At 45.6% G+C, this 57,671-nt stretch carries 49 protein-coding genes (2 of these 49 cut by a window edge); 19 read left to right on the top strand and 30 right to left on the bottom strand.

The features are described from left to right. Together ABDW33_RS16675 and ABDW33_RS16670 are read left to right on the top strand one after the other, a co-directional pair. Positions 1 to 406, top strand: the 3' portion of a protein-coding gene (locus ABDW33_RS16675; protein WP_343691213.1) for a hypothetical protein. 275 nt of this gene lie to the left of the window's left edge; the window shows 406 of its 681 coding nt (coding positions 276–681); the start codon falls outside the window, past its left edge; it ends in the stop codon at positions 404 to 406. A 29-nt stretch (positions 407 to 435) separates the two neighbouring features. Continuing rightward, positions 436 to 1,485 (top strand): SGNH/GDSL hydrolase family protein, encoded by a 1,050-nt coding sequence (locus tag ABDW33_RS16670; protein WP_343691212.1) that lies wholly within the window; start codon positions 436 to 438, stop codon positions 1,483 to 1,485. A gap of 80 nt (positions 1,486 to 1,565) precedes the next feature. Here ABDW33_RS16670 and ABDW33_RS16665 read toward each other — a convergent pair whose 3' ends face one another. After that, the gene (locus ABDW33_RS16665) at positions 1,566 to 1,787 is read right to left on the bottom strand and encodes a hypothetical protein (RefSeq protein WP_343691211.1); all 222 of its coding nucleotides are present in this window, start codon (positions 1,785 to 1,787) and stop codon (positions 1,566 to 1,568) included. Positions 1,788 to 1,879: 92 nt separating this feature from the next. Here ABDW33_RS16665 and ABDW33_RS16660 point away from each other — a divergent pair, with 92 nt between their 5' ends. Then, entirely contained in the window at positions 1,880 to 2,299 is a 420-nt protein-coding gene (locus ABDW33_RS16660) for a hypothetical protein (protein ID WP_343691210.1), read from the top strand. A gap of 232 nt (positions 2,300 to 2,531) precedes the next feature. On the opposite strand, the gene ABDW33_RS16655 is transcribed toward ABDW33_RS16660, so the two are convergent. The 10 genes from ABDW33_RS16655 to ABDW33_RS16610 form a co-directional block, all read right to left on the bottom strand. Further along, a complete protein-coding gene (locus ABDW33_RS16655) occupies positions 2,532 to 4,031 on the bottom strand; it encodes a SusD/RagB family nutrient-binding outer membrane lipoprotein (RefSeq protein ID WP_343691209.1) in 1,500 nt (499 codons plus the stop codon). 3 nt (positions 4,032 to 4,034) lie between these two features. Next, positions 4,035 to 7,190, bottom strand: a complete 3,156-nt coding sequence (locus ABDW33_RS16650; protein ID WP_343691208.1) for a SusC/RagA family TonB-linked outer membrane protein — start codon at positions 7,188 to 7,190, stop codon at positions 4,035 to 4,037. Positions 7,191 to 7,223: 33 nt separating this feature from the next. Then, a complete protein-coding gene (locus ABDW33_RS16645) occupies positions 7,224 to 8,147 on the bottom strand; it encodes a FecR domain-containing protein (protein WP_343691207.1) in 924 nt (307 codons plus the stop codon). Between the two features lie 45 nt (positions 8,148 to 8,192). Then, positions 8,193 to 8,687, bottom strand: coding sequence for a sigma-70 family RNA polymerase sigma factor (locus ABDW33_RS16640; protein WP_343691206.1), 495 nt, complete (start codon positions 8,685 to 8,687; stop codon positions 8,193 to 8,195). A 207-nt stretch (positions 8,688 to 8,894) separates the two neighbouring features. After that, a complete protein-coding gene (gene eutC, locus ABDW33_RS16635) occupies positions 8,895 to 9,653 on the bottom strand; it encodes an ethanolamine ammonia-lyase subunit EutC (protein WP_343691205.1) in 759 nt (252 codons plus the stop codon). Further along, on the bottom strand, positions 9,650 to 11,020 hold the full coding sequence (locus ABDW33_RS16630) for an ethanolamine ammonia-lyase subunit EutB (RefSeq protein ID WP_343691204.1): 1,371 nt from the start codon (positions 11,018 to 11,020) through the stop codon (positions 9,650 to 9,652). The genes eutC and ABDW33_RS16630 overlap by 4 nt, the downstream gene beginning before the upstream one ends. Further along, positions 11,017 to 12,333 carry an ethanolamine permease gene (gene eat, locus ABDW33_RS16625; RefSeq protein WP_343691203.1) on the bottom strand — a complete coding sequence of 439 codons (1,317 nt, stop codon included), beginning with the start codon at positions 12,331 to 12,333 and terminating at the stop codon, positions 11,017 to 11,019. The genes ABDW33_RS16630 and eat overlap by 4 nt, the downstream gene beginning before the upstream one ends. A gap of 124 nt (positions 12,334 to 12,457) precedes the next feature. Next, positions 12,458 to 15,655 carry an LpqB family beta-propeller domain-containing protein gene (locus tag ABDW33_RS16620; protein ID WP_343691202.1) on the bottom strand — a complete coding sequence of 1,066 codons (3,198 nt, stop codon included), beginning with the start codon at positions 15,653 to 15,655 and terminating at the stop codon, positions 12,458 to 12,460. 91 nt (positions 15,656 to 15,746) lie between these two features. After that, positions 15,747 to 16,199: a GNAT family N-acetyltransferase gene (locus ABDW33_RS16615; RefSeq protein WP_343691201.1), complete on the bottom strand. Its 453-nt coding sequence runs from the start codon at positions 16,197 to 16,199 to the stop codon at positions 15,747 to 15,749. Next, complete coding sequence (locus ABDW33_RS16610; RefSeq protein WP_343691200.1) at positions 16,171 to 17,631, bottom strand: amino acid permease; 1,461 nt, start codon at positions 17,629 to 17,631, stop codon at positions 16,171 to 16,173. Before ABDW33_RS16610 ends, ABDW33_RS16615 begins: the two co-directional genes overlap by 29 nt. 277 nt (positions 17,632 to 17,908) lie before the next feature. Between ABDW33_RS16610 and ABDW33_RS16605 the strand changes: the two genes are divergently transcribed. The 3 genes from ABDW33_RS16605 (at position 17,909) to ABDW33_RS16595 (ending at position 20,001) form a co-directional block, all read left to right on the top strand. Further along, positions 17,909 to 18,328: a VOC family protein gene (locus ABDW33_RS16605; protein WP_343691199.1), complete on the top strand. Its 420-nt coding sequence runs from the start codon at positions 17,909 to 17,911 to the stop codon at positions 18,326 to 18,328. Positions 18,329 to 18,391: 63 nt separating this feature from the next. Further along, positions 18,392 to 19,438 (top strand): AI-2E family transporter, encoded by a 1,047-nt coding sequence (locus ABDW33_RS16600; RefSeq protein WP_343691198.1) that lies wholly within the window; start codon positions 18,392 to 18,394, stop codon positions 19,436 to 19,438. A gap of 68 nt (positions 19,439 to 19,506) precedes the next feature. After that, positions 19,507 to 20,001 carry a DinB family protein gene (locus tag ABDW33_RS16595; RefSeq protein ID WP_343691197.1) on the top strand — a complete coding sequence of 165 codons (495 nt, stop codon included), beginning with the start codon at positions 19,507 to 19,509 and terminating at the stop codon, positions 19,999 to 20,001. Positions 20,002 to 20,138: 137 nt separating this feature from the next. Here ABDW33_RS16595 and ABDW33_RS16590 read toward each other — a convergent pair whose 3' ends face one another. The 4 genes from ABDW33_RS16590 to ABDW33_RS16575 form a co-directional block, all read right to left on the bottom strand. Then, positions 20,139 to 20,675 carry a DUF1877 family protein gene (locus ABDW33_RS16590; protein ID WP_343691196.1) on the bottom strand — a complete coding sequence of 179 codons (537 nt, stop codon included), beginning with the start codon at positions 20,673 to 20,675 and terminating at the stop codon, positions 20,139 to 20,141. A 164-nt stretch (positions 20,676 to 20,839) separates the two neighbouring features. Beyond that, complete coding sequence (locus ABDW33_RS16585; protein ID WP_343691195.1) at positions 20,840 to 22,768, bottom strand: alpha-L-fucosidase; 1,929 nt, start codon at positions 22,766 to 22,768, stop codon at positions 20,840 to 20,842. A 181-nt stretch (positions 22,769 to 22,949) separates the two neighbouring features. Next, positions 22,950 to 26,144, bottom strand: coding sequence for a TonB-dependent receptor (locus ABDW33_RS16580; protein WP_343691194.1), 3,195 nt, complete (start codon positions 26,142 to 26,144; stop codon positions 22,950 to 22,952). 314 nt (positions 26,145 to 26,458) lie between these two features. After that, complete coding sequence (locus tag ABDW33_RS16575) at positions 26,459 to 27,868, bottom strand: MmgE/PrpD family protein (protein WP_343691193.1); 1,410 nt, start codon at positions 27,866 to 27,868, stop codon at positions 26,459 to 26,461. A gap of 187 nt (positions 27,869 to 28,055) precedes the next feature. Between ABDW33_RS16575 and ABDW33_RS16570 the strand changes: the two genes are divergently transcribed. From ABDW33_RS16570 to ABDW33_RS16545, 6 genes are read left to right on the top strand one after another with little or no spacing between them, the layout of a single operon-like run. Further along, positions 28,056 to 28,922 (top strand): STAS domain-containing protein, encoded by an 867-nt coding sequence (locus ABDW33_RS16570; protein WP_343691192.1) that lies wholly within the window; start codon positions 28,056 to 28,058, stop codon positions 28,920 to 28,922. Between the two features lie 3 nt (positions 28,923 to 28,925). Next, entirely contained in the window at positions 28,926 to 29,327 is a 402-nt protein-coding gene (locus ABDW33_RS16565) for an STAS domain-containing protein (protein ID WP_343691191.1), read from the top strand. Then, positions 29,308 to 29,721, top strand: coding sequence for an anti-sigma regulatory factor (locus ABDW33_RS16560; protein WP_343691190.1), 414 nt, complete (start codon positions 29,308 to 29,310; stop codon positions 29,719 to 29,721). Before ABDW33_RS16565 ends, ABDW33_RS16560 begins: the two co-directional genes overlap by 20 nt. Beyond that, positions 29,714 to 30,721 carry an ATP-binding SpoIIE family protein phosphatase gene (locus ABDW33_RS16555; protein ID WP_343691189.1) on the top strand — a complete coding sequence of 336 codons (1,008 nt, stop codon included), beginning with the start codon at positions 29,714 to 29,716 and terminating at the stop codon, positions 30,719 to 30,721. Before ABDW33_RS16560 ends, ABDW33_RS16555 begins: the two co-directional genes overlap by 8 nt. A 4-nt stretch (positions 30,722 to 30,725) precedes the next feature. Then, positions 30,726 to 32,354: an ATP-binding protein gene (locus tag ABDW33_RS16550; protein ID WP_343691188.1), complete on the top strand. Its 1,629-nt coding sequence runs from the start codon at positions 30,726 to 30,728 to the stop codon at positions 32,352 to 32,354. Between the two features lie 10 nt (positions 32,355 to 32,364). After that, positions 32,365 to 32,772: a response regulator gene (locus ABDW33_RS16545; protein WP_343691187.1), complete on the top strand. Its 408-nt coding sequence runs from the start codon at positions 32,365 to 32,367 to the stop codon at positions 32,770 to 32,772. A 78-nt stretch (positions 32,773 to 32,850) separates the two neighbouring features. Here the strand turns inward: ABDW33_RS16545 and ABDW33_RS16540 are convergent, their stop codons facing one another. Both ABDW33_RS16540 and ABDW33_RS16535 read right to left on the bottom strand, forming a co-directional pair. Then, the gene (locus tag ABDW33_RS16540; RefSeq protein WP_343691186.1) at positions 32,851 to 34,209 is read right to left on the bottom strand and encodes an acetylxylan esterase; all 1,359 of its coding nucleotides are present in this window, start codon (positions 34,207 to 34,209) and stop codon (positions 32,851 to 32,853) included. 147 nt (positions 34,210 to 34,356) lie between these two features. After that, positions 34,357 to 36,246, bottom strand: a complete 1,890-nt coding sequence (locus ABDW33_RS16535; protein ID WP_343691185.1) for an alpha-L-arabinofuranosidase C-terminal domain-containing protein — start codon at positions 36,244 to 36,246, stop codon at positions 34,357 to 34,359. A gap of 813 nt (positions 36,247 to 37,059) precedes the next feature. Between ABDW33_RS16535 and ABDW33_RS16530 the strand changes: the two genes are divergently transcribed. Continuing rightward, positions 37,060 to 37,293: a helix-turn-helix transcriptional regulator gene (locus tag ABDW33_RS16530; RefSeq protein WP_343691184.1), complete on the top strand. Its 234-nt coding sequence runs from the start codon at positions 37,060 to 37,062 to the stop codon at positions 37,291 to 37,293. Positions 37,294 to 37,837: 544 nt separating this feature from the next. After that, entirely contained in the window at positions 37,838 to 38,170 is a 333-nt protein-coding gene (locus tag ABDW33_RS16525; protein ID WP_343691183.1) for a hypothetical protein, read from the top strand. Positions 38,171 to 38,250: 80 nt separating this feature from the next. On the opposite strand, the gene ABDW33_RS16520 is transcribed toward ABDW33_RS16525, so the two are convergent. From ABDW33_RS16520 to ABDW33_RS16505, 4 genes are all read right to left on the bottom strand, one after another. Further along, positions 38,251 to 39,645, bottom strand: coding sequence for a serine hydrolase (locus ABDW33_RS16520; protein ID WP_343691182.1), 1,395 nt, complete (start codon positions 39,643 to 39,645; stop codon positions 38,251 to 38,253). Positions 39,646 to 39,759: 114 nt separating this feature from the next. After that, on the bottom strand, positions 39,760 to 40,611 hold the full coding sequence (locus tag ABDW33_RS16515; protein WP_343691181.1) for an SDR family NAD(P)-dependent oxidoreductase: 852 nt from the start codon (positions 40,609 to 40,611) through the stop codon (positions 39,760 to 39,762). A 54-nt stretch (positions 40,612 to 40,665) separates the two neighbouring features. Further along, positions 40,666 to 41,613, bottom strand: a complete 948-nt coding sequence (locus tag ABDW33_RS16510; RefSeq protein ID WP_343691180.1) for an AraC family transcriptional regulator — start codon at positions 41,611 to 41,613, stop codon at positions 40,666 to 40,668. Positions 41,614 to 41,630: 17 nt separating this feature from the next. Continuing rightward, positions 41,631 to 41,861, bottom strand: coding sequence for a WGR domain-containing protein (locus ABDW33_RS16505; RefSeq protein WP_343691179.1), 231 nt, complete (start codon positions 41,859 to 41,861; stop codon positions 41,631 to 41,633). Between the two features lie 157 nt (positions 41,862 to 42,018). Between ABDW33_RS16505 and ABDW33_RS16500 the strand changes: the two genes are divergently transcribed. Further along, complete coding sequence (locus ABDW33_RS16500) at positions 42,019 to 43,836, top strand: hypothetical protein (protein WP_343691178.1); 1,818 nt, start codon at positions 42,019 to 42,021, stop codon at positions 43,834 to 43,836. A 54-nt stretch (positions 43,837 to 43,890) separates the two neighbouring features. Here the strand turns inward: ABDW33_RS16500 and ABDW33_RS16495 are convergent, their stop codons facing one another. Continuing rightward, complete coding sequence (locus ABDW33_RS16495) at positions 43,891 to 46,200, bottom strand: alpha-L-rhamnosidase C-terminal domain-containing protein (protein WP_343691177.1); 2,310 nt, start codon at positions 46,198 to 46,200, stop codon at positions 43,891 to 43,893. A 356-nt stretch (positions 46,201 to 46,556) separates the two neighbouring features. On the opposite strand from ABDW33_RS16495, the gene ABDW33_RS16490 reads away from it, so the two are divergent. From ABDW33_RS16490 to ABDW33_RS16480, 3 genes are all read left to right on the top strand, one after another. Further along, positions 46,557 to 47,345: a Cof-type HAD-IIB family hydrolase gene (locus ABDW33_RS16490; protein ID WP_343691176.1), complete on the top strand. Its 789-nt coding sequence runs from the start codon at positions 46,557 to 46,559 to the stop codon at positions 47,343 to 47,345. A 411-nt stretch (positions 47,346 to 47,756) separates the two neighbouring features. Further along, positions 47,757 to 48,566: an AraC family transcriptional regulator gene (locus ABDW33_RS16485; RefSeq protein ID WP_343691175.1), complete on the top strand. Its 810-nt coding sequence runs from the start codon at positions 47,757 to 47,759 to the stop codon at positions 48,564 to 48,566. 24 nt (positions 48,567 to 48,590) lie between these two features. Further along, on the top strand, positions 48,591 to 48,950 hold the full coding sequence (locus ABDW33_RS16480; protein WP_343691174.1) for a helix-turn-helix domain-containing protein: 360 nt from the start codon (positions 48,591 to 48,593) through the stop codon (positions 48,948 to 48,950). Here the strand turns inward: ABDW33_RS16480 and ABDW33_RS16475 are convergent. Together ABDW33_RS16475 and ABDW33_RS16470 are read right to left on the bottom strand one after the other, a co-directional pair. Beyond that, the gene (locus tag ABDW33_RS16475; RefSeq protein WP_343691173.1) at positions 48,923 to 49,900 is read right to left on the bottom strand and encodes a ClpXP adapter SpxH family protein; all 978 of its coding nucleotides are present in this window, start codon (positions 49,898 to 49,900) and stop codon (positions 48,923 to 48,925) included. The two genes, ABDW33_RS16480 and ABDW33_RS16475, sit on opposite strands and share 28 nt — an antisense overlap. Before the next feature lie 99 nt (positions 49,901 to 49,999). Continuing rightward, positions 50,000 to 50,791 (bottom strand): HAD family hydrolase, encoded by a 792-nt coding sequence (locus tag ABDW33_RS16470; RefSeq protein WP_343691172.1) that lies wholly within the window; start codon positions 50,789 to 50,791, stop codon positions 50,000 to 50,002. Between the two features lie 393 nt (positions 50,792 to 51,184). On the opposite strand from ABDW33_RS16470, the gene ABDW33_RS16465 reads away from it, so the two are divergent. After that, on the top strand, positions 51,185 to 53,134 hold the full coding sequence (locus tag ABDW33_RS16465; protein ID WP_343691171.1) for a glycoside hydrolase family 97 catalytic domain-containing protein: 1,950 nt from the start codon (positions 51,185 to 51,187) through the stop codon (positions 53,132 to 53,134). A 209-nt stretch (positions 53,135 to 53,343) separates the two neighbouring features. Here the strand turns inward: ABDW33_RS16465 and ABDW33_RS16460 are convergent, their stop codons facing one another. The 6 genes from ABDW33_RS16460 to ABDW33_RS16435 all read right to left on the bottom strand — a co-directional run. Continuing rightward, positions 53,344 to 53,937, bottom strand: a complete 594-nt coding sequence (locus ABDW33_RS16460; protein ID WP_343691170.1) for a TetR family transcriptional regulator — start codon at positions 53,935 to 53,937, stop codon at positions 53,344 to 53,346. A gap of 250 nt (positions 53,938 to 54,187) precedes the next feature. Continuing rightward, complete coding sequence (locus ABDW33_RS16455) at positions 54,188 to 55,135, bottom strand: hypothetical protein (RefSeq protein WP_343691169.1); 948 nt, start codon at positions 55,133 to 55,135, stop codon at positions 54,188 to 54,190. After that, positions 55,122 to 55,442, bottom strand: coding sequence for a DUF3817 domain-containing protein (locus ABDW33_RS16450; RefSeq protein ID WP_343691168.1), 321 nt, complete (start codon positions 55,440 to 55,442; stop codon positions 55,122 to 55,124). Before ABDW33_RS16450 ends, ABDW33_RS16455 begins: the two co-directional genes overlap by 14 nt. A 15-nt stretch (positions 55,443 to 55,457) precedes the next feature. After that, positions 55,458 to 55,922 (bottom strand): hypothetical protein, encoded by a 465-nt coding sequence (locus ABDW33_RS16445; protein ID WP_343691167.1) that lies wholly within the window; start codon positions 55,920 to 55,922, stop codon positions 55,458 to 55,460. 134 nt (positions 55,923 to 56,056) lie between these two features. Continuing rightward, positions 56,057 to 57,109 (bottom strand): beta-ketoacyl-ACP synthase III, encoded by a 1,053-nt coding sequence (locus ABDW33_RS16440; RefSeq protein ID WP_343691166.1) that lies wholly within the window; start codon positions 57,107 to 57,109, stop codon positions 56,057 to 56,059. A gap of 197 nt (positions 57,110 to 57,306) precedes the next feature. Then, on the bottom strand, positions 57,307 to 57,671 hold the 3' portion of the coding sequence (locus ABDW33_RS16435; RefSeq protein ID WP_343691165.1) for an MgtC/SapB family protein. The gene runs 262 nt beyond the window's last position; 365 of the gene's 627 nt are visible here — the last part of the coding sequence; the start codon falls outside the window, past its right edge; the stop codon is at positions 57,307 to 57,309.

The following is a 57,671-nucleotide window of genomic DNA, read 5'->3' as shown; positions in this document are numbered from 1 at the left end:
TACCGCAATCCTGCAATTCCTGAATGAGCGAGAACGACTCCTAATGTCCGTACGGCACCAATTGCGACTGTCACAAGCTATCAATGCAGTTGCGCTGGAAGAAGCTGCAGACATTACGTATATTTCTCTCCTCAATCTGCTGCCGGATGAATTCCATTCTTTCCGCACTGAATATTGTAAAGAAGTGATAAAAACAGCCCGCATACTGGCAAAGAAACATCACAAAATGGCCCTGATCATGCTTTCCAATATCCTAGAGCTGAAATGCGACGCACCGTCACACCTGCAGGCAGAAAGACTCTACAATGAACTACAGGCCGAAATTCCTGAGCTGAGCAGACAAACTCCTGCCGCACGTACCTCCATCTGGGTAACCATTGGTAGTTTTTATTCTAAGTTATTTTAGTATTTTTCGCAGCGATCTTTTTCTCTGCTATGATACACCGTTTCTTATTTTCACTGCTCATACTCTGCAGCCTGCAAACCTTTGCCCAGGAGGCCGTTGACTTCAGGGCCAATCACCCTTATATTCAATACACCGGACGTATACTAAAGACCAGTTTTGTCACCTACCGCTTCTGGCAACCGGGTGTTTATATCCGTGCAAAATTCAGCGGCACCTACTTTAATATTGTAATCGACGATGAAACATTGAATAACCAGCACAACTACCTGGCTATTCAGATCGATGACCAACCTGCACAAAGAATTCAGACTACGGGCAAACACAATGTGCTGAAAGCTGCCTCCAACTTACGTGACGGGGAACACCTTATCACAATCTGTAAAAACACGGAAGCAAGTATCGGCTACCTGGAACTGATCGGTTTTCAATGCAAAAAACTCATGCCTATTACCTCTACACCATCACGGCGACTTGAATTTGTAGGCAACTCCATTACGTGCGGTACCGGGAGTGACCAGTCTACTTTCCCCTGTGGACAAGGACAATGGTATGATCAGCACAATGCCTACATGAGTTATGGCCCGCTGACAGCCCGTAGCCTGGATGCACAATGGATGCTGTCTGCTGTATCTGGGATCGGTTTAATGCATAGCTGCTGCGATATGCAGATCACCATGCCGCAGGTCTTTGATAAAATCAATATGCGCGAGAATGCAATGTTGTGGGATTTCAGGAAGTATCAGCCGCATGTACTCACAGTTTGCCTGGGGCAGAATGACGGCAGACAGGATTCTACCACCTTCTGTAATGCCTACCTGCGATTCATTCGTACACTGAGAGGATACTATCCCAACACAAGCATTGTACTACTTAGCAGCCCTATGGCAGATAAAGAGCTGAATACCGTATTGAGATCCTATGTTAAGAAAATTGTGGCTGCAAGCGGAGATAAAAATGTCTCTTATTATTTCTTTTCTAAAAGGTACCATGGCGGATGTGGGGATCATCCTACACTCGCTGAACATCAGCTGATCGCTAAAGAGCTGACGGCTTACATTAAGCAACTGAAAGGATGGTAGTCACAGCTACCGAAATGCAAAAAGTCCATCCCGGATCGTTGTATCCCGGATGGACCTTTCAATAATTGCTATTTCTTTTATCATCCCATGTGGTCATGGATCATATGATTAACTTTCCTGCGAGACTTGCGTAAATGATTTTTGGCAATACGACGGCCTTCATCAGCTCTGTTGGTCAGATCATCCACTGTATCGTTTAAATTATCCAGCAGTTGTTCTGCACGGCTCCTGTTAGCCAAATAAAGAATTACACCTGCTGCTGCTGCACCTACGATAGAGGCTGCTATTAATGCCTTTTTCATATCTCTACTTTTTTGGTTCGATAGAGATATTACAAGAGTTGTACCAATTGATGCCAGAATATTTATTTTTGCTACCTCAATCAAAATCAAACATGTCTGACACCACCACTACGCAGGAAAAAAGTCCTGTTTACAGTATTCCTCTCAAATACCGGAAGATGGAAAATTTACACATCGTATTCTGGTTACTCAAAGACATCAGCTGGTGTATGGTATGGCCGGTATTGGGGATTATTATGATTTTTCCTACACTGATCATTTCAATTGTAATCGCGTGGCGTACCCGGCAGTTTATGTCTGAGCTATGCCATAACCTGGCAATTACCGTGTGGATTATGGCAAATTCTTACTGGATGATCAGTGAGTTTATGCATTTTGATACTGAGATCTGCTTTGGGAGCATTACCTACAAACACCTGGCGTTAATTCCCTTCCTGGCAGGCGTGTTGATTCTGGCTTATTACTATTTCTATCACAAGCCTAAGCACCCGGAAGAGCAGGAGACCATGTAATCCATCTTCTCACGGGCACCAGACATTGAAAAAGATACGCTTCTGTACTGAACATGCAGAAACGCATCCCAATTGCCAGGTCGCTTCGAACCTATTCAGGAGGAGGGTAAAAGCAAACGGGCCATTCCTCTTACAGGTATGTACACTATTGTCAAAATTTCCATTCAGCCAGCTGTATACCGGCGTGGCGGATAGTATACCTTTTCCTTACCAGATGAGGCGAAAGATGCCCCTACTTATCCCACCATACCGGCTGCAGCCAATCATTACGCCCTCCCAGCCTTTCTATCGCCGCCTGGTAATGTACGGGGTTTGACAATGCCTCTGCTGCAGGATAAAATAACCGTTTGGGTATATGTCCTCCTGTTTCTGACTCACCATTTACATCCATAATAGGATTCAATACCGGATAACCCGTTCTTCTCATATTCGCATATGCCTCATATCCATTGGGGAATAAAGCGACCCATTTCTGCATACTAATTGCTTCCATGGCATTAGCCGGTAATGTATGTGTTGCTACAAAATTTTCAATCTCCTGGTCTGACAACGGGACCATTCCCGGGTACATCTCCAGCTGATGCATTGCCGCCCGCAATCCTGCCTGATAATGAACATTCGCATCCTCTCCGATCCAACCTCTTACCGCTGCTTCTGCCAACAACAACTCTGTCTCTGCGTATCCCATATGTAACCATGATCCACCCTGCTGATAAAACGGTGCACTGATATGACAATACTTATTTGCCTGTCCTACCACTTCCCCGTTCTCCCCTACAAAATCCTTCCAGTCCTCCCACCAGTAAAGTCCCGGGTTGATAGGCAGGTATTTCGTCACACTGTCAGTGTTCACGAAGATCTTCCCTAACCGTGGGTCATTTTCCTGCTTCAGATAATTGACAAACGTCGTCGTACCAATGGTATACCTATATGCCTCCTCCTCCCGCAGTGCCTGCGCATAGCCATTGCCGCGCAGATCAGGATAATTATAATCCTCGTGGATCATTACAAAATTATCATCATTACGCTGCATCACCCCTCCCGCAAATGCTGCCGCCACCTGTGTTCTGGCCAGCACGGGGTCCACACCTGAAAGTCGCATTGCCAGCCGTAGCTGAAGTGAACGGGCCATACGCTTCCATTTGGTCAGATTGCCATTGTAAACAATATCGTTCGTAATTACCGGCTGCCTGTCGTCGAATTGCTGAACCGCCGCTGTCAATTCTTTAAAAAAATCCCTGTAAATATCAGCTTGCTGATCATATACCGGGGTATAAATTTTCTCATAATACGCCAGCCCTGCCTGTGAATAAGGGATGTCTCCATAAGCATCTGTCAGCAAAGAGAAAATATATACTTTCAGTATCCGTGCCGCGGCCACATAGTTTACCTGCGTACTATCCTCCTGATGTTGCTGTAGTAAATCTGCCAGTTGCTTGATGCACCTGCCATAGTAATCCGACCACATCAATCCGTTATAAAATTCGTCTCTCACATACTTCCCCCCCGCACGCATACCGTAAGTTCCCCCTACATACTGTACCATCGGCTGAAAAATATACAGATTCGGATATCCCATTTCCCGGCCACCATCCAGCAGATATGCAGCAGCTGCCAACTGCTCCCCCGCCGCAATGCTGCTTCCATTTACAGGATCTGTGTTGATAACGCCAAAGTTGGTCGTACAACTACTGCTCAAAATTATCATCAGACAATAATGGTAAATTTTCATCTTCTAAAATTTTGCATGAAGCGTGATTCCATAAGTATGCCGGGTAGGTAATGAACCATATTCAAAGCCCTGCCCATCCCCGCTGTTATAACTGGACTCCGGATCGATATTCGGTACATGTTTACTGAGTGTCAACAGGTTGCGGCCAACCAATGCTACGGACAAATTCTTCTGCAGGCAGTATCTCAATGTCAACTCACGGATCTTCACCATACCGGCATTATACACAAAAGGCGCCGGTATATTTTCCGCCACCCTCGTCCAGTAAGTTTCAGGATTTACATATCCTTCTACTTCCTGATACTGGGGCCTGTTTGCCCCTACCAACTTAACACCATTTATATGCAGTCCCCCTGTTGGGGTCCAGTCAGCCAAAGCAATGCCGGCAGCCAACCGCTCTCTTTCTGATCTTGCCCAACCTTCTCTCCCTTCCAGCGTTCCCTTTTGTTGTCCATTCTGATAAGCTAACAGATTCGTCATTGAAAAGATCTTCCCTCCCTGCCTGATATCCAATAACACCGCAAAGGACCATCGACGGTAAGTAAATGTATTGGTGATCCCTCCTGTCCAGTTGTACTGTGTACTTCCGAGGTTGTCATCTGCAGCAGTATATTGTGGTAAATAATTCGCATCGAGGACCAGTCGTCCTTTTTCATCGCGGAGAAAATTCTTTCCCGTGATCATTCCATATGCTGCACCGGCTTTCGCAATGATACCCGCATTGCCCCAACGCGCGGATGCCAATGTATAATAATCCGAGACCAGTGAACTGAGAGAGATGATCTTATTTTTGTTCCTTGCGAAGTTTATATTTACCAGCCAGTTAAAATCCTGTTTATACACAGGATGCACTCCCAGCGACACTTCTATACCTTCATTAGATACATTCCCGGAATTGATCACTGCACTGGTATACCCACTTGTTGGCGAAATGGGTGCATTCAGAATCTGGTTCCGGGTGTTGGAGTGATACCAGGTGAAGTCAAATTGAATGCGATTATGAAACAAAACCATATTCACACCTGTTTCATAAGAACGACTGAGACTTGGCTTCAGGTTAGCATATGGTACCCGGTCTGTCGCCACGCCCCCAATCACATAACCACCCACACCGGGTATACCTGGATTCCTTGCATACGTTAACGCCAACTGATAAGGTGCTACCGCATCTGTGCCTGTCTGTGCTATACTTGCTCTGAATTTTCCGAATGAAAGGATCGCATGATCAGGCAACAATGAGGAAAACACAAAACTGGCAGAAGCAGAAGGATAAAAATAAGCGTTGTGTCCTGCGGACAATGTGGAAGACCAGTCATTACGCCCTGTCAGATCCAGGTAAAGGAAGTCTTTATAACCAATAGTGACCGCCCCATACACTGAATTGATGCGCTTTCTGTATAACTGATGATTTGCCAGTTGCGTCTGAAAATTACTGATGTCTGTACCGCCTCTTACCTTCATGTCTCTACCAGTAATATTTTGCACCTCTTCTTTATAATCCATCCTGTTTGTGCCCATATTAATTTCCATCGTGACCTTCTTCCACTTTTTAGTGTAGTTCACTAAAAGGTCAGCATTCGTTTCCTGTAAATTCCGGTTCTGCTGCGTGAGCCCACCCGTTGTATAATAAGGGGTAGTATATTGCATCAGCTCCGTGAATGCAAAACGGGAATAATCGGTGCCGGTACGACCCTGGATATAAAGCCCCGGCCACAATTGGTATTTCAGTAAGATAAATCCGTTAAACCGCCGCTGTGTACTGTTATTGGGTTGTTCGTTGATAGCCCAGTAGGGGTTTACCTGGTAAGCATTGTTGTTCCAGTTGATATAATCACCTGTGACAGGGTCTTTATAAGTTTTCAACCAGTTGATATCAATATTCGGCGCAATACCACTCAGCACATACCCGATATTATTAGGATTGTCAGAAAGCGCCGGGCGATTAAATACATCCTCACACAAATAAGTTCCCTTTACATCCAGCATGAGTCTGGGAGACAACCTGGCACTACCTCTCAGGGTTATATGATTTCGGCTTAGCCTGCTCAACGGAATTATATCATGCTGCCTGACGTTGCTGTAAGCAACGCGCAACTGAACCTTGTCTGTACCTGTCGACAACGCGACCGAATTGGCGAGCGTCAATCCTTTGCGAAAGAATTGACTGATGGTATTGCGGGCATTTACATAAGGTACGTTCCGGCCGTCCCAGATTACAACCGTACTATCTTTATTCATGCCGGGCCCCCAGCTTTTCTGTGCATCTACTCTGGCTGTAGAGATGTCTTTGGGCAACATTCCGGCCTGCCCGCTCCCGTATGTATGTTGAAAGTCGTAGTTATCGTTCAGCTTCTCCATCAATATATTGGCGGTGTATTCTACCGACACTCCCTTCTCTCCTTTCTTAGTTGTGATCAACATCACCCCATTTGCAGCTCGGCTTCCATACAATGCAGCCGCTGACCCACCCTTCAATACAGTGATACCTGCAATTTCATCCGGATTGATAATAGCGGTTCCGTCTCCCAGGTCATACCCCCCATATTTATCAGCCTGCCCGGGAGAAGTATTATTAACAGGAATACCGTCAACTACAAACAAAGGTGTATTATCGCCACCAATAATTTTTGATCCTCTCAGTGTTACTTTAGTGGACCCACCCACCCCGCTATTCACAGGCATGATATTGAGCCCGCTTACCTTTCCTGCCAATGCACTCACGGGATTGGTGGTAAATGTTTGCGGCCCAGGTTCAGCATAGGCATATCCTAATGAACGCTGCTGCCGGCTGATTCCCAAAGCAGTTACCACCACAGGACTAATATCAATAATCCGCGGTGGCGATGCGGGTATTACAACACCTTTTTTAATGATCACAACCTGCTTACCAATGGTACGAAGTTCGTACTGGGCAGATGGGAAAATAAAGCCCAAAATAGTTGGCAAAGGCACATTATCCCAATGGATCGTAATGCGTTCATTTGCATCAATCACTTCATTCCGGTAGGCAAATAAAACACCTGATTGTTTTTCGATGAGATGGAGTACGGAAATGATCGGCTCATTGTCCACATGAATAGACAGTTTATCCTGCGCTTTCAGGCAGTGGCACACAACGAGGAACAGGGTGAGTAAACAGCAAATGGTTTTGGTTCTCATAGTTGTCAATACAGCGATCAGGGAAGCTGACCACTATTGCTCCAATATAGCATTGAGTACCTGCTGTACTTCACTGGCTGACATGTTTTGGAAGTTGGCTGTTATCTTCTTCTTCCTGAAAGTGCTGTCTGGCAATGTTATGTTCACCTGGTAATACTTCGATAATGCAGTAGCCACCGTACCGGCTTCTTCGTTGGTAAAGGACAGTCTGGGCTGAAGTAGTCTTCCGGCAAGCGTAACCTGGGCGGCAGCGCCTTTCGTCAAAATGAGGGTATCAGTATGAGTAGTAAGACGCACCTTACCTTCCTCAACGACTACTTCTTCTGTTGTGCCACTGGCTTTTACATTAAATGAGGTACCGAGTACTGTGACCGTGGAGCGTGGCAGCTGTACAATAAATGTACGCTTTTCATCCGGTGAAATGGAAAAATATGCGGCTCCCTGAGTAAGGACGACATGTCGCTGTGCAAATGAGCGGTCATACTGCAGGGAAGTACCTGCCTGTAACCGGATGGAAGAACCATCTGGTAGTTTGATCATCTCTGTATTTAACGCCTGGATAACAATAAATTGTTGCCGGTTTATCCATAAATAGCCCCCGGCTGTAAGCAGCAATAATATACAGGCTGCCACCCAACCATATTGCTTTACATTAAAAAATGGAGCAGTAGCACCGGGTGCTTCTTCCCGGGCACTGCTCGCAATTTCCCTCTTTAATTCAACAACGTGAGCTGATGGTTCAGAAACTTGACGGAACAGGGTCTGCCATCCCTCTTCCACATTGAATGGTGTAGGAGGCATGTTTTCCGCAGCATCCCATACCTGCTTTAGTTCAGCATAAAGCGTACGGTTTGCCGCAGATTCCTGCAGCCATTGCCCCAGTGCTGCCTGTTTCTCTGCATTTGCAGGGTCTGCCAGGCAGGCTGTTATAAATTCCCTTATATCATCAACACTCATGATTGTATATTAATTAAGACATTTCAGGATCGACATACTTTGATATTACTGATCTTTTTTTTCCTCCAGCAGGTGCATGCGTAGGTATTTGAGCGCCATCGAAAGCTGAAAATAAACGGTGTTGAGCGTAATATTCAGTTTATCAGCAATTTCTGCCGGTTCCAGTCCCTGCACCCTACTGAGCAGGAAGATTTCTTTGCAACGCGGGGCGAGTCCCTGCACCAGTTGCAGCATCTCTTTCTGTAACAGGATATAGTCGGCTGTTTCATAGAGTGAGTCGGGATCTGCCTGCCACTGCAGGATGTCTTCGCTGACATGCCTGGATTGACGTTTGAGTTCGTTGAGGGCCCGGTTGGTAACAGCACGGAACAGGTAATGCCGGACATTGCCCGTGATGGTAAGAGAGGCGCCTTTTTCCCAAAGATGTACAAAAAGGTTGTGAACGAGGTCTTTGGCAAGAGATTCGTCTTTTACCCATCGGTAAGCAAGGAGGAACAGGTCTTCACTGTAGGTGAGGTAGAGCTGCTTAAAGACGTCCATATTTTGGTCACGGAGGCCTTCATTAACGGTTGCGGCAGAAATATCAGTTCCGGGCCAGGTCATTTTGATTGTGTCTGGCGGGTAAAATATTAATATTTTCTGATAATATACAATGGGGCTGAATTTTTGAATGGACCTGCAGTCGTAACAAAGCTGACTTTTTCAAATAAAGATACGGGGCTCCAGGCCTCAGTTTTTATATGCTGTTTAATCCAATAACCCTGCGTTATCTTTCAGTTCCACACCTGTCAATTTCAACCGCATCGCCTCCTTTATGAGGTACACGATCTTTTCCGCTGCCGCCTCATACTGCAATCCTTCCTCCCTGATATTCGATATACAATTCCTCGCCTCATCCGTAATTCCCGGCCTTGGCGCAAACGTAATATAAGCGCCCATGCTGTCCGCCGCACTCAACCCCGGCCGCTCTCCTATCAACATCAACGTGATCTTCGCCTGCAGGATCTCCCCGGCCTCATCCCCGCTCGCTACTCTTCCCTGTTGCACCATGCAAATGGGTGCGAGAGAAATACCCGCCTTCTTAAACAAAGGAATTAACACCGACAATAGTGGTAATGTATGCACATTCATGGCTGTTGCCGACAAACCGTCTGCCAGTACGATAGCCACATCCTTTCCCTGGTAACTGCTCTCCGTAGTTTTCAATATCGCTATACTCTCTGCATCCAGTACCCGCCCTTTATCGGGTCGCTGTAAATACTCATAACGATCTACTGCCTTACTATGTAATAATAACACGGGTAAAAAGAACCCATGCAACTGCTCCTGCAAAATGTTCACGGCCAACGCAGAATACACCGCATCCCGCGCATGCGCATGTGCCAATCTAAAATTCAACACTTCGCGCAATGGAATAGCAGTACCCGTTCTTCCTAAAGCTATTCTTGCCGTCGTAAATGCTTTCAGCGATGCCCACGGATCCTGTTGTACAATCTCCTGACTCATACGTATTTCAATAAATGATGTGTATTCCCTACCGGCAACAACCCTCCTTCATGATTCATAATGCCCTGCTTTTGTAACCATTGATCGAACTCCGGTGCAGGCTTTAATCCCAGCACCTTCCTTGCATACAGTGCATCATGAAAGGAGGTGGACTGATAATTCAACATAATATCATCTGCACCCGGCACCCCCATAATAAAATTAACTCCTGCTACTCCTAATAATGTAAGCAGGTTGTCCATATCATCCTGATCTGCCTCTGCATGATTTGTATAACAAATATCTACGCCCATCGGCAATCCTAACAACTTCCCGCAAAAATGATCTTCTAATGCCGCGCGGATAATCTGCTTCCCGTCAAATAAATACTCAGGACCAATAAATCCCACCACTGTATTCACCAGTAAAGGTGAATATTTCCTCGCTACTGCATAGGCCCTCACTTCACAGGTCTGCTGATCCACCCCGCCTTGTGCATTCGCCGATAATGCGCTTCCCTGCCCCGTTTCAAAGTACATGAGATTGTTACCGATGGTTCCTCTGTTCAATGACAACCCGGCCTCATAGGCTTCCTCCAACAATGCCAGGTTAATTCCGAAACTACTATTCGTTTGTTCAGTTCCGCCTATCGACTGAAATACCAGGTCTACCGGTGCACTGTGCATAATCTGTAAAGCAGTTGTCACATGACAAAGCACACAGGATTGTGTAGGGATCTCAAACTGCTGCCGCAACTGGTCCAGCATTTTCAACAAGGTGATGACCGCCTGCGGACTGTCTGTAGCCGGGTTGATACCGATCACCGCATCTCCGCTTCCATACAATAAGCCATCAATTATACTGGCAGCAATCCCCTTCGGATCATCTGTATTATGATTAGGTTGTAACCGTACGGACAAGTGTCCTTTGCGCCCGATTGTATTCCTGAACTTCGTCACTATCTCACACTTCTTTGCCACGCTGATCAGATCCTGGTTACGCATCAACTTCGATACCGCTGCTACCATTTCAGGAGTAATACCTGGCGCCAGCTGTTGTAAAGTCGTGGTATCTGCCTGGTCGCTCAATAACCAGTCCCGGAACTGCCCTACCGTAAAATGACTCACCACCGCAAATGCATTTGCATGGTGCGTATCAATAATCAACCTGGTGATTTCATCTTTTTCATAAGGTATCACCACTTCCTGCAAAAAGTCTTTCAATGGCACATCAGCCAACGCCATCTGTGCAGCCACTCTCTCTTCTGCACTATCTGCGCAAAGCCCTGCCAGCGCATCGCCGGATCTGAAAGGAGTAGCCCTTGCCAACAAAGTTCGCAGGTCATTAAATACGTAAGTCTTAGAATGAATTGTATGCCGATAACTCATGAAACCAGATTTATAACCGACTGATGCCTGTGCCTTCCCATCCCTATAAATATAATCAATGCCACTGCCAGTCCTCCGAAAAAGATCAGGCTTAACATCGGGTAAGTATAAATAATCGCGATTAACGAAACCACCGACAGGAACAGGGCGATCCCCGGAAACCATGGATACAATGGTGCTTTGAACGGTCTTTCCAGTGCAGGCTCTTTCTCTCTTAATATAAACAGACTCGCCATACTCAATATATACATCACGATCGCACCCATTACCGATAAGATCACCAGCTGATCCGTCTTTCCCATGTATAATGCAAACACGCCCAGTAAACCACCAATACTCAGGGCGACATACGGCACTCTTCGACGTGGACTTAAGGTGGACATGAACCCTGGCAGGTATCCTGCGCGCCCAAGGGCAAATAACTGCCGGGAGTAACTGATAATAATCCCGTTAAATGAGGCAATCAACCCAAACAAACCAATCCCTGCAAAAAGTTTAGTGATACCGTTCTGCTTTCCTAAAACCACCCCAATTGCTTCCGGCAAAGGATAGTCAATTGCAGCAAGCGATTTCCAGTCCGTCACGCCCCCTGTAAATACCATCACTGCTATCGCCAGCAACATCAGCGTCAGTATGGCCGATATATATCCACGCGGTATATTCCTGTGTGGATCCTTCACCTCCTCTGCCACCATCGCAATCCCTTCTATACAGACATATAACCAGATGGCAAATGGCAAGGCATTAAATACCCCTTTCCAGCCAAAAGGCATTGAATTATGCAGGAAGTTGGCCGTCTTAAAAGACGGGCCTACGATGCCCAGGTACACCAGCAACTCCACTACCGCGAGCAAAGTGATCACGAGCGAAAACAAAGCAGACTCCTTAATCCCCAGCAGGTTCACCACCGTCAATAAGATATAAAAAGCCACCCCGCTTCCCAACACCGGTATGACCGGATGTAAAAAATGCAGGTAATTTCCCAATGCCAGCGCGATTGCTGGTGTTGCCAGCAAAAATTCTACGGCTGTAGCATAGCCTGCTATTAAACCGCCGATAGGTCCCATGGCCCTGTGTGTGTAGGTAAATGGCCCGCCCGCCTGTGGGATGGAGGTAGTTAATTCCGTAAAACTGAAGATAAACGTGATATAAAGCAGGGTAATAATCAGCGTAGCAATGAGAAACCCCATAGTACCCGCTACCCCCCAGCCATAGTTCCACCCGAAGTATTCTCCGGATATTACCAGGCCAACACCAATAGCCCACAAATGAATGGGGCGAATCACTTTTTTTAACGATTGCGAAGACGACATAACAGAACACTACCTTTTAGATGTAAAAGAATGTTCCCAAAATCCCTGAAGTGCGCTTAAGATACAAATAAAAATGGGACCAGGAATAACCCCGGCCCCATAATACTTAAATAAAAACGACTGCTTATTTAATTTCCTGCAGCATTTCTTTTACCGCAGCTTCCAGCTGTGCATCCTTACCACTCATTTCTTCCTCATACCTCAATGGCACCCTGATATCAGGCTCAACCTGGAGGTTCTCTGTAGGACGGCCCTCTTTACCAATCGTCGCAATCATCGGAATACCAAAAATGATAGACTGATCGATCTGTCTTTCCCACCATACTGCTGTACCTGTACCTGCTACCGGCATACCTATCAGTTTGCCCAGGCCGTTCTGCTTGTAAATGTATGGGAAGATGAAGGCATCGCTATAATTGCCCTCGCTCATGATCACACAGCTGGGCCGTGTCCACCTGTCCAGTGGCTCAGCGCCTTCTACCTTATCCATCTGAGGTGCGAACTTCAGGTATTCTTTACCACTTAGGAAAGTGTTCAGGTCATTGTGCAACCATCCACCGCCATTAAAGCGGGTATCTACGATCAACGCTTTCTTTCCCCTGTTACGTCCCATAACGGCATCGTATACAGAACGGTAACTCGCATCGTTCATGGCCTCCACATGCACATACCCAACTTTGCCGTCGCTCAGTTTGTCTACCATGTTCTGCATCCTGGTCACCCAGCGCTTATACATCAGTGGGGCTTCCTCACCTGCTGCAAATGGCAGCACAGTTTCATCCCAATGTTGCTGGGTAGCAGGGTCATACAAACTCAATAATACGTTATCACCTGTCTTCCTATTCAGGAATACCGCCCAGTCCACATCGGGAGTAATGGTTTCACCATCAATCTTTTCTATCACCACACCTTTTCTGATCTTGCTTTTTGCCTTATCAGAAGGACCACCCGGAATTACTTCGTCCACTTTCAGTCCATTGCCCATAAAGGTCTCATCATATAGTAATCCAAGAGATGCGGTGGCATCACCTTCCGGCGCAGAGGGGTAATAGCGGCCACCTGTATGAGATGCATTCAGTTCGCCCAGCAACTCACTCAGGATCTCCTGGAAGTCATAATTGTCACTAATGTGTGGCAGGAAACGCGCATAATTCCTGGCATACATTTCCCAATCTACATTGTGTAATTTAGGATCATAGAATTTATCCTTCACTTCCTTCCACGCATGCTCATAGATATAGGCTCTTTCTGCAGCAGGGTTCCAGTTGAACTCTGTGCTGATCGTCACGGGCGTGATCTTACCTGATGCAGCGTCAACTTTCACTACACTTCCCTTGTTACTTACAAAAAGGGTATTGCCATCCTTACTTAACACGATATCTCCTGATGATCCACCCAGTTTGGCCAGGATCTTGGTTTCGCCGGTACGTGGTTCAGTTACCCACAGATCATATCCCTTTTCAAAAGAGGCCATGTAATACAGCTTGCTGGCGTCTTTGTTCAATACATAATCGCTGATACTTGCACTATTGATCGTCAAACGTACCTTTCTGTTTTCCAGTTTTTCAAAGTCTGGTTTGAACGGTGTTTTGGAGGAAGTGTCTTTTTTAGTAGCAGCCGTATCATCCTTCAGCAGGTTGAATTCATCCTTGGATAATTTAAACCGGTCGTATGCTGCCTGGTCCAGGAACACAGCATAAATATCTTTTTCCTTACTACCCTGTCTGGCCAGAGAACGACGCCCCGCAGCATTGCTCAGGTACAGCAGCATCTTGCCATCAGTTGAGAATTTATTACTTTCTTCACCAAATCCGCTCAACACCGGGAAGATGGTTTTACCATTGCCATCTGCAGGGATGATCGCTGCATTCACGACGTCGAAATAACCTTGCTGATCATCTGTTACAATGTATTTTCCATCAGGACTCCATGCGAAATCCCAATCTTCGTCAGAGTATGAGTGATTACGTCCTTTCGGCAAAATAGTACGGCTCTTTTTAGAAGCGAGATTATATACTTTCAGGATATTCCGGTCTTCTACATAGGCTACTTCCTTTCCATCAGGAGAAAACACCGGCTGGAATTCTGCGGCGGCTGTAGCGACCAGCGGCTCTTCCTTTAATAAGGTCGCGCTGAAGAAATAATTTTCTTCAGGTCTTACCAGTGTGGTTTTATACAGGTCCCAGTTACCATTGCGTTCTGCCGCATATACCAGGGTTTTGCCATCCGGAGACCAGGTTAAACCCCGCTCCTGCGAAGGCGTATTCGTAATACGGCGGGTCATGTTATTTTCCACGCTGCTTACAAACACTTCACCTCTTGCGATAAAGGCCATCTGTTTGCCATCAGGGCTCATCCTGAACTGGGTCACATTACCACTCACCGGCAGATGTTTTACCACTGCTGCACGGCCATCATTCAGCACCTGTATAGCTACTTTCTTTGGCTCCTTTCCTTCCTGATAAGTGTAGATCTCACCGTTATACGAAAAACACAATGTATTGTTATGGGCGATTGACAGGTGACGCACGGGGTGCTTATCAAAATGAGTGAGCTGTTTTAGCTCTCCTTTGTTAGTCAGAGACGCCTTGAAGAGGTTCTGCGAAATCCCGCCTTTCTCGCTCAGGTAATACAGCTGGTCGCCGGGGCCCAATACCGGTTCCCTGTCCTCTCCCTCGTAAGTAGAAAGTTGGTTATAGGTTTTGTTCTTTACATCGTACACCCAGATATCGCGGGTCACGCTGCTGGTATGGTGCTTTCTCAAAGGATCTTCATATCCTTTCCTGTCCTGGAAAACGATCTTGTCTCCATTCGCAGAGTAATGTGCATTATCAGCACCGGCAGAACTCACCAGCATTGCACGGCCACCAGTTACCGGTACAGTATACAGGTTATTAAACAACCTGATGCTAAAACGGATATCACCAGCCGGTGCATTGCGGGGGCTGCCAAATAATACCTGTTTATTGTCAGGCGTAAAGTCGTAAGGATAATCAGCCGTGCTGTTGTAGGTAAGGCGTACCGGGGTACCACCTGTAGCCGGCATCACATACACGTCGAAGTTTCCATTCCGGTCGCTGGCAAAAGCGATTTGCTTACCGTCATGACTCCATACCGGCATCATGTCGTGCGCCTCATGAATGGTGAGTGGTACAGCGACGCCTCCATTGACGTCCACCCGGTAAATGTCCCCTTTGTACCCGAATGCAATGGTCTTACCATCAGGAGAGATGGCGGGATAACGCAACCACAATGCATCTTCCTGAGCATAAGATGCAAAGGCCATGCAGCAGGCTGAAAAAGCTAGCAGTAATTTTTTCATATAAAATGGCGATTCAGATTGTTGTTTATCTTTTAAAGATAAATAAATGAAACCTTGTTGCCATTAAATAACTGGATAAAAGGTAAGTAGCCTACAGCAAGGGTTTTTGCAGGCATACACTATTCTCCATCTGCTCGTAGGGAGGATAGTTGTCCATGATGGTATAACCGGACTTCTGGTAAAGGGCAATGGCTTCCGGCTGGCGCTTACCGGTTTCCAATACAGCGCGGGTAAAACCGAGTGATATCGCCCAGGTTTCCAATTCTTTTAATATACTGTAGGCAATGCCCTGCCCGCGCCGGGAAGCTTGTACAAACATTCTTTTGATCTCTACTGAATGGTCGTCAAAACGGCGAAAACAGGCACAACCTACAGGTAGGTCATCGACATATGCCACTACAACAGTAGGTATATTCTTTACCTTATCGAGTACTTCGTAATCATGTTGTACATCCGGGTATCTTACCCACAAATCTTTGTCAAGCGCAATGATCAATTCCTGAAAATGCAGGTCATCACTGTTCGTTCTTTTGAGTGTTACCATATCCGCCTAATTTACTATTTCTTTTTCCGTATCCAAAGTAAACGATGAAACCTAACAGCAGCCATACCAGCAAACGTATCCAGGTATCCAGTGGTAAGGAGAACATCATCACCAGGCAGGTGATGATACCTAAAACAGGCACTACCGGTACGAAAGGTGTTTTGAATGGACGGGGAAGATCCGGTTGTGTTTTGCGAAGGATAAGGATACCCAGACACACCATTACAAATGCCAGCAGGGTGCCAATGCTACACATCTCCCCTACAACTGAAATAGGCACCAGCCCTGCAAAGAGACTGATGAAAATACAAAGCACAATATTGGATTTGAACGGTGTAGCAAAACGTTTGTGCAACTGAGAGAATACAGGTGGTAATAATCCATCTTTACTCATTGAGTAAAATACCCTGGATTGTCCCAGCAGGTCAACCAGTATCACAGATGTGTATCCCACCAGGATCGCACCTATCACCGCCAGGAACAGGTTCTTATAAGGAGTGTGTGCAATAGCCATAGCCACAGGTGCGGGGTTGTCTTTAAACTCAGTGTAGTGTGCCATTCCTGTCAATACATATCCAAACAGTACAAAGAGAATGGTACAAATGATCAGTGACCCTAAAATGCCAATCGGCATATTCCGCTTTGGATTGCGCGTTTCCTGTGCCATCGTTGCCACAATATCAAAACCGATGAATACAAAGAATACGACCCCGGCACCTCTCAGAATACCGCTCCAGCCAAAAGAACCGAATGTTCCTGTATTTGCCGGTATAAAAGGATGATAGTTTTCAGGATGAATATACTTCCATCCCAGTGCGATGAAGACCAATACCACGCCTACTTTCAGCGCCACTACGATGGCATTGAACCAGGCAGAACTCCTGGTACCACGTATGATGATAGAAGTGATCGCCACAATAATCAATACGGCAGGCAGATTGATGAATCCATGTACAACCGTATGATCTGACAGTTCTATTTTCTCAAATGGAGAGGCCACCAGCTGAGGAGGGATATGTATATTGTAGGTGCTGAGAAATTTGACAAGATAGCGTGACCAGCTGATAGCTACGGTAGCCGCACCTACTGAATATTCCAGCACCAGGTCCCAGCCGATGATCCACGCCCACAGCTCTCCCAATGTAGCATAGGCATATGTATATGCACTTCCTGCCACGGGTACCATACTTGCCATCTCAGCATAGCAGAGCGCGCTGAAAGCACAGCCAACGGCTGCCAGGATAAATGAGAGAATAACAGCAGGCCCCGTATTGTTGGCAGCAGCGATGCCGGTCAGGGAAAAAAGACCTGCCCCGATGATCACACCAATGCCGATGGCGATGAGGTTCAAACCTCCAAGACTACGCTTTAATGTATTACTGCCACTTTGTGCAGCCTCCTGTTGCAGGCTGGTTATTGATTTTCTTATCACAGGTACGATTTAATGATGGCTGCAAAGGTAATGCATTGCGATTACTCCACAAAACAACTAGACTTAAACCACCCCACGACCTTATTTACCGCTTATAAAGTTTCCGCGTTCTTTAACATCAGATTAACTAATAAAAAAATCGTGCGTTGTAAATTTGCAACATTAAAATTATTATTTCATAGGTATAGGGATATCAGACAGCTGCTCTTTTAAGGGTGGCTTTATTTTTTTAAACCATTTCCCTTCATGGCTGTTACATTAACAGTAAAACCACATTATGGCATCACTTCATCCTTACCTCAATTTTAACGACACTTGCGAAGCTGCATTCAACCTGTACAGATCTGTATTTGGCGGAGAGTTTACTACCATCATGCGATTCAAAGATGTACCCGGCGAAAACCCGCCACCCCCTGAAGATGCAGATAAAATTATGCACGTTGCACTTCCGGTTGGAAACAATGGAACGTTGATGGGCAGTGATCGTCCGGGGCATATGGGCAAAACCATTTCAGGTGATAGTGTTGCCATCAGTGTTAATGCTGAAAGTGAAGAGGAAGCGAGGCAGCTCTTTGAAGGATTATCTGCCGGAGGTAGTGTGACCATGCCCTTAGGTAAACAATTCTGGGGGGCACTGTTTGGAATGCTGACGGACAAGTATGGCATTCACTGGATGGTAAATTATGATTACAAATAAGCAGACTGCGGTGCGGCATAGTTTGGCATTCATTATGTTCACTATACTGCAAAAGTTAATATTATGAAAAGCGTTAAACTGGCCTTCTATGCCCGCCTGGCCCTGATCTTACATGCGCTTATCCTGTCGCTGCTACTCATGCATCTGGGCAAGACAGTGATCATCCCGCTGTTCTTTGCGCTCCTTATCTCCTTTGCCTTGCTTCCTGTATGCAGGCAGCTGGAAAAGTGGGGGCTGCACCGTGGCATCGCCGCCGCTATCTCTGTACTTCTTTTTGTCGTGTTAATCGGTTCTTTTATTGATATACTCAGTCACCAGATCGTGAATTTTACCCATAATCTTCCCGAACTGCAAAAACGCCTTGCGGACAGTCTGGCAGATCTCAGAGCCTGGTTATTCAATACCTATCATTTAGATTATCAACAGCAAACTGACTACCTGCGAAAATCTACCAGTGGCCTGCAATCCACGGCCATGAGCTCATTGGGAGCCACCTTTATCGGCGCGGCAGAGGTCTTTATCCTTACCATCTTCTTCCTCATCTTTACGTTCTTTATGCTGTATCATCGCCGCCTGTTCAAACGTTTTGTGATGGCCCTCTTCCCGCAGGAAGAACTGCCTAAGGTAGAAGAAGTACTGGCCAGCGCCCGCAAGATGATCAACAGATACATTATAGGTCTGCTCACTGAAATGTTTATACTCATTATCCTGTTAGTATCCACACTTGCCATATTAGGTATCAAATACGCCCTGCTCATCAGCGTGATGGCTGCACTGTTGAACGTAATACCCTATCTGGGTATTTATACTGCTATGGCAATCAGCATGTTCATCACTTTTGCAAACGGAGAACCCTCACAGGCATTAACAGTAGGGATCGTCTTTATTGTCGCACACTTCCTGGATGCCAATGTCATTCTGCCCCGGGTGGTAGGTGGCAATGTAAAACTCAATCCCCTGATTACGATTATAGCCGTGCTCACCGGCAAACTGGTATGGGGTATTCCCGGCATGTTCCTGTTCATTCCCCTGGCTGCCATTATCCGCATCATCAGCGAAAAAGTGGAATCACTGCAACCCTGGGCCATTCTTATGGGCGAAGAAAAATAATTTCAGGGCTACTGACATACTGTTGTCACCTGCCCTTTTTTACTTTGCTATAACAAAACAAACCTAACATGAAAGAAATGACCACCACTGTAGCCACAGAAACATTTATGACCCCGGCACAATTGCTGAAACACTGGCAGTTGCACCGTAACCTGACCCGCAAAACAATTAACGCGTTTCCCGAAGACAAGCTCTTTAGTCATTCTGTGGGTGGCATGCGTCCCTTTGCTGAACTGGCAATGGAATTCATAGGTATGGCTGTTCCAACCCTGACTGGTATTATCACCGAAAAATGGGAACGTTTCAAGCATGAGGAAGCCCCCGCCACCAAACAGGAATTACTGGACCTGTGGGATGAGCAAACCGGCATCATTGATACCCTGTGGAATAAAATTCCGGCTGAAAGGTTCAATGATGTGGTATTAGCTTTTGGTCAGTGGGAAATGCCCGTCTACCTGCTGATGATGTATGTAGTTGACAATGAAATACATCACCGCGGACAGGGATATGTATACCTGCGCTCACTGGGAATTGAACCACCTTTTTTCTGGGATAGAGAATAAAACATTTCGCCCCCATTCTAAAATCTGGCAAAAAGCTCCTGCTGCATGGCAGGGGCTTTTTTTATGCATTAATGAAAAAGGTTCTGTTCTTTTAAGGAGTTAAAAACGGCCCTAAGGCACCTTCTTCATGGGTTTTATTAGTCTACGAGGCTTACGATATAAGCGCCCTGCTCTTTCGCTTTTTCATAGATCGCTTTCAACTCCTGCAATTCTGTCGCCATGTGCCGGGCATTGAAGGTTGCACCTTCTCTTTCGTCGTCTGTCCATACCTGTCCGGGTTCTATATCATGCTCATTTAGCTCTGTATGATCAAAGAGCGCAATAATATTACCAGGTTCGATGGATGCCAGCAGGTCAGCAATCTCTGATACAGTAGCCGGATCATTGAAATACAGCGGTTGCTTGTCAAAATCGAAATCGTCCGGAAGCGCATCGATATCAATGTTTTCAAAATCGATCTCCTCCCCTATGTAAGCTTCCGGATAAAAGATCTGTCTTACAATAGAAATATCCTCAGGTCTGCTACCCTTGGTAATCAGAAATAATAACCCCTCAAAAGATTTTTCAAAAGTTGTTTTCTCGCTGGCGATATTGGCCACCGGATAATCAGGATCGTCTCCAATCTTGGAAAATTCGTTCCTGTCCACGAGAAATAGTGTAGCACTTTGTCCCATAAGAGCATTTAAAGATTCCGCAAATTTATTTGAAGATATTAACATTTGCCAAAAAACGCAAAAAGGATATTTGAACGGGCACTACATACAAATATAAACGCTTCTACCTTTTGGCAGAAGCGTTTGTATTTGACAACCGGCCTGTGGCCTGTTAAAAAAGCGTATTATTTAATGATACCTATTTCAGCAATGCCTACATACAGTTTGCCATTAAGCGTCGCTGGCAGTACATGTATCGGTTCAAACCTGAAATACCTTGCATTCACAGGTTGATCCAGTTCTATACGCTGCTCGATCGGGTTTGCTTTGATATTTGAAAACTCACCTTCTTTCCGGAGTGTCCAGGTCTTGCCATCTTCGCTGGTATATACCTTATATTTATCTACCAACCCTTTATCCTTTACAGGTAGATAATTGAATCCTACAATTCTTGCCGGGAACTGCATATCCACAATCACGCCTTTAGGCGCCACCTTCTTAAACGCACTCAGCTCCATCTGCACCGCGCTGGTAGCATCCCCATCAATCGCTGCAGAGAACTTCGCATCATGCGATTTCCACTGTGTCTTGTCTACCATCAGGTCTTTATTGGCGGCTGCTGCTCTCGCTTCAGGTGCTTTAAACAATGCAACATCGCTGAGACAGATACTCGCCGCCCCTTTGGTGATGCGGATCCTTACCTTGTTAGTCGTCACCATACGATCGCTGCGGATCAGGCGGCAGTAACCGATTGCCGTACCTTTCTTCAGTTCTGTCCACTGGTTATTTTCCCAAACGTCTACTGCCCAGTCATCTATACGCTGCCCGAGTTTAATGTTTTCACGGAGACGGATCACATTGAAAGTCCTGGTGCCAGCCAGGGTCAACACCAGTTCCCCGGTAGTCACGCCGTCTTTCGTCGCCCAATAGGTGTATGGATCATTATCCAGTACATTTGCTGCAGCATATGCCTTGTCGTCACTTCTTACATCACTGGCTTCGACAGTTGCGCCTGCTGCATAATTCACCCGGTACATTTCCCTGATGATCTCTCCAAAGCCTTTCAGCGAAGCAGCATCAATTTCGTTTACCAGGCCACGTTGATCCGGCGGTACGTTCAGCAACATTGTTGTACCATGACCTACTGACGCAAAGTAATGATTCAGGAGATCGTCCGGGGTTTTTACCTTATTATCTTCTGTTGCATGATAGAACCATCCCGGACGAATGGAGAAATTTGTCTCTGCAGGCATCCATTGCTTCCCGTTGCGGGTACCATTCAGCCCCAGCTCATATAATACCTGACCTGGTGCCGGATTGGAAGAATCCTTGTCGCCAATCGGCGTATAAGTAGCCCAGCACGGATCACCGGAGAAACCTGTTTCGGTGCCTACCCAGCGTACATCCGGCCCGATATCACTCATAATTACGGCACCTGGCTGCAATTGCTTCTCCAGCGCCCAGGTTTCCGGCCAGTTATAATAAGAATAACGGTCGATCTTCACTTCTTTGCGTGCCCCACCATAATAGCCATCGCCACCATTTGCGCCATCATGCCAGATTTCGAATACCGGTCCGTAATTAGTGAGCAGTTCTTTCATCTGCTCGCGATAGATGCGCACATACTCCTGTGTGCCATAAGCGGCATTGTTCCTGTCCCATGGAGAAAGGTACACACCAAATTTGATCCCCTGTTTCTTACAGGCTACTGCAAATTCTTTCACCATGTCACCCTGCCCGTTTTTCCAGGGACTTTTAGTGATGTTGTGGAAGGTAGTCCGGGTAGGCCAGAGACAAAATCCATCGTGGTGTTTACAGGTCAGGATCAGTCCTGTAAGGCCGGCAGCTTTGATACTTGATACTATCTGATCCGCATTAAAACTGGTAGGATTAAAGATCTTCTCGTCTTCATCACCATACCCCCATTCCTTGTTAGTGAAGGTATTGACAGTGAAATGTACAAATGCGTACATATCCATAGCCTGCCATTCCACCTGTGGTGCGGAAGGCAATACGCCGTAAGGTGCGGGTGCACTTACCTGGGCATTGCTACAGCTGGGCCCCAGCATCAGCATGGCTAATGCCAGACTGGTGCCGCCTAAAAATTTCTTCATGCTGTAATTCGTTTTTTGTTAGACCTGTTCAGATGGATGGATCCATCTAAGTTCACATGAACAATAAAAATAGGCTGTTTTACCAAGGAAATAAACTATACGGAAAATAGTATTACCTATACTCAAAATAATATGAGGGCCCGTATATACGGGCCCTCATTACAATTCAAATCCGTGTCAGTTAAAAAATATATCTCAGCCCCAGCTGCATCTGCCATCTGGAAGGCAGATCAGGACTGGTGGTAAAGGTCTGTGTTTGCCCGGGATCGAACTGGTAGATCGCCTTGCCGTCGGTATCCTTACCGGTATAAGCCAGTGGCTGATAGTACCCCGTTGTGCTGGCGTACTTACGCAATCCCCATTTGCTGCTGATCAGGTTACCGAGGTTCACGATGTCCAGGCTTACCTGGATGGTGCTGGTATGTTCTTTCCCTTTCAGGTTAAAATCCTGCATCAGGCGAAGATCCAGCTGGCTGAACCAGGGTGTCATGCCATCGTATTTACCTGTGTATTGCCCCCTGTGCTTACTCAGGTATTTATCCTGCTGAATAAAACGCTCCAGGGCCGCGCCCTGTGCCGCAGCATCCTGTACATTTCCGTTAGCATCTGTCAGGGTAGCAAAGTTCATTTTGCTGATCTCTGACTGTGTAGGTACATACAGCAGGTCGTTAGCCGCAGAACCGTCATTGTTTACATCACCGCCATAAACATAAGAGTAGCGGTTGCCGGAAGTCCAGTTGCTAAAGAACGATACTGTCGTAGCATATCTGCCTTTACCATATTCAAACTTCTTGATTCCTGCCAGGGTAATACGGTGGGTATTGCCGTACAGGGAATGGGATTCTCTTGCCTTATTGGCGTTGCCCAATACAGGGTTGCGGTCAAAAGCATCCCCCGAGATCTCAGCGGAGATAGAGCTTGCGTCCTTTGCGATCAGGTAGTTATACCCCAGCATCAGGAAATATCCTTTCCCAAATGTTTGCTGTGCCTGAAATGAAGCATTGAAAGAATAGCCGATCTTAGTATTGGTAAATACATAAGTGGCGGTATTGCCCTTATCTCCTGCCTGGTATATCGCTCTTGTATCTCCTGTACCTGAGTTCAATGTACCTGTGGGTGTACCCAGACCGTAATCTCTTACCATCATGGAATTCAGGTCCTTTGAATAGGCCAGGTCGCCTGTCAGGATTGTTCCGGTGGATAGTTTATAATCCAGGCCGACATTTGAACGCCAGATCTGTGGCCACTTAAAGTTGCGTGCTGTCACATCATAATAACCGGTAAATGGATTCCCTATCTGGTTTCCTACCCATACAAACGGAAAACGGCCGGTAAATAAACCGGTACCACCACGCAGCTGTACGGTTTTATCGCCATTGATATCCCAGTTGAAGCCCAGTCTGGGAGAGACTAAGATCTTGCCGCTTGGCATGCGGGTATTATCAATGGTCTGACCCGGCCCATTTTTTACAGGATTGCCATTTTCATCAAACAAGGTCAGGTTATCGGTATTGGGAACAGTAGGTGAACCCTCTACAAAAGTACCGGCAAAAGTTCCGTCTGCATTAACATTAGGGCTCTTGTAGCTTGCCTTTGAGGGATAATACAATGCCTTGTCAAAACGCACACCATAGGTGAGTTTAAAGTTGGATGCAGGGTTCCATTCATCCTGTGCATAAGCGGAAGCCTGTCCTACCGTGAGGTAATACCAGGTCCACTGGTCAGCGGCAGCACGGTTCTTTGCATATGCTACGTTGGCGTCATAACCACCCGCAGCTGCATTGGTGAGGAAGTCATTGATATCAACGCCTGAGAAGAGTGTGAAGCCAAACCCGGTCAGGTTGAAGGAGTTACCAAACTTAAACTGCTCATACGAAGCACCAACTGTAATGGTGTGCTTCGGTAAAATGATGTTGAAGTTGTCGGTCAACTGCAAGGCATCCTGATTCAGCACATTATTAATAGAGAATGGTTCATAGCCCGCTACTATATATGGCACGCCGTATTTGGTAATATTCAGCGCAGGAAATGGAGACGAGAATGGATGACGGTTATCTCTGAAAATAGTGTATACTGCTCTGAACTTATTAGCATAGGTATCATTGAAGTTTGATTTCAATTCCAGGCCAAATGAGTGCAGTTTATTGACCATTTCATAGCCTGAATTTCTAAATTGCAGGGTAATAGCATCAGGTCCCCGGCGATTGATCGCGTTGGGGTGTGCCGGCTTTTCCTGTGAGGCATCGAGCCCGTTATATGTAAAAGCCAGCGAATGTTTATTGCTGATCACCCAGTCGATTTTCGCTAACCATTTATAGTTGCTCCTTTTCAGGTTATAGTGTTCGTATGGCCCTGTATTATAGCCATACTTTGTACTCAGCACATTACTTACTGCCTGCAGATCAGTAGCCAGTACCCGGCTGGTAGTAATATCACCTGCATTGTCCGCCGTCTGGGCTACATATGCACTGGCTTCATCTTTACGTTGCTCCGATTCAAAGTTGACGAAATAAAACAGTTTGTTCTTTTTGATGGCACCACCCAGCGAGAATCCTGCCTGAAAGGATTCAAGTGTAGGCACCTTAAATTTCTGTCCGTCTATTTTACTACCTGACAAGGCATCATTACGATAGAAAGCGTATACAGTACCACTGAATTTGTTGCTGCCGCTCTTGGTAACGGTATTTACACCGGCCCCTGTAAATCCTGACTGGGTCACATCATAAGGTGCAATGTTGATCTGGATCTGGTCAATGGCATCGAGAGAGATAGGCTGAGCGTTGGTTTGTCCACCCGGCGTTGGGGCATCCAGACCAAAAGGGTTGTTGAACACGGCACCGTCCAGTGAGAAGTTGTTATACTGCCCGTTCCTGCCCGCAAAGGAAATCCCATTGTAAGTAGGGGAAGCAGATGGCGTAAGACGCAGATAGTCGTCTGCAGAACGGGAAATGGAAGGCAGCTGCCGGATCTGCGTGCTGGAAATGTTCGTTGAGGCCCCCGTGCGCTGATCATTGAAAATAGTTGACCTGCCACTCACCACCACTTCGCTGAGTGTACCTGCAGCTTCGGACAGGCGCAGATCCAGTGAAGTCGTTTGCCCCAGGTTCAGAAAGACGCCGGTAGCAGTTTTGGTAGCATACCCGGTAAAAGATACAACTACGGTGTAAGGTCCACCTACACGAAGGTTAGGGACTAAAAAACTTCCATCTGACTTAGTGATCAGGCCCTTGTTAATACCAGCATCAGACCAGGTGACCTGCACAGTAGCACCGGGCAACGCTTCCCCGGCTTCTGTTTTTATTACACCACTCAGACTTGCTGTTGTAACCTGGGCAAACAGATTATTTAATGAAATACAGGCAATTAATAAACTCAAAAAGAGCTTGCGTAGATTTGGTTGATACATCTTTATGATATTGGTGTTTATGGCTAACCTTGAAACAACATGTACAATACAATCGGTCTTCTCAAACAATTTACTATACAATTTACCATAAAAACTGCACAGTTCAGCAGGGTTTGCTGCAAAATATTTAGATGTCAGGCGCAATTCATATACATAAAATATTTCACTATATATAAACCTGCCTCGTTATGCTGACACATGGAAACAGCCGGGGAAGCTTAGAGGCGATAAAACAACAATGCTTTTGCCTGGAGCAAAAGCATTGTCATTTAAATATACCTGTATTATATTATTTTCGACAACAGATCTGTCAGCCTGCTAACCGGTTCATTTTCCAGATTTCCAATCACTGCGATCAACTCATTTCTCCTCTCTCCATCTATTGTGTCCTTTCCTAATAAATGGAATTTGTTGACCACATCCTCCCATTCCAGCGGACGGGTATAAAACCCTTTATAATCTTCTTTCTTCTCCTCCACCACTTCTCCATTTTTCAAATGAATGGTGATCTTTGCCGGCATTTTTTCCGGATAAGGTGCCGTGTAGGGATCCAGTACCTCTGCCACTTTGCGGGGAGCCTTCAAAGGTAAACCGGTGTCGACAAACACCTGTTCCATCAATGCCTGCACATCAGGTCTCCTGATACGTTCGGGCAATAACTGCTCCGGTAATACTTCACCGTCCAGCATGGCTACTGCCAGCAGGTATGGCAGACTATGATCTGCCTGTTCTTTGGTCTGCACCAGCTTCCGGTCACCATATCTGCCCCCTCCTACTATGTTGTAGGCAGTCAGGAAGATGGTAGCATCTATCCGTTTCACATCCGCGGCTTTTATACCATGCTTACATTTCAGGTCCAGTAATGCTTCAATAGCTGATTGTGTATGTACCTCTGCGTTATAGCTCTTTAAAATACAATGTTCGATTCTTGAGAAGTCGCCCGGCGCACAGTTAAATTCAGGATCCATATCAAATTCGTCCTTAAACCCCATCGGCCCTTCAAAGTAGCTGACCGGCCCTGTGACACCTTCTTTTGCCAGCAGGCTTGTATTGGTACACCCCAATGCAACCAGCGAAGAAGCATATCCCTTCCATTCGTAGGTATAAGATGCACGGGTAGTGACAGTTGTATTAAAAGTGCTGGCATTGATCCCGATGGCATGTGCAGCCTGCTCCGGCGTCAATCCATACAGGGGAGCCAAAGCAGCTGTCAGCGACATGGCCAGCAGGGCAGTATGATCTATCCCTTTCGCCATCAGCGGCATCTGGTCAATAAGGGTGCATTCAACCTGATAACCAATAGCCATTGCCGTAAGAAAATCCCTGCCACTGGCATTTATCGCCTGGCAGGCGGCCAGGATTCCCCCTATATTATCACTGGGATGACAGGTTGCATGTTTTCCCAGGTAGTTGTCCATAAAGTCGGGATACCGTACCAATAATGTGTATAACTGTGCAGCCCGGTCCACACCTGTACTCCCCAATACAGGTACAACCAGTGGTCCACTGGCCTGTAAATTCCCGATCTGCCGAAATAATTTTGCCACCGTCGGCGCCTTTATTGAATACAACATCGAACCCACGGCATCCAACAAATGTTTCTTCAACTGCTCTATGCTGGCAGGTTTGATGTGTTCGTATGAAGAAAAAAAGGAGAACCGGGCGATCCGTTCGGTAATATTTAAAACTGACATAAGTGCCTTTTTGGGTGTGGAATCTAAATTTCCCTACCAATTAGCATGCCTATTGCTATGAAATCATTAAATAATAAATTACGCGATCACTATATATGAAATTATACAGCCACACCCAACATGTAATTTCCATATTTATACTGCGGAACAGCTAATAAACTCAACATTAAATACCTAAATATCAACAATGGGAACAGAAATAGCCAAACTACTTCAGAAAAAGCAGAAAAAGATCCTGGAAAACTGGATGACGACACAACTTTCCAACATTAGCCTCAGAGAAGACCTGATGAGTAATGATGAACTGAGAGAACAATCAGGAGAATTTTTAGACACACTTTTAAAGGTATTAAATGAAAAGAACCTTAGCAATGTTGAGTCTACTGACTTTGAACCTGTTCACGAATTGTTGGCCGGTGTATCACTCTCCCGTGCCAGGCAGGGTTTCACCCCTGCTGAAACCGGCATTTACATTTTTAGTTTAAAAGACGCCCTCATCACTTCCTTACAGACTGACATCAAGGATGACCCGGCTACATTACTGGATGCGGTGGTGAGGATCAGCAAACTAATGGACTACCTCTGTATCATTGCTTTCGAAACCTTCATCAAAGGCAGAGAAGAGGTCATTCTGCGTCAGACAGACGAGATTGCAGAAATTTCAACACCTGTGATCCGCGTATGGGACGGTATTCTTGCCCTGCCTATCATCGGTACCCTGGATAGTGCGCGCACGCAGGTTGTAATGGAAAGCCTGTTGCAGGAAATTGTGAATAGCGGTAGCACGATTGCTATCCTCGACATTTCGGGTGTAGCTGCTGTAGACTCGCTGGTAGCACAGCATCTGATCAAAACGGTCGCTGCTACCCGCCTGATGGGCGCCGAATGTATCATTAGTGGTATCCGCCCGGAAATCGCACAAACTGTTGTACACCTAGGTATCGACCTCTCTAATATAGTTACTAAAGCTAGTTTGGCGAGTGCATTAAAACATGCTTTCGGTATGCTGAAGCTTCAGGTAAAAAGAGTAGAAACCATTAAATCTGGATTATAATATATGGATCGTATTCCTATTCTGCGAATGGGTCGCCTGCTGCTGGTGACTATTCAGATAGATCTTTACGACAGGTTAGCAACCAATCTGGAGACTGACCTGGTACAAATGGTCAATAAAACAGAAGCCAAAGGTGTATTAATAGATATCTCCGCATTATCCATCGTCGATTCTTTTATGGGTCGTATTCTCGGCAACATTGGCTCCATGTCTAAAATCATGGACGCCGAAACCGTTGTTGTGGGTATGCAGCCCGCAGTCGCCATCACGCTCATAGAACTTGGTCTGGAACTCAAAGGCGTACACACGGCTTTGAATGTGGAAAAGGGTATGGAATTGCTGAAAGAAAAAATTGGCAATTATGATGAGGACTTAACCGACGAAGATGAAGATAGTACTCAATAAGGATCGCATGACCGTCGAAAGAGAGCAGGATGTGATTCTGTTCAGGAATCGGGTGAAAGAGTATGCCGTAAAAATTGGAATGAGTCTTGTAAACCAGACCAAGCTGATCACCGCAGCCAGTGAGCTGGTGCGCAATATGCTGAAATATGCAAATGGCGGTATTGTGGTCATTGAAGTACTCAGCCAGGGTAGAGATAGTGGTATCCGCCTGATCTTTACAGATAAAGGTCCGGGTATTAAAGATATCACGCTTGCCATGAAAGATGGCTACTCTACCGGCAAAAGCCTGGGAATTGGTCTTCCCGGCACCAGGCGACTGGTCAATGAATTTGATATAAAAAGTACGGTAGGCGAAGGCACAACTGTTTCAATTATTAAGTGGAAGAATGGATAATCACATACACCTGGCCCTCAACGCATCTGACAGAAGTTATTTTGCTATTTTAAAAAAAGAGATCCATGCTATGGCAATAGCTGGCGGCTTTTCCGGCAAGCGGATTGCGGAAATCGATATTATCGTGGCAGAAATAGTAACAAACCTTGTCAAACATGCAGGTGGCGGTCAGGTACTTGCTAAACTCATCGAAGAAAACGGTAAACAGGGAATAGAACTGATCAGCATTGACAATGGCCCTGGCATGACGGATGTGACCCGTATGGTGGCAGACGGTGTTTCCACTACAAATACGCTGGGAAACGGTCTTGGCGCTATGAAAAGGCTTTCAGACTTCTTTCAGATCTATTCACTGAAGAACTGGGGCACCGTGATCCTGATCAGGGTCTTTGATAAATTACCTGTCAAAGCATTTAAATCAGAAATCAGATCCGTTATCATCCCTAAACCGGGTGAAACAGCAAGCGGAGATGATTTCTTTTCTATTGTAAACAAAGAGCACATCAAATTATTCCTCGGAGATGGACTTGGTCATGGCCCGGAAGCCGCCAAAGCCATGCAGGTAGCCGGTGCAGCATTTATGGAATGCGGGTATACGGACCCTGTAGAGATCATCCGACATCTTAATGTAGCGGTAAAACGCACCAGGGGGCTGGTTGGTACTGTCGCAATATTTGATCTGGCCACTAAAAAATGGCGCATCTGCGGAGTGGGAAATATAATCACCAAAGTGCTTAGTGCTGGAAACAGTAAGAATTACCTGGCATATAATGGCATCATCGGTCTCAATGTACCCAATACACTCAATGCGCAGGAGATTCCCCACGAAGATGGCCAATACATCCTGATGAGCAGTGATGGTTTGAAAACAAGATGGGATACGGCAAAGTATACTTCTATCCTGCGGTACGATCTTTCTATATTATGTGCTTCACTTATAAAAGACTTTGCGCGCCTTACAGACGACATGTCTGTTATCGCCTGCAAAATAAATCTGTAAAATCATGCACGAACTTGCCCGGGTGACCCTTGAGAACGAAATGGATCTCATACTTGCGCATAAACGCTCCATGAAACTGGCAGAACTGGCCGGCCTCTCACTCTCTGCGCAAACAACGTTTGCGACGGCTGTTTCTGAGGTATCAAGAAATGCCATTGACAGCGGCAAAGGAGGATGCCTCATTCTCAGCGTAGAAAGTGACCTGCGGGAAAAATATATCGTTGCAGGTCTGAAGAATGAACTGCCCGATAAAGGCACCCCGCGGGAAGGCCTGGAACATGCTAAAAAACTCGTTAATAAGTATAAGGTATCTACAGATGGATCTATTCAACTGTTCTATACCATCTCTCCTGCTTTCCGTATAGACATACACAAGCTGGATGAATGGCGTAGCCTCTTCCGCAATGAACCCCCGATTTCTCCTTACGAGGAACTGAAAAGGAAGAATGAACAACTGCAGGAACTGTCTGAAAAAGTAAAGAAAAGTGAAGATCAGTACAGGGTACTTACTAACGCCCTTCCACTCATGATCTTTAGTCTCAACGAACAGGGACAACTGCACTACGCCAATGAATGGTTGCTGCAATATACTGGTCAGAACCTGCATAGCCTCAACAACAGCAGGTGGAAAAACGTCGTGCATGAAGAGGATTATGACGCCTTCAGCCTCCTGTTACTGAATGATATCACAAAAGGGGCTACGACTATCAGGATCCAGGCAAGAATAAAGAACAGGAATACCGAAGATTACCTGTGGCACCAGATCTCATTATCGCCCCTCGATACAGATAAGGAAGACGCCGGCTTTCGCATTGGTTACATGGTAGATATTCATGCACAGAAGACCGTAGAAGAAACGCTGAAAGATAACTACGAACTGAAAGAGGCAGAAAAGCAATTGAAAGAGAACCAGCGGACCCTGGAACAATATATTGAAGAACTGAACCGCAGTAACGAGGAACTACAGCAATTCGCGTTTGTAGCTTCACACGACCTGCAGGAGCCGGTAAGAAAACTGCTTTTCTACAGTGATTACCTGCTCAATAAATACCAGTCTTCCTTTGACGAAAAGAGCCTGCATTTCCTGAACAGTATACAGGGTGCCTCCCGCAGAATGCGCTCCCTGATCCAGGACCTACTACTCTTCTCACAGATCAACAAAGAGCAGATCCAGTTCCAGGAGGTAGACCTGAACGCAGTAGCGGCAGATGCCTGCCAGGACCTGGAAATTGCTATCGGGGAAAAGAAGGCGGCGGTACACATCCAGCAATTGCCAAAGCTATATTGCGATGAGCGCATGATGCGGCAACTCTTTGGCAATATCATCGGCAATTCATTGAAGTATAGTAAAGAAGCCCTGACACCGGAGGTTAATATCTCTTACAAACAGGAAAACGGGCATATCGAACTTGCATTCAGGGATAACGGAATAGGATTTGATGAGAAATACCTGCCCAAAATGTTCACCCTCTTCCAACGTTTACATACGCGACAGGCATATGAAGGTACGGGACTGGGGCTGGCCATCTGCAGGAAGATCGTAGAAATGCACCAGGGGAAAATCTGGGCAGCATCAGAGGAAGGGACAGGTGCAACTTTTTTTGTTTCTTTGCCGCAGAATCCGGTTATTTAATTGTTGAATTATGAATTACGGAAAAATCCTGGTAATTGACGATGACGCTGAAGATCTTGTAATTATCAGAGAAGCCATGGAAATGATGCATGCAGAAAATCTGATGCTCTTTGCTGAGAACGGCGAATCGGCCCTTCAACTGCTGGACACACGGTTCAGCGCGGAGCACAATGTTCCCTGCCTGATTGTACTGGATCTGAACATGCCTAAAATGAACGGCACCCAGACACTGGAAACGTTAAAGGCTGATGACCGCTTTAGAAATATCCCGGTGATCATTTATTCTACCTCTATCAATCCTTTTGAAAAAGCTAAATGTGTATCGCTGGGGGCACATGCTTATATTACCAAACCCGTATCTCTCAAAGAAAGCCTGGAAACAGCCCAGGTATTCCTCAATTTCTGCCAGGTAGATTGACTCCTGTCATTTCAATTGGGCGAAATACGGCGTCCATTAGGAGCACAGCATACGAAATAAATGGTCAGTAAACGTGGCTTAACGGGATGCATTCCATAGTTTTTCCAGTTGCGCAAATCCGTGAATAGCATTCGCAGGCATTCTTTTCCCTTTTTCTCCAAACACATACATCGCGACCGGTTGTTCAATCGTTATTTTATTTTCATCTGCGGCGGCGCGATCTAACCCCAGGTATTGCGCCATAAAATCATATACCGCTGCGCGCTTGTTTACGCCAAAATCATGGCCTTCTGCAGGCAGGTGTACATTTGATACTTTATTGGTCTGTTTATAATAACCATAAATCTTTTGCAAATACGGGAAATCATGTTCAGGCATCTTATCCGTCCAGTCCCCTCCGTCACTTACCAGCAACTGTGGCCGGGGAGCTGCCATGGCAGCTATTTCTACATTATCAGTACGATTGCCACAACTATGTACAGGCATACCACTTTCACAGGGGCAACCACCATAGAAATAAGAACTGATGGCCACCACAGGCGCACTTACTTTGATACGGTCATCTATCGCAGTCATTAACACGGTATGACTGCCGGCACCGGAACCTCCCGTAATACCTACCCTGGTGGTATCTGCATTGCGCAGCGATAATAAATAATCCAATATTCTGATCGTGCCGAGGGCCTGTATGCTCATGGCAAGGCTCCGGCGATGGTCTGCTTCTTCAAATTGTAACCGGGATTCCCCCCATGCAAAAAGATCGTAACTAAAAGCCATGGCACCCATCCTGGCAAGCGTAGCGCAACGGTACTGACAATCGGGTCTGTATCGCTGGTCTTTCCAGTGACCATCGGGGTTGAGGATCACAGGGATCCTCCCTCTACTTTTAGCAGGTGCGTACAGTGAACCGTTAATATATAAGCCTGGTAATATTTCTATGGCAATGTTGCGCACTGTGTATCCGTCAAATTTTCTCGCTGCAGTAATGATCGGTGAAGAAACAGGAGCCGGTGGCAAAGGTGACAATTGTAAGGCCTGGAGAATACAGGGTTTCAATCCCGCCTTTCGCTGTTCCCATTCCTGCTCATTATGGTATTGACTCGCAATCCTATCCAGTTCTGCCCAACCATCGGCTACTGACCAACGATAGTATTCAAAGGCGGAGAGGCGGTATTGCTTGTCTTTCTCCTTCCTTACTTTCAGGTCAAGTGGTGCCAGGACACGTTCCAGCGTTGCTTCTGCATCAGGACGATAACGCCAGTCAGCATAAGGCACATACTTCCCCGCTACTTCAGATTCAGTATACCGGATCTTGATACCAAAGCGCTGTTGAATATCCACCAGTACATCCTGTAATGGTTTCTTGTATTCGCTGTCAGCGTTTTGCTGCGCATAGGTACATTGCGCGAGCAATAAGCAAAAAAGCAATCTAATCATAGGGAAACATGAATAACGTGGTTACTGTACTGGAATTAAGTGTCAATCAAACAAATATATTTTATTTGTCTGATAAATCAAAAATAGCTAGCGGACTTTATGTCACAGGCACCAGTGCGGATGAGGGAAAATGAAGACTGGATGTAGTTATTGCTTATGCAACCGTATTACCTGCATGCTGAATCCATTCAGCGTTATACTATTTTTTGTAAATGCGGTTTCGACAGCCGCCGGTACTCCCCTATCCTCTTTCAGTAATGTCACCTGTGCTTTGGGCCGCAATGCTCCCAATGCCTTCAGGTTGATATTTACCTTCGCATCTGTTGCACCTGCGTTCACCAGTTTCAGGATTACATCTCCGGTTTTGCTGTCTTTCACTACAGAAGCAGCCAGTGTGGAGTCCTTCTTTCGGTCAAAAGATACAATATCACTGATATAGAAATCTCCCGAATTTGCAGAGAACAGCTGTTGTACATAATAATTCACCGTAGGATACACCCCTGTATTGTCAAAGTAGATCAGGTCCGGATTCCAGTTTGTATTCCCTTTCTTTGCCAGCAGTGGCGCGTAGGAAGCCATGTGTACGACATCGCCGTTCCTTTCAAGGCTGGTCATGTAGGCCGCTTCGGAGATCGCATTGATGAAATTATTTCCCCTGGATGCATATTCACCGATGTACACTTTCGTTTTTTTCCGGTCGTACTTATCATAGCGTGTATTATTCTTTAGGAACCATTGGGGGTCGTTATAATAATGTTCATCTACTACCGGTACTTTCAGTTTATTTACAATCTCCCATCCCTTCTCATAATCCTCTCCTTCCGAGAAAGGACCGGCTGTACCGATTACCTTCATTTCAGGATACTTTTCTTTCACGGCGTTATAGATCATGGTAAAGCGTTCTTCGAAACCCGGTGTTATTTTATCTTCGTTACCGATTCCGAGATATTCCAGGTGAAAGGGCTCCGGATGACCGGCAGCAGCACGTTTGGCACCCCATACAGAAGTGACGGGACCATTAGCATATTCTATCAGGTCCAGCACATCCTGTATATAAGCCGGCATGTCCTGCATAGGGATTCCTTTCTGTCCTGTGCCACCAATGACCCAGGTACCACCTGAGTTCTGGCAGCTCACGGCCGCGGCTAAGATCGGTACAGGTTTAGCTCCGATATCTTCGCAAAACTGGAAGTATTCAAAGTAACCCAATCCGACTGACTGATGATAGTTCCAGATGTTGCGCTGATCTACGCGCGCTTCCAGCGGACCAATCGTATTTTTCCAGTTGTAAATATTGGCCAGGCCATCTCCATGCACGAGACAGCCACCGGGAAAGCGCATAAATTTTGGATGCAGATCCGCAATGGCCTGACTGAGATCCGCTCTCATACCATTGGTACGGCCCTTGAATGTTTTCTTTGGAAACAATGAAACCTGGTCCAATGCCAGTTTACCAATGCCCTTTGCAATGATCACCAGGCAAGCGCTGTCATCACTTTTATCCGGTGTAATACTGGCTGCATATTTCTGCCAGTTCCGGTCGCTGATATCAAAAGTTGTTTCACCGTAAATGTCCCCTTTTCTGTTACGAAGACTCACCGTAACCGGCATGGCACTGCCAGCCAGTTGTTTTGCAAACAACGATACATCGTACTGCTCGCCTTGTTTGACAGGTATACCATTGAACCCGTAGTTTGTAATTCCAAGACCTTCCTGGCCGGCATCCTGGATATCTAAAACTACATAGTGTGTGTTGTTTTCATTGAGCGGCGATTTCGTTTCCACTGATATGTTTCCATATGCATATCCTCTGGGTGTATACTCCCATGCAGTCATCGGATTCCATCCTTTGTGATCCGATGCTGTGTACTCAAACGACCGGTTCTGGATAAGTTCTGCATACAAACCCCCATCAGCAGAATAGCTGATGTCTTCAAAGAAGATACCGAATAAGTCAGGGCTGATGGCCTTCTGGCGTTGGGCAAAGGTAGCCGTGGAATAAAGGGCGATGATAAATGTAAATAATGAACGTTGCATATAAATTGTAATCTACGTTAGTGTTAATATACAACTACGATTTAGTAAATGAGTATAAAATTCTTTAAATATAAATTTCTTTTTCCTCAAACACCGGCTAACGGCATCAGCAAATGATGGTCCTTATCTTGTTGTGATTAAAAAGAAAGGACATATTTTCATTGATTTATTTACTAATTTATTTAGTATTTTGTACTAAATTATTTAGCTTTGCATAAGTAGAATCGGGACCAATTTTTATGGCTCTTCTTTTCCCTCTTTGAAGAACGAATCAGGTACACCAGCAACGGTACGTCACCCGCCGGGGAATCTGCGAAAAGGACCAGTATTATAAACAGCAGCAGCACGTGAATTCAATAGCTCAGTAAATCATCCGCATATCAGAAACGCTTTCCGGGAAAAGCATCCCTGGCACCTGGGCCGTAAGTACCCCTCAGGCTGTGCTTAAGGAAAGCATGCCCAAAACACATGCTCAAAACATCTCAAAATAACCAGAAAATATACATCATCATGATCCGGTCAACATCTCAATAGTATCACCTGCTACATCATTCAGCTCGTTTCTGTGTCACATTCCTGCCAACGCAACCGGATGATCAGCTTGCATTGTTTCCAAACGACAAACCTGCACCTCCTCCATGCAGCAGCTATGCCGTCTCCTCACTTGTGTCAGTTAGGAGTACTCCGCTCCCTGGGAGTACCCCTAACTGCGCGGGTGGCTTGCTCACAGCGAACGGACGATTCATTTTTTTTTCGTGAAGTAGTCGATCGACAACTTTTTATTCTCCAAAATGTGACCATTTTTCACCCGGAATGTCTGAACTAAAAGTAATATTAAAAGAGCTCGGCGGAAAGATCAAAGCGATTCGTAAGCAGAAAAGAATGACCCAGCTGGATCTCGAAGTTTCTTCAGGTGTACATGCCGGAGATATTTCGAAAATAGAAAATGGCGTAAAAAATCCCGCTGCAACTACCCTCATCAAATTGGCATCCGCACTCGAAGTAGAGCTCAACGAATTTTATCCCATTAAGAGGAGTGAAAATTAATTGTCATGACGGCAACTACCAGAAGAGAAATAAAGGAATGTGCTGCAAAGACACCAGACGACATGTCATCGTCAGCAGTCCTGGGTTGATCACTATAAAAATACCTGCCCGGATCATCGCAAAAGATGTTCAGCATATGAACTTAGCCCATCACGAAGAACTTCACTATTTACCGGGTTCCTGAATCACTACCTAATATAGCACCATGGCTATATAGAAAGAACAACAGCGACCATTCACCCACATGCTGACAGTAAAAAGGTATATCAAAATTGTACTTTCAATATAATCATGATACGCCTTTTTTCATCTTGTTACTTTCGTGCGCCTAAAATTTTCTTAGTTTTTTTTGAACGCATCACTATTGAAAATTATTCAAATAAATGACCGCTCAATTATCACTACTGAAAAAAAGTTGGAAATTTTTATCGAAATATTCAAAAGGAGTATTAATTTTTCACCATGAAACGAAACACTTGTTCCCCCCGGCACCAAACAAAAAGACATTCATCTATTCATTTTCCTATAAATCAGTATCCCAAGTATGAATAGAAAACGCTCAAAGCAAATCCACCTGGAGCAGCCCGAAATGGGCATGAAGAAGGGGACCGATGAAATGTACGCAAATCCTTTTGCTGAATTATTCTGGATGGTTAACAACATCCCGGTTGAAGCAAGGGAGTTAATCTGTAAACAATGCGACTGGAGCGTTCCGACCTTCTACAGAAAGTTACGGTCCATTACCCGGCCACAAAGTACGGGAAAAGTAAGAGGCGTAAGCAGCGCTGAACTGGCCAGCATTAAAGCAATTTATGTGCGGGTATTTGAAGAGACATTAACTGGCCTCAAGGCTGTAGACATCACATCTTCAAAATAGCAAAGCTTACTAAACCTGAAGAAACTACGTACGCTCTTTCTGTAATACCGCTGTTGCAAAAGTAACAGCGGTATTTTTTATTACTTCAGATAAATGAGTATCTGCTGACCGATCACCTCTGTACCATTTGATGAATTTGCCAGCACTACCACTGCATTATGCGTAGCTGTGTCCGCTACCAGGTAGGAGCGAAAACCGCCTGTCATACCATTGTGCCAAATCCAGTCATCCTGCTGTTGTACATAGTTCCAGGCCAGGCCGATCTTTGTAGTGCCATCATTAAATGTCGGCTGGTGAGCCAATGTAATTGCCTGGTGAAGCGGATCTTTCCCCTCTTCCAGCTGCAACGTTGCATACTTCAACAGATCCGCAGCATCTGATCTGAGCATCCCTGCACTCTTCACACTGTTCATATCCCACATTTCAGCAGCGCGCAAGGTACCATCATATCCCTGTGCTGTTTTGCCGTATACGGCGATACCTGTATGCTTCATGCCCTGCGGGCCTGTGATGTATTTCGATACCAACGCAGCATAGTCCATGCCATAGATGCGTTCCAGTATCACGCCCAGCAATCCTACACCCAGGTTGCTGTAAGCATATACTTTTCCCGGCGTACTTACCAGGGTGGCTGTTTTCATATATCTAAACAGGTGTGCCTGGTCGTAGTGTTCGTATGGCTGTTCAGGTCTTGTCCAATCCAGATTGGAAGGTAATTTCGGAAATCCCGCCGTGTGATTGGCCAACTGCTTTAGCGTGATCCCTTTCAGCGCAGGATTTGCAGCAACCGAATCAGGCAGGAACTCTGTTATAGGCTGATCAAGGGTGACCTTTTTTTGTACAACCGCCAGCGCGAGTAACGTAGAAGTGAATGTTTTGGTAATAGAACCAATTTCATAGATCGTATGATTGTCGGGCAGGGTGTCTCCGCCCAGCCTGATAGTACCGTAATTATAAAAATAGTCCTGCCCGTTATATCGTATACCTGTACTCAGTCCCACGCTCCCGGAGAGCTGCATATAGGGCCTTACAGCTGCTTCTACAATAGTATCCAGGCGGGATTTTAAAGGGTTGTCAGAAAGAACTTTTGCGGGTTTTGTTGCTTTATTTGGATTATCAAACCAAAAGCCATCTATTTTCCCCCGGGCATCCAGGTGTGCATACAGCAACAGCGGTATTGTGCTGTTGACATGATATACGTTCATACCGTCCTTAGTTCCGGCAAACTGTAGGTCTTTGAAAGGCACCATAGGCTGAATGCCTGCATGGAAGGTCTTTTGCCATTTTTCGGGGGAATATTGTTTTCTCATGTCCTCGCCCAGAAATTGATAGGCACTATCTGGCCTGATCCCGTTCATGGCCTGTATGAACAGGCGGGTAATGCTGTCTGTCTGTTTTTCTGGCTGGGTTGTCTGTGCATATGCGGGCCGGACGAACAACAATACAACGAATAGGTAAAAAGGGGTGTGTCTCATATAGGCGTTTAAATTAGCTTCCCTAACTTAATAATATTTGCTGGAATATAAAAGACACACCCCTTGCTGAGCTATCAGTGCTCTTTACTTCACGAACCGTCTATATACCATTCCCTACCGGTACTGGCTGAAGTCCGTTGCTAAGGTCATTTCCTTATTGGCAGCAATTCCTTCCTGCAAAAGTTGTATTTTATAATTTGCATACTGCAAGGCATCAGATCCCATCAGCACACGTAAAGGAGGTTCACTCATCGTACCCAGCTGGATAATTGCCGCAGCTACTTTTTCAGGATCGCCGACCTGCGTACCCGGTACATCCTCCCGGTGCTTACGACGTTCTTCTTCCAGTATTTCATATGCCGCGATAGGATGTGCAGGATATGCAATAGAACCGCTGTTCAGGAAATTCGTACGTACATATCCAGGTTCTGCGATGGTCACATGTATACCAAATGGCTTTACTTCCTGTGCCAGGGCTTCACTGATTCCTTCTACAGCGAACTTGGTCCCGCAATACAGGCCCCATCCCCCACCGGAGATCAGTCCAAATACAGAAGACATGTTCAGGATATGACCTGATCCTGCAGCCCGCATATGAGGTAATACAGCACGGGTTACATTCAGCAGTCCAAATACATTCACGTCAAAAATGGTCCTTACTTCAGCATCAGCAGTTTCCTCTATACCTCCGATAAGGCCAAAACCCGCGTTGTTTACCAGATAATCAATCGCGTCGAATTGCCCGATCGCTTTACTGACCGCCTCTCCTACACTCGCTTCAGTCACCAGGTCCACCTGCAATGGCAGGAACCGGGATGTTTCATTGCCCACCGCCTCCCTGAGCGTATCCAGATTACGTGCGGTTGCCGCTACATTGTAGCCTGCAGCTAATAATTGTTTTACCAGGATCAGTCCAATACCTTGTGATGCACCGGTAACAAACCATGTTTTCCTTTGATTGTCCATTTGTTTTAAAATTTACGGTACAAAAGAACTAACATGGGGCTGAAGGGCTATTACTCAAACAACAGGGATTTTTGTGCGTTTCAAATTTTCCCTGAATTTGGATGGAGAAAGCTGTTCTTTCTTATTAAATAGCGCGGTAAAAGCAGCCTGTTCAGCAAAGCCCAATACATAACTGATGGTTCTGATATCCCAGTCCGTCTGCCTGAGTAATACTTTCGCTTCGTACAACAGTCTTTCCTGAATATGGTCCCGCACAGTTTTCCCTGTTTGGTTTTTGACCAGTGTATTGAGGTAATTGGGATGTACATGTAACTGTTCGGCAAACTCTGTCGCCGTCTTTATTTTCACCACATCATCCGGACGTTGCACCCGGAAGGTTTCTTCCAGCAGGGATAAGAAACCATGGATATAACGATAGTTTTCGGGCACTGCTACATCGGCCAGATTTTTCCCGGCACGTTGTGCTTCAAGCAGTATTAACTGCAAGTGTAGGAAAATGGCCTGTTGCTTGTCTTGATTATTCCCTTCCTCCTCTTCCAGTATCGCACTGAAGTATTGGTCTGTTTTCTCCGACTGTGCAGGTGACAGTTGTACCACCGCCTTCGCGGGCTGGAAGTAAGGATAACTTCTGAATAATTGCACGAGATGACTGGCCTCTCCAAAATAATCGGGGTGAATCAGGCAAAAATGACCTGCTGTTTCCGCTGATGTGGTTTGCCACGACATGATCTCGTCGGGGTGCAAAAATGAAATATCCCCCGGGTTCATATTATATTGATGCAGGCCAACGGTTAAGATACCTGTACCTGCGGTAATATGAAATATTTTGTAAAACTGCCTGCGGTTGGGGGAAATATAATCCTTTACCGGAGTGGTCTTCCGGTCTTTTATTGTAAAAAGACTTGCATCTACCGGGTAATTTTCAACATTCAGAAATGGTGCTTTGAAATTTACCTGTGTGAAAGTCGTTAACGCTAAACGAGGAATATCGGATTTTCCCATGAAGACAAAGGTACTGGTTACAACCTGTACTCATCTCCCAACCTGAAATAAAAAGCATCATCATCCTTCTTCTCCCTGACCAGGCGTTCAAATTCCTCTGCTGCCTTTCCGGCATCCCTGAATACTTTTTCCGTAGCAATACCCTGCGTGCCTTTTTGTCCGGATCTTGTTCTTATAATTTTATCCTCCAATGTAATTTCTAAAAAGCATGGCACCTTCTCGTCCTGATATTCAAAATACTGCATCATTTTAACCCGCGTGATTTTATCTTCTTATATTATATTTATACCCGCTTGTGTGTCCTCAAAAATAGTTATAGTGGGCAGCGAAAATGAAAATCTGGTATCTACAAATACTCTACATGGGTTAAAATATGCCAACTACAAACACCCTACAAAAACACATATGTCGCAGTTAATCAATAAGATATCCATATCCGTTATTGTTTTCATCCTGTTGGTGGTCATGTGTACCGCCCATACTCCCGCCGATTCTCTCAGCGCAGTACTAGCTCAAAAAAATATTACACCGGAACAAAAAGTGATGACCCTGAGCCTCCTGGCAAGGGCCAAATCCATTACAGAAAATAAGAATGCGATAGCGATCGGACTCCAGGCCGTACAGTTGAGCCGTGCCCTTCCAGACGCACAATACACCTCCATCGCATATGCCACTTTGGCACAGATCTATATCCAGCATAATGACCGCACACGGTGTGCCCAGGTAGTAGATAGCGCGGTATATTATGCAGAGAAAACAACTAGTCCCTTAGCAAAAGGGATCGCCTGGTACCGGAAATGCTGGATGGAAAATATTAAAGGAGAGGAAAAAGCGGCGTTGCTGAGCGGGCAACAGGCATTGAAGTACCTGGAAAAAGCGGGATCTGCTAATTATGAGTCAGCTGTGTATTATGTGATCGCCAGTATCTATGCGAACCAGGAGGACGGCCCCCTCCATAAAAAATACGGGCAGCTGGCATTACAGGCAGCACTCACTGGCAGGGACTATGATAATATACTATGTGCTTATCAGACAATGGGTACCTACTGGCAGTATCAGCATATGGCCCACCCGGACGACAGGATTTCCCTGGATTCGGCTATTTATTATAATAAGGTGGCATTGACCGCTTATTTAAATAATAAAGAGCGGATTATATTCCAAAGCACGGCGGCTATCATAGCCTTAAATCTTGCGGACATTTACGCACAGAATTTCCCCGCCACTTACAGGGATACAGTATTCAGGTACCTGGACTTCGCACAGAAGATTGGTATGGAAACACACCATATGGAAGTAATTTCCAATTGCTATGGGATGAAGAGCGACTATGAAGCGGCTGCCGGCCATTATGATCAGGCAGAAGAACTGTTACAGAAAGGGCTGGCGCTGGTAAATGCAGATAGTTCGAAAACGTTGGCGACCAGGATCCAGTTCATGTCGGCACTTGCTTCGCTGGCGGAAAAAAGGGGCAACTATAAAGATGCCCTGCACTACCAACAGCAGTTTACGACTTTGTATACGGAACTCTACAACCAGGAAAAGCTGAATATCACCAAGGAGCTGGAAGCGAAATACCAGGCGGAGAAAACGGCCACTGCGCTTAAAAACCTGCAGCAAACAGCCAGTCTGCACAAGAAACTGGGGTATTTATATATAGGACTCGCGCTGGCCCTGCTGACTGCCGCCATTTTCCTGTTCAGGTCCTATCACTTCCGGTTGAAACAGCTGGGTATGGAAACCCGCCTCAAAGATGAAGAAGCGATGCGACTCATAGCAGAGCAACAATTAATGCAGGAAAGACAGGAAAGACTACAGAAGGATCTGCTCGCCGGCACCCTGCAGGTGGAACAGAAGAATGCCCTGGTACAAACCCTGCAGAAAAAGATCGCGGAACATACCAGTAATAAATCAGTGCTTACCCAGATCAACAGGATCATCGATCATGATAAACGACTGGATGAATCGCTGGCGGAAGACAAAGCCGATTTTGAGCATGTGAGCCAGGAGGTATTTGACAAGCTGAAAGAACGGTCTGATAATACACTTTCAAGACTGGATCTGAAACATTGTGCATATATTTACATCGGACTGACGAATAAGGAAGTTTCCCAACGGCTCGGCATCGCACCCAAAAGTATCCTGATGGCGCGTTATCGCATCAAGTTAAAGCTGGGCCTCGGAAAAGAAGAAGAGTTGGACACTTACATCCGGTCCCTCTAGTAATGCCGTAAAAAACGAATTCAAATAGCTGCAAAAAGATCAGCGGGTTAAAAGTCAGGTACAGGATCCCTGCACCCTGATCTTGTTATCCCCTGCCCTCATTTGATAAGACTTTCCCTTCCAGATAAAGGTTCCTGAAGTTTTTGCCGGCAACTGCACCTCCATCGTCCATTGTCCTTCCTTGCATTCATAACTGACATGAACCTTCCCCAAAGGATGTGGTATCTCCCCACTCACGACTTTCATCGTACCTAAGTGTGGTTCAACTTTAATTTTAGAGAATCCTGGCGCATCACTGTCTATACCTAATACTGTCCGGAAGAATTCAATATTGGGACTGCTTCCCCATGCATGGCAATCGGAACGGGAATAACCCACATCAGAATATTCCGCCCAGGTAGTGAGGCCCATTGCAATATTCTCTTTCCAGATACCTAACCAGTTGATATAATCATCTCCCAGACCGGCTTTCACCAATGCCTGGTGGAGATAATATTTGAAATAAATAGAGCACTGGGTAAGCGTGGTATCCATCAGTAATTTTTTCCCTAATGCTGGTAGCTCCTCTTTATTCACCACCCCTGTAAGGATAGCGAGGGAATTTGCATGTTGAGAAAAATGATCTTTCTCTTTTGTATCTGCGAATAAGCCTTTGCTGGCATCCCAGTATTTCTTTTTGATAGTCGCTGTGAGTTGTGCGATTTTCCGGTTGTACGATGGATCGGGAGCCATTTGTGCGGCCCATTGGTACGCCCATAATAATTGCATGTCTACAATAGCAGCGCTACCATCACTTCCCTTGGGAGGAGCGCCTGCAACCCAGTCCCTGCCGGCAGCCCAGTCAACAAAATTCCAGTAAGGTGTGTTAGCGAGTGACCCATCTGACTGCTGGTATCTGGCAAAGAAATCAAGGATACCTTTTACACCCGGCAATTTTCCCTTAATAAATTCATTGTCGTGCCTGTACATATAGAAGTCGTGCAGCATACCGATATACCACAACGAAAAGGTAGAGATCACCTGTGCTGTATGACTGGGATAGCGGCTCAGGGTCACCCCTTCGGGTAGACGGGATTGATCCATCAGGTCCAGTGCACGGCGGGCAAGCCGGTCATCTCCACTATAATAATAGGAAACCAACGCCTGTATACGGGTATCTCCAATGTATTGCAACTGCTCATAGAACGGGCAGTCTGTATAAGTTTCATAAGCATTGAGCCGGGCCGTACGCCAGCCGATGTCAAGTATTTTTGGAATGGTGGTGTCTGTTGAATTAAAGACAGCTGTCTGCTTAAATGGATAACCGGTGAAGGTACCGTAAAGGCTATCGATTACGAAAGGCGTCTCCTTTGTATGTACAGTGAGCCGGAGATACCGGAAGGTGCGGAAGTTTAAAGGGGTAAAAGTCTGGTCCTTACACCCGTTACTGGTCAGACTATCCTTCACACCAAAGAAGTCTTTTCCAACTACCTCATTTCTATTGCTTTTGTGAGTGCCATAAGGTGCCTGATGATCATAAAGCGCCTCGGCATAACCAAGCGCAATCCCTGCATCTTTTCCACCACTGAAATAAATAGTAGGGTATGCATTGGTTTCGAAGGTCTGATCGAGCAGAATGGTCGTTGTTGTATGAGGGGGAATGGTGGCAGGGAGCGAGGGGCCTTGGCGAACAACTGTGATGGGCTGGTAAGTCAGCTCCCTGGCAGGGATGGTACTGGGTACCAACATATAGCCAAATCCGTCTCCCGCTCCTTTCAGATTTCCCTGGAACAGGATGCCCGCCGGCGGCCAGGTGCTGTCATCAAGGGTGGTGGACGCCCAGTTGGGTATCGTTTTATTCATATCAACCATCTCTCCGTTCGTCGCGGCAAAGAAGCCCCAGAGTGGAGAAAAAGCTTTGTCCTGCACACATTTCCAGCTGTCGTTGGTATTTAACAGGTCTTCAGCAGGGGTATTACCTTGTATAATAAAGGCGGTTCTCAGGGTCATCTGCCATTCGGGACGGAACGCTGCTTCATTCCATACGATGGCAGCGATACTGTTTCTTCCTTTTGTAAGGTAGGGTGCCAGGTTGATGGTTTCATAGTTCCAGTTGTAAAAATCTCCTTTGGCAGGACCAATAGAAACGAGCTGACCGTTCACGTACAACTTGTACCGGTTATCTGCGGATACGTGAACAATGAAATTTTGCGGCTTCTCAGGTAGTTCAATGGCCTTTCTGAAATAGTATACGCCGTAATCCGTGCCATTGTCAAAAGGCGCATTCAACCCTATCCACCGGGCATTCCAGGGGCGGGTGTGCTGACTGAAACAAAGCTGACTGCAGAGTACGGAAAAATAAAATAAGGTATAAAGTAACTTCATAACGGAAATTTTGCTAAACCAATTTAGCAATAATTTACGGACTGGGTGTCCTGGTCTTTCATAGTGTTGTCTCTTTATCGGGATGAATCCACAGGAATAACTGGAGCAGCAGGCACCTTTGTGGCGATTCAGGTTTATAACTATGGTGGATGGGCATTGTCCACCACATTCATGATATTGCTGTCCATGTTGGCTATTGTCAATGTTTTCAGGGTAAAAAGGTAGCCTTGTAACGGGTCCGATCTCCTTTATAGAAAAAGCGGCCATACCATTGGCTATCCGCTTTTTCTCCCTTTGGACCAGAAAAATGCAATACCATTTGAGTACTTTTGCCGATTCAACCTGAAATAGGCGTCATGGATAAAGCTACTACTATAAAAGCCGTTTTTTTTGATATTGATGGTACCCTCTTTAGTTCTGCTACAAGATGTATCCCGGAATCAGCTATACGGGCCATCGCACGGCTCCGGGAACGGGGGATCAGGATCTTTATTGCTACCGGAAGGTCCATCAATGCAATTAGTCATGTTCAGCACCTGGATTTTGATGGGTATATCACATTTAACGGCGGATGTTGTGTAGCGAAAGATAAAAGTGTATTGTTTAAACAGGCGTTAGATCCCCGGGATATTCAGCAACTGCTGAATTATACCAGTCATCAGCCCATGAACTTCTCCCTCATGTACGAAGATTGTCATTTTGTGAACCAGGCTACCCAGGAAATCATTGATATGTATGCTTATCTGAATTTGCCCGTGCCGCCATTGGTAGATAGGGTGAACCCGGATATTTGTAATATCCTGCAGGCAAATATCCTGCTCAGACCGGAAGATGAGCTGGAATTTATGCGCAAGATCATGCCCAATAGTACTGCCACCCGGTGGGCACCGCACTCAGCTGATATCAACCCGAAGGGGATCAGTAAAAAGGTGGGGGTTGAGATTTTTTGCGAATATTTTGGATTTCATGTATCAGAGACCATGTCTTTTGGTGATGGCGGGAATGACATAGAAATGTTGAAGCACACCGCCATCGGGGTTGCCATGGGCAATGCACCAGATGAAGTGAAGGCTGTAGCAGATTATGTAACAGATGATATTGATAATGATGGCGTGTGGAATGCGCTGACTTACTTCGGTATATAGTTATTTTTCATTCATGTAGCAGCTCTGCCCCTATCCGGCTTTACTACCATAAAAGGCCGTTCCTTTTCAAAGATCAAATTTCCCGGTTTTTACTACTGCTTAGCTATATAGCTGCGATAGTTCAGCTATACCTCTTTAACGACATCAAATGAGTACTAATACATCACCAAAAGGTCACCTGTATATCGATTGGATATTGAGGTGACCTTTTGGTGTACTTCTGGTGCCCTTTAAATATCGTTTTGGTTATATAGATGAGATATAGTCCGACTGTACCCGGGACGATGTAGAATGGTACCCGGAGCGGTGGCCATTACTGCAGGGCGAGCTATTTTACCGATGAGCCATTCAGACAAGTTAATTGAGCCATCCGGAGAATATTTATGTAGTTCTTTTGTGTAATTTTATACAATGAGGCATCCGACTGAAGTACTACCCGGCGTTATCTTTTACTCCCATCTCACATCCAAACGAAAGGAAATAGCAGCATTCCTGGCGCATAATACGCTTATAATGATGGTGTCCGGGCAGCTCACCTTCGAGACCGCCAGTCAGCAATTTTCAATACAGAAAGGCGATATACTGCTGGTGAGCAAAAACCAGGTAGCTCAACTCATCAAAACACCTTCCAGTGAAGGGGTCTATGAAACGATCGTCATTACGCTACATGAAGAATTGCTCAGAACCATTGCATTGGAAGAGCAAATTGACGTCCGGGAAAAATACACGGGGTCTCCATACGTGCTTATCCCGCCCAATGATTTTATGCAGGGATATTTTCAGTCGGTACTTCCGTATGTGCGCAACCCTGAAGGGAAAATAGCGGCTTCTATGGGAATGTTGAAAGTGAGAGAGGCTGTCACCCTGCTATTGCATGCGGTACCTGCGCTCAATAATTTATTATTCGATTTTTCGGCGTCCAGCAAAATCGATCTTAAGAAATTTATGCTGCGTAATTATCACCTGAATATACCCGTTGAAAAATTCGCCCAGTTGACAGGCAGAAGTCTGGCTGCATTTAAGCGTGATTTCAAAAAAACATTTGATGCCGCACCCAGACAATGGTTGCTGGAAAAAAGGTTGCTCGAAGCCCGGCACCTGATAGAAAAAAAGCGAAGAAAGCCTTCCGCTATCTACCTGGATCTGGGGTTTGAAAGCCTTTCACATTTCTCCCGTACATTCAAACAACAATTTGGCAAAGCCCCCTCTGAATTAGTCTAATTATAATTATTGTATTTTAGTGGCATGAAAAAGCAGTCGGTCGTAAACACCACAGCATTTTGTAAGACCAGGATACTGGCTATCAAGGATGCGATGGAGATCTTATCAGGGAAATGGAAATTCCATATTCTAGGTACCCTCATTGAGGGTAATAAACTGCGCTTTATGGACCTGCTCAGAGAAGTAGAAGGAATTGCCCCCAAAATGCTCTCGAAGGAACTACAGGACATGGAAATGAACAAGCTGATCATCCGTACTGTGTGCAACACAAAGCCGGTTACGGTAGAATATGAAATCTCCGAATATGGAAAAACCATTCGCCCTATCATTGATGAAATTGCCAACTGGAGCATTGCCTACCGCACTTCGCTGTTGAATAAATAGAGCGCGCCATTTTTAGTGTTCAATACTGTTAGCTCATTATCTCCGACTAATGTAGTGAGTTGTTGTGCTGCCTGCTGAAGGGTTGTCTCGCTAAGTTCAGCATATTCACGCAGGGTCAGGGTCGGATATTTTGTAAAGAGGCTTTTCCAGTCATTGGCATAAGTAGCCTTACATACCTGCGGAAATACCTTTCGAATACCGGCTTCAAAATCCGCATATGGTTTAAAACCATATACTCTTTCGGTGTTACTAATGATAATTGTCGGGAACCCTCTCACTCTCATCTTCCGGGCCAGCATCAGGTCTTCATTAAACAGGTCCTTTGCCTTTCCTTCGTAGTCTGTTTTGAGCTGTACAACGTCCAGCCCCGCCTGTAAACCGGCATGTTCCATATGCTCCCATCTGGTAATATTCTTCTGCTGCAGGAACACCATTTCACGCAGGATACGTAGGAAAGTAACGGCCCTTGTTTTGTCTTGCAACTGTGCAGCTTTGAAAGCAATGGAAGGAGGATAAGAGGAAGCCAGTGGATCAGTGAGCCAGATATCGCCATCTATGGGCATTTTATAATACCGGCTGACTTCATCCCAGTGGTGCGCTACATCAGCAGGTTTGCTGATACCACCACTGTTATAACTCCAGTCGGGCAATAAGCCACCCATATGATATTCTATTTCCACTTCGCTGCCATATTCCAGTTTTAATTTTCTTAACTGTGGCTCAATGCCCCAGCAGGAAGAGCAGATAGGATCTGTAAAGTAGATGATCTTAAGCTGTCTCTCTTTAGATGCGACAGGCTGGAAATCACCTCCCGTTGGTATTTCGCATATTCCGGTAACAGGATCGCATAGCAGCGGATTTGCATTGTTCATCGTTGGCGTTTTTGTTTGTCCCTGGCATTCCAGCACTATTACAGCGAGTATAGCACCCACTAAAAATCTGAAAGTCATTGTGATCAATTAATTCCCGGCAAACTTAACAAACGCTCAAAGTTTCGCTACTATGCATTCCCTTTATGTAACTAGTTCCCTCAAGGTAAGTACCTGTCCTTATGCATTGAAACACAATGCTTCTATCACATCCAGCACACCTGCTTCATTATTATCTTTTGCTGTGACAAAGTTGGCCGTCTCCAGGATCTTCGGATGTGCATTCTTCATCGCATAACTATATTTAGCGGCTTTCATCATTTCATAGTCATTCATGAAATCGCCAAATGCCAGCGTTTCCTCCGGACTGATGTTATTCAATTGCTGCAGCACCTGCAATGCTTCTCCTTTATTGGCGTCTTTGCGGGTTACATCTACCCAGAACGCACCACCAAGGGTCACTTTTAACCTGTCGGCAAATGGTTGGTAGTGCGGATAGGCGTGGTGTTCAGCACCGGGCAGATCGAGCACGGACATCTTCAGAACAGGATCTTCTACTTTTGTGAGATCTTCTACGATCCTGATATTCTTCTGGAAGACCAGCACCCGGTCAAGCAGCACCTTATCTTCTGTTTCCAGGTACCAGAAATCCTTGCCACAAAGCACCGGATAAGTGTCAGCGATCGCACGGGAAGTATTCACCAGTGCGGCAATTTCTTCAGGAGGTAGTGGTTTAGATAAGATCTCTCTCTTATCGTACATGATAAAGCTACCATTGTCTGATATGGCATATACATGTCCGAGTAAGGGCTTGAAATTTTCAGTGATGCTGAAATGTGGTCTGCCAGTGGCAATACCCAGCTTCACTCCTTTCTTTAACAGTCGGGTGGCTATGTCCCAAAAACGCGGTGGTACTTCGTGGTTATCGTTCAGTAAGGTACCGTCGAGATCTGTTACTACTAATTTAATCATGGGGCGAAGTTACTATCTTTCAACATATGCTTTGTCATAGGTTTTATCGATTATACCAGTATACAATTGGAGAGCACGATACACGAAGAAAACACGATCACCTGGTCGCTGATGCCAAATTATCCCAATACAAGCCCTCTCTACCGCTTTCGGACGTATAAAATATCAAGTCTTTAAATTAATTGTCAAGTTTACACCTATTTTAACCTCATGGGGTATTTATAATACCGGTGTTTTGTATATTTACTTTCACAACAACTTTGCGTTGAACACGACAAACGTGCAAATTATCCGGCGATAACGCGGGCTACTTTGCATACGTCCTGTATGATGGTCAGCGTGTAAATAATTGCCCGGATGGAAACTAAACGAGACGTCAACAAATTCCATGATATGTCAAAACGAATGTTACTATGCCTCTTCATGTCCGTCATTGCAGGCAATGAAGCTTTCTCTCAGAAAAATGATGTGCCTGTAAAAAGCCCGGATAGCCAGCTATCTGTGAATGTCCAGTTGCGGGAAGGAAAGGCATATTATACGGTGCGTTATGCAGGCAGGCCGATACTGGAGTCTTCTCAATTAGGACTGGTGAGCAGCCTGGGTGATTTTTCGCAACAACTACAATGGGCCGGCAACAGGAAGAAATCTGTGCAGGAGCAATACTCGCTGGACAGAGGTAAAGTAAGTAAGGTAAATTACAGGGCCAATGAACTGGTTTGTGCATTTACCAATGCCGCCAAAGATACTTTAGAAGTGTTGTTCAGGGTAAGTAACCGGGATGTTGCTTTCTCTTACCGTATTCCTCAGAATGGAAAAGGGGCTGTAGCCTGCACCATAGAAAAGGAAGTAACAGGTTTTGATTTTCCTGCAGCTACCACCACTTTTATTACCCAGCAGGCTTTACCAATGACAGGCTGGAAGAGAAGCAAACCTTCGTATGAAGAACCGTATTCTATTGAAGAAGCTGTAGGTGTTCCTTCACAGAATAAAGTGGGTTATACTTTTCCTGCATTATTCCATGTAGCGGGTAAGTCATGGGCATTAGTGTCTGAAACGGGTGTAGCCGACAATTACGTGGGTAGCCGTTTAAGTGAAGGCACGACAGATGGGTTATATACGATTCAATTTCCGCAACCCGGTGAAAATAACGGGCAGGGGCCGGTTACTGCAACAGCCACTTTACCGTTCCAGACTTCCTGGAAAACTATTACTGTAGGTAACGATCTCAGACCAATAGTAGAATCTACGGTAGCAACAGATGTGGTAAAGCCGGTTGTGACATCTGAAAAGATCTTTACACCCGGCCGTGCTACCTGGAGCTGGATCATCTGGCAGGACAGCAGTGCCAATTACAATGACCAGGTAGCCTATATTGACCTGGCAGCTAACCTGAAAGCGGAGTATGTACTGATTGATGTACTATGGGATCAACTGATCGGAAAAGAAAGAATGGCCGAATTAGCCCGGTATGCAGCATCTAAAGGTGTTGGACTGATACTTTGGTATAACAGCAACGGGCAATGGAACGATGCGCCTTATACGCCGAAAGATCGCATGAATGAACGAAGCGTACGCAGGGAAGAAATGGCATGGTTACAAAAAATAGGCATCAAGGGTTTAAAAGTAGATTTCTTTGGCGGTGATAAGCAGGTAACAATGCAGCTATACCATGATATATTGGAGGATGCGGCGGCGTTTGGGTTGATGATCAACTTCCATGGCGCGACACTGCCAAGGGGCTGGGAAAGGATGTATCCGAACTGGGTAAGCAGTGAAGCAGTGCTGGCATCGGAGAACCTGGTATTCCAGCAGTCATTTTGCGATAACTATCCGCAGACGGCCACCATCTACCCTTTTACGCGCAATGCAGTGGCACCGATGGATTTTGCACCGGTGTTCCTGAATAAACGACTAAGCCGTACACAACAGCATGGATCATTCAGACGTACAACAGATGCTTTTGAGATGGCGACAGCAGTCTTGTTCTTCTCACCGGTACAACATTGGGGATTAACACCAGACAACCTGCAGGGTGAACCGGAATACCTGCTGGATTTTATCAGGCAGGTACCCACTACCTGGGATGAGACAAAACTCATCGATGGTTATCCTGGTAAGTATTGTGTAATTGCCCGCCGTAAAGGTACAAAGTGGTATGTAGCGGCTGTGAATGGGGAACTGCAGGATAAAACGATTACAATAGCATTACCGATGCTGGCGAATAAAGCCGTGTCAATTATCAGGGATGGCGAAGGGTCTTCTTCAGTATTGGAGCGACAAAAGATCGGTACAACACTGACGATCACGTTGAAAAAAGCGGGTGGTGCGGTAATATTTAATTAATACAGGTGCTGAAAGCAAGTCGTCTCAGAAATACCCAGGTTTGTCATCAACGGGGCACCCGCTGTTAACAGGGCCAGGGTGTAACACCCATCATAGTTATAGCTATCCGGGCATAAAAAGGTCTGCATTGGTAAACAATGCAGACCTTTTTATGCCCGTGCGTTTACAACTGTATCAACAGGAATTATGCATAGCAACTTTTGTGCATTCTATGCCTTCAATGTGTCCAGATAATCTTTTAACTGCTTCAGATAAAGAAGATAAGGGCCCCTGCTATTCTCCAGTTTGCCGAAATTGCGCACACCCCAGTACCCTGACATGACAAACATTGTGACTTGTTTCGCATTGACATTTTTGCGCACTGTTCCATTCTTCTTTCCTTTTTCGATACTAGCTACCATCAATTTTGTCCACTCTGCTGTTATTTCGTTCAAGGCTGTATTAAAATCTGCATTCCACGGAGACATTTCGCTGGCAAAGTTTGCCACCGGGCAACCGTATTCTACTTTGAGAAATTTTTCTTCGATGAGTAGATGATGAATCAGGTTATAAATTGCTTCCAGTGGTGGAGCATCGGTTTTCAACGGGTCCATGAAACTTTTTTGCAGGGAGGGCTTCATCAGCTCATTGATGATAGCGAGCCCCATTTCATCTTTATTTTTGAAATGGTAGTAAAAGGCACCCTTCGTCACCTCGGTGGTGGCAATGATATCGTCGATACTGGTGGTTTTATACCCTTTTACATATATCAGTTCGAAAGCTTTTTCTAAAATATTGATCCGCGTTGCCGCTGCCTTTTTCATCCGGAAGATTTTTAAAATTAACCAGTCAGTCCCTGACATTCAAATCCACTCTCATTCTGGAGCATGGTAATTGGCTGTACAATTTCGGAATTAATTTTTATACCTGGTGCATTATCACAATCTTCCGGATTAAAATTCCACCCGGCGGCGGGCGATACTTAATGCGGATGTAGTTTGAGCAGGCGAAGGAGCGTTTCCAATTGAATAATCGTTCTAAAACCTGCTATCATTTCCAGGATGATTGGGTTGATCAACGTTCATTTTGCAGGTCTTTGATATACTGTTTCACCAGTTGTAATCCTTCTGCGTGAATCATGGTAGTACCTATCTTAGGCATATGGAATTCGCCCATGGTCGTCATTCTGATAATTATTTGCTGCCTGTTAAATTCAATCCCTGTCTGATCGTAAGGTGTGAAATATCCGAGCTTCAATGAAGTGTGCGCAGCCATACCAGTTGACTGATGGCAATGTGCACAATTGATATCGAGGTAAGCCCTGGCTCTTGCGGTGACAGGTAGTGTTGTATCGTTATAGTCCGGCAAAGATGCAATTGAAGAGAGATCTGCCTGTTCAAAAATTCCTTTTTTCATGAGCCAGGAGAGCTGGTTTTGCCGGATGCCGTCCCTGCTGACAGTGATGTTCAGGTTGGCAGCTTTGGGGCCAATGGGACTCAGCGCATTACCTGACCGATGGCAGGAAGCGCAGTCACTTTGCCCTGGAATTCTATATGCTGTCGTCTTGTGCTTTCCTATATTCACATGTACAATAGCCCCTTCGGTCAATAAGGTTGCATCCTGCTGATCTTCCTGCCAGCGGTAAGTGGCTGCGTTCCATTGATGATCTTTCAATAGCAGCAGGCGGGTTTCAATAATCTGCCTGTTGGTATCTTCCGTATAATAGAACGTTTTGGCGATAATAGTACCTTCCGGGAAGATGGGCAGGCTATCACCGCGCAGGATCACCTTTTTGCCGGCAGGAAGTTTCAGCAGACGTTGTTTTTCGGCATAATCTGTAAACAAAGCAGACGCGATTTCAATAATCGTAACGCCTTCTGCCGGCACCAATGCAGTTTTGAACAAGCGATATGCAGAAAGGCGCTGCTCAAAGGCAATATGGTTACTGATCACTGCCGGCGTGTGATTGCAGGCGATAGTGATCAGCAGTACAAGCACCGCATAACATTTACCTTGTTTCATTCTTTTCCTGTGGGGCAAGGATGTATTTGTCTATATAGAAGGTGCCAAATGGAATAATACACGCCAGTAAAACTTTCCAGGATGTTTCAGCAAATTTCCACCGGTAGGTCACTCCCACACTTAGGGTAGTGATCACAAATAAGGTGAATAACAATCCATGCACAGGTCCTATAAGTTTCACCAAGGCAGGCTGCCCACCCATGTATTTTAATGGTACGGCGATGAACAGCAGTATGATCAGGGAGATCCCTTCGAGAAATGAGATGATCCTTAGACGTCCTATAGGCGTCTTAAAAAGTCGTAACATAATATTCATTAAGATTTAAAATGACCGGAAATATGGCCGGTTAGCCAGCGGCGAAAACGGCCATGGTATGGCAATTAATATGATCAATAGCGCTAATGAAAACCATATTAATATCGTTTGAAACTTTAGTTTATCCGTCTCCATTCTTTTTGCTTTTGCGGATCCGATCGTAAGGATCACAATTGCACTCACCATTAGAAGGATATGCAGGTAACGGAAGAAAGTATGCTCACTTATGTATTCAGATGAAGAGACTTCAGGTACATTGTATTTAACAACGGGGCTTATTAAATACAGGTAAAGGCCCAGTAGTAATTGTATATGAGCAATGGTGGCAGTCAGGTGTCTGACGGTGTTGTTCAACGGGCTGAAAACCTTACGGAAGCGAAGTCCGTTCCAGGCCATGACAATAGCATAGACAAGGCTTATGAGCACGAGGTACCGGTTGATGGAATGTAATATCAGGAATGTCTGATGCATTGATAATTTTTATTGACAAAGCAAAAGTAAACAAAAAACATACTAAGTAGTATGTTTTTTAAAAAAGTTTCTTTTGAGGCAATAAAAAAGGCAGCGTTTCCGCTGCCTGGTATGATTAAAACATTCAACTAAACTTATAGACTGATAGGTTCACTTTGGGGCAATGCATATTCCTGTTTTTCCTTTTTGTTGCAAAGCTGGCCCCATCTCAAACAGGTAGCCCCCCACGAAAAACCGGCGCCGAAGGTAGTGATCAGCAAGTGCTGACCAGGCTTGAAATCTTCGGCAAAGTCCCACAATACCAACGGTACTGTTGCGGAGGTGGTATTGCCGTATTTTTCTATGTTGATCTTAACTTTTTCGAAAGGGATATTGAGTCTTTCGCTCACTGCCTGAATAATTCTCTTATTAGCCTGGTGAGGGATGACCCAGTCAATTTCCTCTTTATCGAGGTCATTGAGGTCGAGTACTTCGCTGGAGGCAGAAGACATGGCTTCAACTGCATTTTTAAATACCAGGGCGCCATTTTGCCTGATGTAGTGAGACCTGTTCTCAATAGTTTCGGCGATGGCCGGGAAACGGGATCCGCCGGCTTTGACCATCAATGATTCTGTTCCTCCCCCGTCGGTCTTCATTACACTTTCCATCACGCCATAGTCTTCCGTGGTTGGTTCGAGTAATACGGCACCTGCGCCATCTCCGAAGAGGATGCAGCTGTTCCGGTCTTTATAATCAACGATAGAGCTCATTTTATCTGCCCCTACGACAATGACTTTTTTATACCGGCCGCTTTCGATCAGGCTGGCGCCGGTGGTGAGCCCAAACAGGAAGCCGCTGCAGGCGCCATTCAGGTCAAAACCAAAGGCATTGATAAGACCACTTTTTTTACACACGAGGCTACTGGCAGGTGCAAGTAAATGGTCGGGGGTGGCAGTGGCCAGGATGACCGCTTCGATCTCTTCAGGCTTCACCTTATAATTATCAAGTAAATTCTGAATCGCTGACGCTGCCAGGTCTGAGGTAGCTTCATCTTCTGCATTTGCAATACGCCTTTCTTCTATACCTGTGCGCTGCCTGATCCATTCATCGGAAGTATCTACAATTGTCGATAAAAACTGGTTGGTAAGTACTGTCGAGGGTACGTAGCCTCCAAGTGCGCTGATGGTAGCTCTGATCTCCTTTCTCATTTTTCTTTAATCTATCACAGAAATTTGGGATGCAAAGGTAATTTAAAGTAAAAGCAGTTGAGTTTTTTTTTGCGAAATTTAGCCCAGACGTGACAAACTCATTGATTTTAATAATTTATATATGAAATTTATTATCTAAAGGGATTGTTTCCAGTGGAAAAAATATCGCAATATTGCGATTTAACTGATATTCCCGGCTAATAATTAAACTTTTCCACCCGGTCATCGGCAGTTACTTCATTAATCAGCAACCAATGTTTTTGGGTATCTCCCTGTACCTGCCAGGAGAGCATATAGCAGTCCCCGTCTTTTTCTTTCTTGGTAGGTTTGAACTTCAATCCATATTTGACAAGGGCCAGTTCGAATGTTTCACCTGAATATTCATGGCTCCTGAAAACGATCGTATATTCGACCGATTTATGATGCAGGTCTATCTGGCGCTCGATATATGGTAGCAGGACCAGGATGACCAGGATGAATACGGAGGCACAACCTGCAGCAAAATAATAACCGCCCCCGATACCCATGCCGACAGCCGATACTGTCCATATAGTGGCCGCGG

It is taken from the genome of Chitinophaga sp. (assembly GCF_039596155.1).
Lineage (GTDB): Bacteria > Bacteroidota > Bacteroidia > Chitinophagales > Chitinophagaceae > Chitinophaga.
This window is presented reverse-complemented; position numbering and strand designations above follow the sequence as displayed.

Excerpts from the sequence above, each read along its gene's own strand:
- ABDW33_RS16670 (WP_343691212.1), top strand. The coding sequence starts at position 436 with ATGATACACCGTTTCTTATTTTCACTGCTCATACTCTGCAGCCTGCAA.
- ABDW33_RS16665 (WP_343691211.1), bottom strand. The coding sequence starts at position 1,787 with ATGAAAAAGGCATTAATAGCAGCCTCTATCGTAGGTGCAGCAGCAGCA.
- ABDW33_RS16660 (WP_343691210.1), top strand. The coding sequence starts at position 1,880 with ATGTCTGACACCACCACTACGCAGGAAAAAAGTCCTGTTTACAGTATT.
- ABDW33_RS16655 (WP_343691209.1), bottom strand. The coding sequence starts at position 4,031 with ATGAAAATTTACCATTATTGTCTGATGATAATTTTGAGCAGTAGTTGT.
- ABDW33_RS16650 (WP_343691208.1), bottom strand. The coding sequence starts at position 7,190 with ATGAGAACCAAAACCATTTGCTGTTTACTCACCCTGTTCCTCGTTGTG.
- ABDW33_RS16645 (WP_343691207.1), bottom strand. The coding sequence starts at position 8,147 with ATGAGTGTTGATGATATAAGGGAATTTATAACAGCCTGCCTGGCAGAC.
- ABDW33_RS16640 (WP_343691206.1), bottom strand. The coding sequence starts at position 8,687 with ATGGACGTCTTTAAGCAGCTCTACCTCACCTACAGTGAAGACCTGTTC.
- eutC (WP_343691205.1), bottom strand. The coding sequence starts at position 9,653 with ATGAGTCAGGAGATTGTACAACAGGATCCGTGGGCATCGCTGAAAGCA.
- ABDW33_RS16630 (WP_343691204.1), bottom strand. The coding sequence starts at position 11,020 with ATGAGTTATCGGCATACAATTCATTCTAAGACTTACGTATTTAATGAC.
- eat (WP_343691203.1), bottom strand. The coding sequence starts at position 12,333 with ATGTCGTCTTCGCAATCGTTAAAAAAAGTGATTCGCCCCATTCATTTG.
- ABDW33_RS16620 (WP_343691202.1), bottom strand. The coding sequence starts at position 15,655 with ATGAAAAAATTACTGCTAGCTTTTTCAGCCTGCTGCATGGCCTTTGCA.
- ABDW33_RS16615 (WP_343691201.1), bottom strand. The coding sequence starts at position 16,199 with ATGGTAACACTCAAAAGAACGAACAGTGATGACCTGCATTTTCAGGAA.
- ABDW33_RS16605 (WP_343691199.1), top strand. The coding sequence starts at position 17,909 with ATGGCATCACTTCATCCTTACCTCAATTTTAACGACACTTGCGAAGCT.
- ABDW33_RS16600 (WP_343691198.1), top strand. The coding sequence starts at position 18,392 with ATGAAAAGCGTTAAACTGGCCTTCTATGCCCGCCTGGCCCTGATCTTA.
- ABDW33_RS16595 (WP_343691197.1), top strand. The coding sequence starts at position 19,507 with ATGAAAGAAATGACCACCACTGTAGCCACAGAAACATTTATGACCCCG.
- ABDW33_RS16590 (WP_343691196.1), bottom strand. The coding sequence starts at position 20,675 with ATGGGACAAAGTGCTACACTATTTCTCGTGGACAGGAACGAATTTTCC.
- ABDW33_RS16585 (WP_343691195.1), bottom strand. The coding sequence starts at position 22,768 with ATGAAGAAATTTTTAGGCGGCACCAGTCTGGCATTAGCCATGCTGATG.
- ABDW33_RS16575 (WP_343691193.1), bottom strand. The coding sequence starts at position 27,868 with ATGTCAGTTTTAAATATTACCGAACGGATCGCCCGGTTCTCCTTTTTT.
- ABDW33_RS16570 (WP_343691192.1), top strand. The coding sequence starts at position 28,056 with ATGGGAACAGAAATAGCCAAACTACTTCAGAAAAAGCAGAAAAAGATC.
- ABDW33_RS16565 (WP_343691191.1), top strand. The coding sequence starts at position 28,926 with ATGGATCGTATTCCTATTCTGCGAATGGGTCGCCTGCTGCTGGTGACT.
- ABDW33_RS16560 (WP_343691190.1), top strand. The coding sequence starts at position 29,308 with ATGAAGATAGTACTCAATAAGGATCGCATGACCGTCGAAAGAGAGCAG.
- ABDW33_RS16555 (WP_343691189.1), top strand. The coding sequence starts at position 29,714 with ATGGATAATCACATACACCTGGCCCTCAACGCATCTGACAGAAGTTAT.
- ABDW33_RS16550 (WP_343691188.1), top strand. The coding sequence starts at position 30,726 with ATGCACGAACTTGCCCGGGTGACCCTTGAGAACGAAATGGATCTCATA.
- ABDW33_RS16545 (WP_343691187.1), top strand. The coding sequence starts at position 32,365 with ATGAATTACGGAAAAATCCTGGTAATTGACGATGACGCTGAAGATCTT.
- ABDW33_RS16540 (WP_343691186.1), bottom strand. The coding sequence starts at position 34,209 with ATGATTAGATTGCTTTTTTGCTTATTGCTCGCGCAATGTACCTATGCG.
- ABDW33_RS16535 (WP_343691185.1), bottom strand. The coding sequence starts at position 36,246 with ATGCAACGTTCATTATTTACATTTATCATCGCCCTTTATTCCACGGCT.
- ABDW33_RS16530 (WP_343691184.1), top strand. The coding sequence starts at position 37,060 with ATGTCTGAACTAAAAGTAATATTAAAAGAGCTCGGCGGAAAGATCAAA.
- ABDW33_RS16525 (WP_343691183.1), top strand. The coding sequence starts at position 37,838 with ATGAATAGAAAACGCTCAAAGCAAATCCACCTGGAGCAGCCCGAAATG.
- ABDW33_RS16520 (WP_343691182.1), bottom strand. The coding sequence starts at position 39,645 with ATGAGACACACCCCTTTTTACCTATTCGTTGTATTGTTGTTCGTCCGG.
- ABDW33_RS16515 (WP_343691181.1), bottom strand. The coding sequence starts at position 40,611 with ATGGACAATCAAAGGAAAACATGGTTTGTTACCGGTGCATCACAAGGT.
- ABDW33_RS16510 (WP_343691180.1), bottom strand. The coding sequence starts at position 41,613 with ATGGGAAAATCCGATATTCCTCGTTTAGCGTTAACGACTTTCACACAG.
- ABDW33_RS16505 (WP_343691179.1), bottom strand. The coding sequence starts at position 41,861 with ATGATGCAGTATTTTGAATATCAGGACGAGAAGGTGCCATGCTTTTTA.
- ABDW33_RS16500 (WP_343691178.1), top strand. The coding sequence starts at position 42,019 with ATGTCGCAGTTAATCAATAAGATATCCATATCCGTTATTGTTTTCATC.
- ABDW33_RS16495 (WP_343691177.1), bottom strand. The coding sequence starts at position 46,200 with ATGAAGTTACTTTATACCTTATTTTATTTTTCCGTACTCTGCAGTCAG.
- ABDW33_RS16490 (WP_343691176.1), top strand. The coding sequence starts at position 46,557 with ATGGATAAAGCTACTACTATAAAAGCCGTTTTTTTTGATATTGATGGT.
- ABDW33_RS16485 (WP_343691175.1), top strand. The coding sequence starts at position 47,757 with ATGAGGCATCCGACTGAAGTACTACCCGGCGTTATCTTTTACTCCCAT.
- ABDW33_RS16480 (WP_343691174.1), top strand. The coding sequence starts at position 48,591 with ATGAAAAAGCAGTCGGTCGTAAACACCACAGCATTTTGTAAGACCAGG.
- ABDW33_RS16475 (WP_343691173.1), bottom strand. The coding sequence starts at position 49,900 with ATGACTTTCAGATTTTTAGTGGGTGCTATACTCGCTGTAATAGTGCTG.
- ABDW33_RS16470 (WP_343691172.1), bottom strand. The coding sequence starts at position 50,791 with ATGATTAAATTAGTAGTAACAGATCTCGACGGTACCTTACTGAACGAT.
- ABDW33_RS16465 (WP_343691171.1), top strand. The coding sequence starts at position 51,185 with ATGTCAAAACGAATGTTACTATGCCTCTTCATGTCCGTCATTGCAGGC.
- ABDW33_RS16460 (WP_343691170.1), bottom strand. The coding sequence starts at position 53,937 with ATGAAAAAGGCAGCGGCAACGCGGATCAATATTTTAGAAAAAGCTTTC.
- ABDW33_RS16455 (WP_343691169.1), bottom strand. The coding sequence starts at position 55,135 with ATGAAACAAGGTAAATGTTATGCGGTGCTTGTACTGCTGATCACTATC.
- ABDW33_RS16450 (WP_343691168.1), bottom strand. The coding sequence starts at position 55,442 with ATGTTACGACTTTTTAAGACGCCTATAGGACGTCTAAGGATCATCTCA.
- ABDW33_RS16445 (WP_343691167.1), bottom strand. The coding sequence starts at position 55,922 with ATGCATCAGACATTCCTGATATTACATTCCATCAACCGGTACCTCGTG.
- ABDW33_RS16440 (WP_343691166.1), bottom strand. The coding sequence starts at position 57,109 with ATGAGAAAGGAGATCAGAGCTACCATCAGCGCACTTGGAGGCTACGTA.